This window comes from uncultured Hyphomicrobium sp., assembly GCF_902826555.1.
Taxonomy (GTDB): Bacteria; Pseudomonadota; Alphaproteobacteria; order Rhizobiales; family Hyphomicrobiaceae; genus Hyphomicrobium_C.
The window spans coordinates 5,680-61,777 of sequence record NZ_CADEFI010000018.1 but is presented as its reverse complement, the minus strand read 5'-3'; the positions used below and the strand labels follow the sequence as shown (position 1 = coordinate 61,777).

At 64.6% G+C, this 56,098-nt stretch carries 54 protein-coding genes, 1 pseudogene and 1 riboswitch (1 of these 56 cut by a window edge); of the genes and pseudogenes, 23 read left to right on the top strand and 32 right to left on the bottom strand.

The annotated features are described in order from the left end of the window. The 3 genes from QZV93_RS09820 to QZV93_RS09810 form a co-directional block, all read right to left on the bottom strand. Window positions 1-207: the 5' portion of a VWA domain-containing protein gene (locus QZV93_RS09820; protein ID WP_295557985.1), read on the bottom strand. The gene continues 1,167 nt to the left of window position 1, outside the view; the window shows 207 of its 1,374 coding nt (coding positions 1-207); its start codon is at window positions 205-207; its stop codon lies off the left edge, out of view. Window positions 208-376: 169 nt separating this feature from the next. Further along, on the bottom strand, window positions 377-3,664 hold the full coding sequence (locus tag QZV93_RS09815) for a hypothetical protein (protein ID WP_295557984.1): 3,288 nt from the start codon (window positions 3,662-3,664) through the stop codon (window positions 377-379). 181 nt (window positions 3,665-3,845) lie between these two features. After that, window positions 3,846-5,015: a thiolase family protein gene (locus tag QZV93_RS09810; RefSeq protein ID WP_295557983.1), complete on the bottom strand. Its 1,170-nt coding sequence runs from the start codon at window positions 5,013-5,015 to the stop codon at window positions 3,846-3,848. Window positions 5,016-5,280: 265 nt separating this feature from the next. Here QZV93_RS09810 and QZV93_RS09805 point away from each other — a divergent pair, with 265 nt between their 5' ends. The 4 genes from QZV93_RS09805 (at window position 5,281) to ispG (ending at window position 8,839) form a co-directional block, all read left to right on the top strand. Next, entirely contained in the window at window positions 5,281-5,790 is a 510-nt protein-coding gene (locus QZV93_RS09805) for a transcriptional repressor (protein ID WP_295557982.1), read from the top strand. A gap of 190 nt (window positions 5,791-5,980) precedes the next feature. Then, complete coding sequence (locus QZV93_RS09800; RefSeq protein ID WP_295557981.1) at window positions 5,981-6,706, top strand: ATP-binding cassette domain-containing protein; 726 nt, start codon at window positions 5,981-5,983, stop codon at window positions 6,704-6,706. Next, window positions 6,699-7,502, top strand: a complete 804-nt coding sequence (locus tag QZV93_RS09795; protein ID WP_295557979.1) for a metal ABC transporter permease — start codon at window positions 6,699-6,701, stop codon at window positions 7,500-7,502. Before QZV93_RS09800 ends, QZV93_RS09795 begins: the two co-directional genes overlap by 8 nt. A 65-nt stretch (window positions 7,503-7,567) precedes the next feature. Further along, on the top strand, window positions 7,568-8,839 hold the full coding sequence (gene ispG / locus QZV93_RS09790; RefSeq protein ID WP_295557978.1) for a flavodoxin-dependent (E)-4-hydroxy-3-methylbut-2-enyl-diphosphate synthase: 1,272 nt from the start codon (window positions 7,568-7,570) through the stop codon (window positions 8,837-8,839). 12 nt (window positions 8,840-8,851) lie between these two features. Here ispG and QZV93_RS09785 read toward each other — a convergent pair whose 3' ends face one another. The 5 genes from QZV93_RS09785 to panB form a co-directional block, all read right to left on the bottom strand. After that, window positions 8,852-11,020, bottom strand: a complete 2,169-nt coding sequence (locus QZV93_RS09785; RefSeq protein WP_295557976.1) for a DUF4189 domain-containing protein — start codon at window positions 11,018-11,020, stop codon at window positions 8,852-8,854. A 66-nt stretch (window positions 11,021-11,086) separates the two neighbouring features. Further along, entirely contained in the window at window positions 11,087-12,421 is a 1,335-nt protein-coding gene (locus QZV93_RS09780) for a trypsin-like peptidase domain-containing protein (RefSeq protein ID WP_295557975.1), read from the bottom strand. Window positions 12,422-12,569: 148 nt separating this feature from the next. Beyond that, window positions 12,570-13,913, bottom strand: a complete 1,344-nt coding sequence (locus QZV93_RS09775; RefSeq protein ID WP_295557996.1) for a PQQ-binding-like beta-propeller repeat protein — start codon at window positions 13,911-13,913, stop codon at window positions 12,570-12,572. A gap of 79 nt (window positions 13,914-13,992) precedes the next feature. Next, window positions 13,993-14,733, bottom strand: a complete 741-nt coding sequence (locus QZV93_RS09770) for a tetratricopeptide repeat protein (RefSeq protein WP_295557973.1) — start codon at window positions 14,731-14,733, stop codon at window positions 13,993-13,995. A gap of 158 nt (window positions 14,734-14,891) precedes the next feature. Next, on the bottom strand, window positions 14,892-15,773 hold the full coding sequence (panB, locus tag QZV93_RS09765) for a 3-methyl-2-oxobutanoate hydroxymethyltransferase (protein ID WP_295557972.1): 882 nt from the start codon (window positions 15,771-15,773) through the stop codon (window positions 14,892-14,894). Between the two features lie 313 nt (window positions 15,774-16,086). Between panB and QZV93_RS09760 the strand changes: the two genes are divergently transcribed. Then, window positions 16,087-17,856 (top strand): L,D-transpeptidase family protein, encoded by a 1,770-nt coding sequence (locus QZV93_RS09760; RefSeq protein ID WP_295557969.1) that lies wholly within the window; start codon window positions 16,087-16,089, stop codon window positions 17,854-17,856. A gap of 13 nt (window positions 17,857-17,869) precedes the next feature. Here the strand turns inward: QZV93_RS09760 and QZV93_RS09755 are convergent, their stop codons facing one another. Together QZV93_RS09755 and QZV93_RS09750 are read right to left on the bottom strand one after the other, a co-directional pair. Next, window positions 17,870-18,310: an MOSC domain-containing protein gene (locus tag QZV93_RS09755; RefSeq protein ID WP_295557968.1), complete on the bottom strand. Its 441-nt coding sequence runs from the start codon at window positions 18,308-18,310 to the stop codon at window positions 17,870-17,872. A gap of 65 nt (window positions 18,311-18,375) precedes the next feature. Then, window positions 18,376-18,972 carry an NnrU family protein gene (locus QZV93_RS09750; protein ID WP_295557967.1) on the bottom strand — a complete coding sequence of 199 codons (597 nt, stop codon included), beginning with the start codon at window positions 18,970-18,972 and terminating at the stop codon, window positions 18,376-18,378. Between the two features lie 206 nt (window positions 18,973-19,178). On the opposite strand from QZV93_RS09750, the gene QZV93_RS09745 reads away from it, so the two are divergent. Together QZV93_RS09745 and QZV93_RS09740 are read left to right on the top strand one after the other, a co-directional pair. Next, a complete protein-coding gene (locus QZV93_RS09745; protein ID WP_295557965.1) occupies window positions 19,179-19,667 on the top strand; it encodes a hypothetical protein in 489 nt (162 codons plus the stop codon). Window positions 19,668-19,790: 123 nt separating this feature from the next. Continuing rightward, window positions 19,791-20,468 carry an SLATT domain-containing protein gene (locus QZV93_RS09740; protein ID WP_295557963.1) on the top strand — a complete coding sequence of 226 codons (678 nt, stop codon included), beginning with the start codon at window positions 19,791-19,793 and terminating at the stop codon, window positions 20,466-20,468. Between the two features lie 10 nt (window positions 20,469-20,478). Here the strand turns inward: QZV93_RS09740 and QZV93_RS09735 are convergent, their stop codons facing one another. Both QZV93_RS09735 and moaA read right to left on the bottom strand, forming a co-directional pair. After that, window positions 20,479-21,249, bottom strand: a complete 771-nt coding sequence (locus QZV93_RS09735) for a hypothetical protein (RefSeq protein WP_295557961.1) — start codon at window positions 21,247-21,249, stop codon at window positions 20,479-20,481. A gap of 67 nt (window positions 21,250-21,316) precedes the next feature. Further along, the gene (gene moaA / locus QZV93_RS09730) at window positions 21,317-22,348 is read right to left on the bottom strand and encodes a GTP 3',8-cyclase MoaA (protein WP_295557959.1); all 1,032 of its coding nucleotides are present in this window, start codon (window positions 22,346-22,348) and stop codon (window positions 21,317-21,319) included. A 214-nt stretch (window positions 22,349-22,562) separates the two neighbouring features. Here moaA and QZV93_RS09725 point away from each other — a divergent pair, with 214 nt between their 5' ends. Further along, window positions 22,563-24,266 (top strand): OFA family MFS transporter, encoded by a 1,704-nt coding sequence (locus QZV93_RS09725; RefSeq protein ID WP_295557957.1) that lies wholly within the window; start codon window positions 22,563-22,565, stop codon window positions 24,264-24,266. Between the two features lie 309 nt (window positions 24,267-24,575). On the opposite strand, the gene QZV93_RS09720 is transcribed toward QZV93_RS09725, so the two are convergent. From QZV93_RS09720 to QZV93_RS09705, 4 genes and pseudogenes are all read right to left on the bottom strand, one after another. Further along, the gene (locus QZV93_RS09720) at window positions 24,576-25,280 is read right to left on the bottom strand and encodes a hypothetical protein (protein ID WP_295557956.1); all 705 of its coding nucleotides are present in this window, start codon (window positions 25,278-25,280) and stop codon (window positions 24,576-24,578) included. Then, entirely contained in the window at window positions 25,280-25,837 is a 558-nt protein-coding gene (gene mobB / locus QZV93_RS09715) for a molybdopterin-guanine dinucleotide biosynthesis protein B (RefSeq protein ID WP_295557994.1), read from the bottom strand. The genes QZV93_RS09720 and mobB overlap by 1 nt, the downstream gene beginning before the upstream one ends. 27 nt (window positions 25,838-25,864) lie before the next feature. Further along, window positions 25,865-26,452 (bottom strand): annotated as a pseudogene (gene mobA, locus QZV93_RS09710) (molybdenum cofactor guanylyltransferase MobA); the annotation flags it as partial. A 24-nt stretch (window positions 26,453-26,476) separates the two neighbouring features. Next, window positions 26,477-26,794, bottom strand: a complete 318-nt coding sequence (locus QZV93_RS09705; protein ID WP_295557954.1) for a hypothetical protein — start codon at window positions 26,792-26,794, stop codon at window positions 26,477-26,479. A gap of 138 nt (window positions 26,795-26,932) precedes the next feature. Between QZV93_RS09705 and QZV93_RS09700 the strand changes: the two genes are divergently transcribed. Beyond that, window positions 26,933-28,057, top strand: coding sequence for a TRAP transporter substrate-binding protein (locus tag QZV93_RS09700; RefSeq protein WP_363156880.1), 1,125 nt, complete (start codon window positions 26,933-26,935; stop codon window positions 28,055-28,057). A 55-nt stretch (window positions 28,058-28,112) separates the two neighbouring features. Here QZV93_RS09700 and QZV93_RS09695 read toward each other — a convergent pair whose 3' ends face one another. After that, window positions 28,113-28,472, bottom strand: coding sequence for a response regulator (locus QZV93_RS09695; protein ID WP_295557953.1), 360 nt, complete (start codon window positions 28,470-28,472; stop codon window positions 28,113-28,115). A gap of 73 nt (window positions 28,473-28,545) precedes the next feature. Next, complete coding sequence (hpt, locus tag QZV93_RS09690) at window positions 28,546-29,097, bottom strand: hypoxanthine phosphoribosyltransferase (protein ID WP_295557952.1); 552 nt, start codon at window positions 29,095-29,097, stop codon at window positions 28,546-28,548. Window positions 29,098-29,427: 330 nt separating this feature from the next. Between hpt and ftsE the strand changes: the two genes are divergently transcribed. The 4 genes from ftsE (at window position 29,428) to QZV93_RS09670 (ending at window position 32,767) form a co-directional block, all read left to right on the top strand. After that, complete coding sequence (gene ftsE / locus QZV93_RS09685) at window positions 29,428-30,084, top strand: cell division ATP-binding protein FtsE (protein ID WP_295557951.1); 657 nt, start codon at window positions 29,428-29,430, stop codon at window positions 30,082-30,084. Continuing rightward, window positions 30,068-31,225: an ABC transporter permease gene (locus QZV93_RS09680; RefSeq protein ID WP_295557950.1), complete on the top strand. Its 1,158-nt coding sequence runs from the start codon at window positions 30,068-30,070 to the stop codon at window positions 31,223-31,225. The genes ftsE and QZV93_RS09680 overlap by 17 nt, the downstream gene beginning before the upstream one ends. A gap of 159 nt (window positions 31,226-31,384) precedes the next feature. Then, window positions 31,385-32,026 carry a YdcF family protein gene (locus QZV93_RS09675; protein ID WP_295557949.1) on the top strand — a complete coding sequence of 214 codons (642 nt, stop codon included), beginning with the start codon at window positions 31,385-31,387 and terminating at the stop codon, window positions 32,024-32,026. Between the two features lie 6 nt (window positions 32,027-32,032). Then, on the top strand, window positions 32,033-32,767 hold the full coding sequence (locus QZV93_RS09670; protein WP_295557948.1) for a 1-acyl-sn-glycerol-3-phosphate acyltransferase: 735 nt from the start codon (window positions 32,033-32,035) through the stop codon (window positions 32,765-32,767). A gap of 73 nt (window positions 32,768-32,840) precedes the next feature. Here the strand turns inward: QZV93_RS09670 and QZV93_RS09665 are convergent, their stop codons facing one another. Further along, entirely contained in the window at window positions 32,841-33,020 is a 180-nt protein-coding gene (locus QZV93_RS09665) for a hypothetical protein (RefSeq protein ID WP_295557947.1), read from the bottom strand. Between the two features lie 273 nt (window positions 33,021-33,293). Between QZV93_RS09665 and QZV93_RS09660 the strand changes: the two genes are divergently transcribed. Further along, window positions 33,294-35,690: an adenosylcobalamin-dependent ribonucleoside-diphosphate reductase gene (locus QZV93_RS09660; RefSeq protein WP_295557946.1), complete on the top strand. Its 2,397-nt coding sequence runs from the start codon at window positions 33,294-33,296 to the stop codon at window positions 35,688-35,690. A 272-nt stretch (window positions 35,691-35,962) separates the two neighbouring features. After that, window positions 35,963-36,397: a hypothetical protein gene (locus QZV93_RS09655; protein WP_295557945.1), complete on the top strand. Its 435-nt coding sequence runs from the start codon at window positions 35,963-35,965 to the stop codon at window positions 36,395-36,397. 86 nt (window positions 36,398-36,483) lie between these two features. Here QZV93_RS09655 and crcB read toward each other — a convergent pair whose 3' ends face one another. The 4 genes from crcB to hisC all read right to left on the bottom strand — a co-directional run bounded on the left by crcB (window position 36,484) and on the right by hisC (window position 39,712). Continuing rightward, on the bottom strand, window positions 36,484-36,864 hold the full coding sequence (gene crcB, locus QZV93_RS09650) for a fluoride efflux transporter CrcB (RefSeq protein WP_295557944.1): 381 nt from the start codon (window positions 36,862-36,864) through the stop codon (window positions 36,484-36,486). Window positions 36,865-36,944: 80 nt separating this feature from the next. Then, on the bottom strand, window positions 36,945-37,628 hold the full coding sequence (locus QZV93_RS09645; RefSeq protein WP_295557943.1) for a gamma-glutamylcyclotransferase: 684 nt from the start codon (window positions 37,626-37,628) through the stop codon (window positions 36,945-36,947). Between the two features lie 18 nt (window positions 37,629-37,646). Then, window positions 37,647-38,615: a prephenate/arogenate dehydrogenase family protein gene (locus QZV93_RS09640; protein ID WP_295557942.1), complete on the bottom strand. Its 969-nt coding sequence runs from the start codon at window positions 38,613-38,615 to the stop codon at window positions 37,647-37,649. Continuing rightward, complete coding sequence (hisC, locus tag QZV93_RS09635; RefSeq protein WP_295557941.1) at window positions 38,612-39,712, bottom strand: histidinol-phosphate transaminase; 1,101 nt, start codon at window positions 39,710-39,712, stop codon at window positions 38,612-38,614. Before hisC ends, QZV93_RS09640 begins: the two co-directional genes overlap by 4 nt. A 329-nt stretch (window positions 39,713-40,041) precedes the next feature. Between hisC and QZV93_RS09630 the strand changes: the two genes are divergently transcribed. Then, entirely contained in the window at window positions 40,042-41,229 is a 1,188-nt protein-coding gene (locus tag QZV93_RS09630) for an outer membrane beta-barrel protein (RefSeq protein ID WP_295557940.1), read from the top strand. A gap of 42 nt (window positions 41,230-41,271) precedes the next feature. Here the strand turns inward: QZV93_RS09630 and QZV93_RS09625 are convergent, their stop codons facing one another. Beyond that, on the bottom strand, window positions 41,272-41,490 hold the full coding sequence (locus QZV93_RS09625; protein ID WP_295557939.1) for a hypothetical protein: 219 nt from the start codon (window positions 41,488-41,490) through the stop codon (window positions 41,272-41,274). Between the two features lie 322 nt (window positions 41,491-41,812). Between QZV93_RS09625 and QZV93_RS09620 the strand changes: the two genes are divergently transcribed. Then, a complete protein-coding gene (locus tag QZV93_RS09620; protein ID WP_295557938.1) occupies window positions 41,813-42,583 on the top strand; it encodes a hypothetical protein in 771 nt (256 codons plus the stop codon). A 34-nt stretch (window positions 42,584-42,617) separates the two neighbouring features. On the opposite strand, the gene QZV93_RS09615 is transcribed toward QZV93_RS09620, so the two are convergent. Then, on the bottom strand, window positions 42,618-42,914 hold the full coding sequence (locus QZV93_RS09615) for a hypothetical protein (protein ID WP_295557937.1): 297 nt from the start codon (window positions 42,912-42,914) through the stop codon (window positions 42,618-42,620). A 253-nt stretch (window positions 42,915-43,167) separates the two neighbouring features. Continuing rightward, a riboswitch (SAM riboswitch) is annotated at window positions 43,168-43,246 on the top strand. A 67-nt stretch (window positions 43,247-43,313) separates the two neighbouring features. Here QZV93_RS09615 and QZV93_RS09610 point away from each other — a divergent pair. Further along, entirely contained in the window at window positions 43,314-44,534 is a 1,221-nt protein-coding gene (locus QZV93_RS09610) for a homoserine O-acetyltransferase (RefSeq protein ID WP_295557990.1), read from the top strand. Beyond that, window positions 44,534-45,166 (top strand): methionine biosynthesis protein MetW, encoded by a 633-nt coding sequence (gene metW, locus QZV93_RS09605; protein WP_295557936.1) that lies wholly within the window; start codon window positions 44,534-44,536, stop codon window positions 45,164-45,166. The genes QZV93_RS09610 and metW overlap by 1 nt, the downstream gene beginning before the upstream one ends. A gap of 11 nt (window positions 45,167-45,177) precedes the next feature. Here the strand turns inward: metW and QZV93_RS09600 are convergent, their stop codons facing one another. Further along, window positions 45,178-45,891, bottom strand: coding sequence for a methyltransferase domain-containing protein (locus tag QZV93_RS09600; protein ID WP_295557935.1), 714 nt, complete (start codon window positions 45,889-45,891; stop codon window positions 45,178-45,180). 121 nt (window positions 45,892-46,012) lie between these two features. On the opposite strand from QZV93_RS09600, the gene gloB reads away from it, so the two are divergent. From gloB to QZV93_RS09585, 3 genes are all read left to right on the top strand, one after another. Continuing rightward, on the top strand, window positions 46,013-46,783 hold the full coding sequence (gloB, locus tag QZV93_RS09595; RefSeq protein WP_295557934.1) for a hydroxyacylglutathione hydrolase: 771 nt from the start codon (window positions 46,013-46,015) through the stop codon (window positions 46,781-46,783). A gap of 13 nt (window positions 46,784-46,796) precedes the next feature. Continuing rightward, window positions 46,797-47,216, top strand: a complete 420-nt coding sequence (locus QZV93_RS09590) for a cupin domain-containing protein (protein ID WP_295557933.1) — start codon at window positions 46,797-46,799, stop codon at window positions 47,214-47,216. A gap of 207 nt (window positions 47,217-47,423) precedes the next feature. Beyond that, window positions 47,424-49,376: an NYN domain-containing protein gene (locus QZV93_RS09585; RefSeq protein WP_295557932.1), complete on the top strand. Its 1,953-nt coding sequence runs from the start codon at window positions 47,424-47,426 to the stop codon at window positions 49,374-49,376. Window positions 49,377-49,451: 75 nt separating this feature from the next. Here QZV93_RS09585 and phbB read toward each other — a convergent pair whose 3' ends face one another. After that, on the bottom strand, window positions 49,452-50,180 hold the full coding sequence (gene phbB, locus QZV93_RS09580; protein WP_295557931.1) for an acetoacetyl-CoA reductase: 729 nt from the start codon (window positions 50,178-50,180) through the stop codon (window positions 49,452-49,454). 150 nt (window positions 50,181-50,330) lie between these two features. Continuing rightward, window positions 50,331-51,521: an acetyl-CoA C-acetyltransferase gene (locus QZV93_RS09575; RefSeq protein WP_295557930.1), complete on the bottom strand. Its 1,191-nt coding sequence runs from the start codon at window positions 51,519-51,521 to the stop codon at window positions 50,331-50,333. A gap of 228 nt (window positions 51,522-51,749) precedes the next feature. Between QZV93_RS09575 and phaR the strand changes: the two genes are divergently transcribed. Continuing rightward, the gene (gene phaR, locus QZV93_RS09570; protein WP_295557929.1) at window positions 51,750-52,397 is read left to right on the top strand and encodes a polyhydroxyalkanoate synthesis repressor PhaR; all 648 of its coding nucleotides are present in this window, start codon (window positions 51,750-51,752) and stop codon (window positions 52,395-52,397) included. 7 nt (window positions 52,398-52,404) lie between these two features. On the opposite strand, the gene QZV93_RS09565 is transcribed toward phaR, so the two are convergent. The 4 genes from QZV93_RS09565 to mtgA form a co-directional block, all read right to left on the bottom strand. After that, window positions 52,405-53,670 carry a bifunctional diguanylate cyclase/phosphodiesterase gene (locus tag QZV93_RS09565; protein WP_295557927.1) on the bottom strand — a complete coding sequence of 422 codons (1,266 nt, stop codon included), beginning with the start codon at window positions 53,668-53,670 and terminating at the stop codon, window positions 52,405-52,407. 283 nt (window positions 53,671-53,953) lie between these two features. Beyond that, the gene (locus QZV93_RS09560; RefSeq protein WP_295557925.1) at window positions 53,954-54,397 is read right to left on the bottom strand and encodes a hypothetical protein; all 444 of its coding nucleotides are present in this window, start codon (window positions 54,395-54,397) and stop codon (window positions 53,954-53,956) included. Window positions 54,398-54,571: 174 nt separating this feature from the next. Continuing rightward, window positions 54,572-54,757: a 50S ribosomal protein L32 gene (rpmF, locus tag QZV93_RS09555; RefSeq protein ID WP_295557923.1), complete on the bottom strand. Its 186-nt coding sequence runs from the start codon at window positions 54,755-54,757 to the stop codon at window positions 54,572-54,574. A 284-nt stretch (window positions 54,758-55,041) separates the two neighbouring features. Beyond that, a partial coding sequence (gene mtgA / locus QZV93_RS09550) for a monofunctional biosynthetic peptidoglycan transglycosylase (RefSeq protein WP_295557921.1) occupies window positions 55,042-56,098 on the bottom strand: 1,057 nt, incomplete at its 5' end.

Here is a 56,098-nt window from a genome sequence, read left to right as displayed (position 1 = left end):
CGGACGCTCGCGCTGCGTCTTGGCCTTCAGCGTCTTGAGCGAGAGCCTGAGATAGACGCGGTCGTTGCTCTTGCGAGCGATGGTGGAATGGCCGAGCTCGGCGCCGATTTGAACCTCGGCAGCCCGAGCGGGCGAAACCGGAAGCAGAAAAGCACCACTAAGGGCGGCGAGCGCAAAGAGAGAAGAAAACGTCCGCACAGGCGACATGGGAATCTCCTCGAAATAAAAAATCAGAAGCGCGGAGAATAAATTCGTCCCACGGCGGAAGAGTGCGAAAGTCGTGTCGGAACCGCGCAGGCCCCATGGCAAAAAAAAGAAAAGCCCGCGTGAGGCTGGCGCGCCACGCGGGCTTTTACGGAAGGCGATCGTCTGCTTGTCAGTTCAGGGCACGCTTGGCGTCGCTGGACGCAACCTGCTGTGTGGGCGTCCGCAGCACGAGCTGAAGCTGAGATTCGAGATTGAGCCAATCCCGATCCGTGCGGCGAGGATTGGACGCCAGGCTATGCCGGATCCGCCGCGCCATGCCGAGCAGAGCTTGCTCGTCAGGCCTCAGTCGCCCCGCACCGCTGTCCGGCTCGAGCTGATCGATCACTTCGGCAAGCTCGCTCTCGTACGGACCGTTGGGAAGCAGCATCAGAACGTTCCAGCACTGGTCGATCTCCGCCGACGCGCTGACCAGCTGTTGCCGCCCGGTCCCGTCCTCTGCAGCAAGATCGTTGTCGAGTTGCTCGAACACGCGCTCGAGACGACCGTGCTCGAGCTGATCGCGACTGGCCAGCTCTTGTTCCAGCAGCCGGTTGCTCTGCCGCAAGGCCATCATCGCTTCGCCGGCAGCGCTCGCCGCATCGAAGGCCAACCCGTTGAGCGACGTGAACGCCTCCGGAGCCACACCGAGCGATTCGACCAGAGCCGCGAGATAGCTCGGCGGCTCCTGCTCGCTATCGTCGTCGGATTGAGGCAGCCGCTGCGTATGGTCGGCAATCGCCTGCCGCGGCGGCGTGATCGATCCTCCTTGGCGCGCATCGGCGCGCCGCGGCGACGCGAGCCGCGCCATGCGAGAGCCGGCGCGCCCGACCTCGCGCGCGCGAATGCGGGCCAGCGTCTTGTAGAGATCCTTGTGCACGAAGTAGCCGCTGTCGCGTTTGCTGTCCCGTTGAACCAGGGTGAACGTGGCACCGGTATTGAGCACGTTGAGCATCACCGGGTGCACATCATCGGCCGCCTCATCGAGATTGACGTACGCGGTGAAACCGCGCGCCTCATCGATCGGAGTAAGCTCGCTCAGCACCGCCTCGGAGTTCTCTCCGACGTTCGGAAGCAGAGCGACCACGAGCTGGTCCTCGAGCTGATCGATCTTCATGCCGGCTTCGGCGCTCTCGCGGTTCGTCTCCAGCTCGCGCTTGATGACCGTGTTGAGAAACTCCAGCAATTCCGAGCGCACGAGGTAGTGCCCGGCGCGATCGCCGCGACGGACGGCACCGATGATCGCGCCCGCATTCAGGACATCGCGAACCTGCACCGCCGTCTCGGGATCGAGTTCATCGAGCCTGACCTCGTTCGAGTAGCCGTCGACATTCTCGATCGGGTGCATGGCCTGGCCAACGAGACGAGCCTTCCGGAACGTATCGGGCAGCAGCGCCGTCTCGATCATGGCGTTGAGTTCTTGCGAGTTCCGCGCCTTCATGGAGGGCACGTCCGACAACGGCGACCGCACGGCGTTCGCGCCGAACAGACCTGTCATGAAAATCAGGCTGTCGATACCGATGGCGATCGCCAGGGCAAGATAGGCCAGCCGGTTACCGTCCTGGAACGCGTTGAGCGACACCACGAAGTTGTGGGCCTTGTCATCGCGGTTGAGATCGATGGCCGACAGCTTCTCGCCCATCGTATTCGAATCCGCGCTCGGAAGACCCGAGTCCCGGAGGCATCTGCGGCCGAAGTCGAGCAGCGGATCCACGCCGCCCGTGGTCGGCACCTTGTCGCCGCCCGCACAGTTGGCCTCGAACGCCTTGAGGCCGGCGTTGAGCCCGAAGATCACGGCCGCCGCTTCCACCGCCTGCTTCGGATCGCAGTCGATATCGCGCACCTTCTCCTTGGTGGCCCCGGTGCTGATCATGGCATCGTAGAGCTGTACGCAATACTGGTGCAGCGCGCTGAGGCGCTCGGATGAGGGATCTTGACGGAACTCGGCGCGCGATTTCTCGAACGCGGCCCGCACCCGCGCCGGATCGACCTTCTGGCCTTCCTGGCCGAGCTGCGAGGACTCGGCGGCTTGAATGCGCTGCTCGGCCGTCGTCGCCTCACCCTTGAGTTTCGCGAGCTCGCCGTCCACGCCCGCAAGCTCGCGCTCGATCTGGGCGATTCGCGCATCGACCGCATCCAGGCGCTTCTGCGAGTCCTTCACCCGCTCTTCGCCGATCTTGTAGTAGTCTTTGAGCTTGCCGAGCTCAGCCATGCGCTCGCGGTAGATCGGACCCCTGCCGACTTTGAGTGTGCCTTCCACACCCTTGTCCTCGGCCATGGCCTCGACGCGCTTGGCATCGACCTCCTTGGCACGACCGTCGAGCTCGCCTTTCTTGCCGGCAAGCTCGGCCGCAAGCCCCGGCCGGTCGGCCTTGAGCCGTGACAGCTCGTCCGTCAGCGCCGCCTTCTTGCCGACAAGTCCGGCCTGACCGCTGGTCGCCGTCGCCATCCGCTCCTGCTGCTGGGCGATGGCAGACCGATGCGCCTCCATCTGGCGCGTGAAATGCGCCTCGATTTCCGCTTCCGCGCCTTCCGATGCCTTGGAGAGATTGCCGAGTTGCGCCTCGTAGGCGTGCCAGCCTTCGCTCTGGAACAGGCGCTCCGCCTCAGTCAGGCGCCGGCTCGAGATTGTGTCACCGATATCGGCAACCACGCCTGCAACTTGGTTCTTGGTGCGGATCTCGGCCGCGCGCTCGCGCTGGTCCTTGGGAAAGATCACGTTGAAACGGCTATCGAACGAGAAGAACACGCTCGTCGCCATGCAAGCCAGAAACATGACCCACAGCATGGCGTTCTTGGCGATGATGCGAATGCCTTGCGCGTAAGGCTGGATGACGTCGCTCTTGGAAAACATGAGCAGCGCCGAGACGGCGAGCAGCAAAGCGCCCGCACCGGCAAAGCCGTAGAGAAGCTGGTCGTTGGAAACGCCGGCATGGATGATGGCAATCGCCAACGCCACCAGAACCAACCCGCCGCCAAGCACCGAAAGCGCAACCAGCGGCGCGCTGACCGTACGCCCGTGACGGCCGCGCACCTGGTTCATGCCGGTAGCGAAGCTCTCGCCGATCAGCCACGCGACGATGAGCATCACGCCGTGGATGCCGAACGTGAACATCGCCGAGAGCACCGACTCGCCCGTGAAGTTCCGCATGCCGTCCCAGGTGGTCCATCCACCGGCGAGCGACAGCAGCAACGCGGACCCGCCGATCAGCGCCAGGCGCCAGTTGGTCAGCATCGTCTTCTCAGCAGCGGCCCAGACCTTGGGCAGAAGCCGCACCAGCACGCTCGCGACCGCGAGCACGACAAGACCCATCATGATCCAGTTCGCCGCCTGCGGCGCCGACAGATCCTGGGTGATGTTCGGAAGTGCCGGAAGCGACTGGACGACTCCGTCTGCCGCGGCCTTGACGTCAAAGCCCATTGCTCGTTTCCCTCTGACGCTCGATTGGCGGAGCGCGGGCGCAAAGCGCCCTTATGCACATATGCCGCCATTCCCGGGCTTCATCGCGGCGGGATTACGGCGAGTGAAGCACATGACGGCGATTTAATGTCATCGTTAACAAACGGAGCATTCTGCCGCGATCCGTCGCGACGCCGAGCAGCTAGCGCACCGCTTCGAACAGCGCCGCCAGTCCGAGACCGCCGACGGCGCCCAGCGTTGCCACGCCGTAGCGTTCTCCCTTGGCCTTGGGATCGGCCCTACGCACGAGGCGCGAGAAGAGCCGCACGACCAGCACAGCTCCTGCAGCCCCCAGCGGATGCCCACGCGCGATGGCACCGCCGTCGGGGTTGATTTTAGCCGGATCGACCTTGAGCAGCTCCGCCAAAGCAATCTCTTGTGCTGCCGAACTCTCACTCAGCTCGAACACATCGATCTCATCCCGTTTGAATCCGTTGAGCCGGCCATAGAGCTTGCGCATGGCCTCGATCGGCGCCTCGGCGTCTTTGTCGGGCGTCACGCCCAAGGCCGCAGTCGAGATGAGCCGCAGCGCCGGAGGCTTGCCTCTTGCCCGCCACGCCGTCTCGCTCACAACCACGACGAACGCTGCGCCGTCATGCAGGCTGCTGGTATTTCCGGGTGTGAGCGTCCCGTGCGGCGGCACGAAAGGCACCATGTCCTCGAGATCGTCCATCTCCGGGCTGGTGGCGCTCTGATCGCGCGCTTCCTCGGAGTTTCCCTTGAATGGCACGATCTCGCCGATGAACCGGCGCGACGCGCGGGCGGCTTCCGCTTTGAGGAAGGATTGCATGGCTACGGCGTCCTGACGCGCGCGGCTGATACCGAGGCGCTTGGGCAGCAGCTCCGAGGATTCGAACGGCGCCGCTTCGTCGGGGACATCCATGTTCGACGGCTCCACGCGCAAAAAATGCGGAAGCTGATAAAGGCTGCGCGGCTTTGCGATGCGCCATGGCGCCGTCGAGATCGATTCCGCGCCGCCCGCCACCACCACGTCCGCCTCTCCCCCCTGCACCAGCCGCACTGCCGCGATAATGGCGTCGAGACCGGAAGCGCACTGACGGTCGATGGAGTGGGAAGCCACCGTTTCCGGCAGACCGGCGGCCAGGGAGATGAGCCGGGCGGGGTTTCCGCCTTCCGACGCATTGCCGACGATGAGTTCGTCAACGTCCGACGGCGCAATTCCAGCGTCTTCGAGCGCAGCAAGAACGACCGGGCCGGAAAGATCTCCAACACGCCGATTGCGGTGCAAACCGCCGATTCGCCCAAGAGCCGAGCGCCGGGCGGCGATGATATAGGAGGACGGCACAGTCATGAGCGAAAAACGCGGTCACGATCACAAAACGCGCTCGGCCCTAAGCCCGTAGGACGCGCAATGATGCTAGTAACTACAGAAACATGGCAAAATGCGGGATTGCGCAATACTGCTGCTATACACGCACCGAGGCCTGGCAGGCCTATGATTTACACTTCTGATCACAAGCAATTCAACGGACGGGAAAGCCTCCCATGCGATTCCTCTAGGCAGCGGGAAACGCCATGATATTCTGTTGCGAAACGCAGCAACGCGAAGGCTCCCGATGTCGGACGTCGCCACCCGATCCGCTTTCCCGCCCCCGGACAAAAAGAACGACGGCAAGCGCCTTGCGAAAGCGGTCGAGCGCGCGAGCGAGGAGTTCGCGGCCAAGAACCTGCGCTTCACCAAGCTGCGCCAGATGGTCTACGAGGAGATTGCGGCAACCTATGCATCCATCGGCGCCTATGAGATCCTGGCCCGCCTCGCCGATAAAGGCACCCGCGTAGCCCCTATCTCGATCTATCGCGCCATCGATGCCTTGCTTGAAGCGGGCGTTATCCATCGCCTCGAAAGCAAGAACGCCTTCTTCGCCTGCCGCCGCATGGATCATCGCACCGGGCGCCGTCCGCTGTTCCTCTCCTGCGAGAAATGCGGCGCCGTGGGCGAGGTGGACGGCCAGCACATCTTCGACCTGATCGGCGAAGCAGCCAATGGCGCCAGCTTCACGCCCCGTGTTAAATTCGTCGAGGTTCAAGGCATCTGCCCGCGCTGCAAAGCGGAAGGCAAAGGATAAGGCTGCTCCTCGCATGACTGAGCGTCCTGGAGAGAGCGCGGGGCCTGTTGGCGCGTCCCCGCCACGGACGCACACCCACGCGCACGCGCACGATCATAGCCACGAGCACGGGTGCGCGTGCGGCCATGATCACGCAACGGCGCGTCCATTCGATGCCAAGGCGCTGCTCTCTGCGCGGGGATTGCGGGTCGTGCGCGCGGGACGTGTCATCCTCTCCGACATCGACATCGACATTCACGCCGGCGAGATCCTCACGCTCATCGGCCCCAACGGCGCCGGCAAGACCACGCTCGTCCGCACGCTGCTCGGCCTCGAACGTCCGGACGGCGGTTCCGTGCGCCGGCGGCCCGGTCTCAGGATCGGCTACGTACCGCAACGTTTCGACATCGACCGCGCACTGCCCATGACTGTCGAGCGCTTTCTCGCCCTCGGCGAGGGCGCGCGCAGCGACCGCGTCGCGAATGTATTGCTGGAGGTCGGCGCCTCCCGCGTGGTCACCCAGCAGCTGAGCGAGCTGTCCGGCGGCGAGCTGCAGCGCGTGGTGCTCGCGCGCGCGCTCCTGAACGATCCCGAGCTGCTGGTCCTGGACGAGCCGGTGCGCGGCGTCGACTACGTAGGCGAAGCCGAGCTCTACGCCCTGATCGGCCGCCTGCGCGACACCCGCGGCCTCGGCGTTCTTCTGATCTCGCACGATCTTCACGTCGTCATGGCCCAGAGCGACCGCGTGATCTGCCTCAACCGCCACGTCTGCTGCTCAGGCGTGCCGGAGACGGTTGCCCAGCATCCCGAATACACGCGCCTCTTCGGCCCCGAGCAGGCGCGCAACTTCGCTGTCTACCAGCATCACCACGATCATCGACACGATCTCGCGGGCGACACGGCACCCGCTCCGCTTGGGGACAAAGCACGTGATTGACCTCGAGCCGTTTCTCCTGCGCGCGCTCGCAGCCTCGCTGGCGCTCGCCGTCGTCGCTGCGCCGTTGGGCTCGCTCGTCATCTGGAATCGCATGTCCTATTTCGGCGAGACCGTCTCGCAAGCGAGCCTCATCGGCATCGCACTCGGTCTCTTTCTCGGCATCGACATCACCGCACCCGTGATCCTCGTGACACTCGCCGTTGCCGCGCTTCTGATCCTGCTCTCGCGTCAGAAGATCGTGCCGCTCGACGCCATTCTGGGCCTCATGCACCACGGTGCCCTCGCGCTCGGCGTCATTGCCACGCTGAGCCTCAAGGGCCCCGCCGTCGACCTCATGAGCTACCTCTTCGGCGACATCTTCGCTGTCACGGCGACCGACCTGCTGTGGGTCTACGGCGGCGGCGCGCTGGTGCTCGCCGTGCTGACCAAGCTCTGGCAACCGATGCTGCGCCTCGCCGTGCACGAGGAACTCGCCTCCGCCGAAGGCGTGCCGCGCGACATCGTAAAGGGCGTTTTCATCGTCCTCCTGTCGCTCACCATCGCCATCGCCATCAAGATCGTGGGCGCGCTGCTGGTGATCGCTTTTCTGATCGTGCCGGCGGTCGCAGCCCGTCCGTTGTCCTCGACGCCGGAGCGCATGGCCGTCCTGGCCGCCGCCATCGCCGCCCTGAGCGTCGTCCTGGGCATCGCCCTCTCGCTCAACTTCGACGTGCCCGGCGGCCCATCCATCGTGCTCTTCATGGCCGTGATTGCCGGTATTTCGGTCGCTTCCGCAGCACTCGCCAAGAGTTCCTGACGCACCCCGCTGGCAGATGTCTCGAACCTCCGCTACATGAAGGCATGGCCCTGGACGATGACCCGATGACTGACGCCTCAGATGCCGCGATTGCCCCACGCCGCTGGTCGGTCCCGGTGGACGTGGCCGGCGTGATCGTCGGCGGCTCGGCCCCGGTTGTCGTCCAGTCGATGACCAACACCGATACCGCCGACATCGCCGCCACCGTAACCCAGGTCGCGGCGCTGGCCCGCACCGGCAGCGAACTCGTGCGCATTACCGTCGACCGCGACGAGGCCGCCAAGGCGGTCCCGCACATCCGCGATCAGCTTCTGAAGCGCGGCGTGCACGTCCCCCTCGTGGGCGATTTCCACTATATCGGCCACAAGCTCCTGGCCGAGAACCCCGCCTGCGCGGAAGCGCTCGACAAGTACCGCATCAACCCCGGCAACGTCGGCTTCAAAGACAAGAAGGACCGCCAGTTCGCCGACATCATCGACATCGCGCTCAAACATGCGAAGCCGGTTCGCATCGGCGTCAACTGGGGCTCCCTCGATCAGGACCTCTTGACGCGGCTGATGGACGAGAACGCGGCGTCCGCCGCCCCCAAGGACGCGCGTCAGGTCATGCACGAGGCCATCGTGCAATCCGCGCTCCTCTCGGCCGAGCTGGCGGAAAAGCTCGGCCTCGGCGCCGACAAGATCATTCTCTCGGCCAAGGTTTCCGCCGTGCAGGATCTCATTGCCGTCTACCGCATGCTCGCCGAGCGTTGCCGCTACGCGCTGCACTTGGGCCTGACGGAAGCCGGCATGGGCTCGAAGGGCATCGTCGCATCGACCGCCGCCTTGGGCGTCCTGCTGCAGGAGGGCATCGGCGATACCATTCGCATTTCCCTCACGCCGGAACCCGGCGGAGATCGCACGCTCGAGGTCAAGGTCGGCCAGGAAATCCTGCAAACCATGGGCTTCCGCTCCTTCGTCCCGGTGGTCGCCGCCTGCCCCGGCTGCGGCCGCACCACCTCGACCGTGTTCCAGGAGCTGGCCCGCGACGTCGAAACCATGATCCGCGAGCGCATGCCGGACTGGAAGACGCGCTACCCCGGCGTCGAGACGCTGAACTTCGCCGTCATGGGTTGCATCGTGAATGGACCTGGCGAGAGCAAGCACGCCGACATCGGCATCTCGTTGCCGGGAACCGGCGAGAGCCCGGCCGCACCGGTCTTCATCGACGGCAAGAAAGCCATGACCCTGCGCGGTCCCAACATCGCCGCCGAATTCAAGGTCATCGTCGAAGACTACATCGAGCGCCGCTTCGGCGTCGGCGCCAAGCGCGAGGCGACGCCACCCGCCGCCGAATAACCGGCGACAGCGCTATTGCTGCTCATCCGTCGAGTGCCACTCGTTGGATCCGTCCGAGCAGATGTGCATCACCATCTCGCAGTTGCGCCCGCCGTTTTTCGCGCAGTCGTCCAATGCCAGGCTCTTGGCAGTGTCGATGGAGGCATCCGTGCCGGTTCCTTCCGCCCAGTCGTCCTTGCGGATCTCGCCGGTCGTGATTGCCCAGCACTGCTCGCGGAAGCTGGTGTAGTCCTTGCAGTCGCCGGATTCCGTCTTCGACTTGCAGCGCTCGAGCGCCGCCGCCTTGGCGTCATCCTCGGTGCCGTAGCCCACGGCATGCCACACGGTCGCGCCGGAATCCTTCGCCACCGCGCCCCAGTTGTCGATCCAGTACAGGAAACGGTCGCCACACTCCGCGCCAAGTGCACGGAATGCTTCCTCGAACCCATCTGAGGAGAAGCTGATCCTGAGCGTCCCCCCGAGCGCCGAGGTGCCGTAGACCGACACCTCCCCCTTGTGCGCCCGCATCATCCGCAAGGGATCGCGCGCGTCGTTGTCCATGAAGACATCTTTGCCGTCAGTCTTCAGCATGTAGTGCGGGCCGTCGCCGCTGAGGCTCATGGGCTTGCCGGTATCGAACAGTTCCGGCCTCGTGAACGCCACGTCGATGGACGCATCCGTCGTTGACCGATCGGCCCTGATCCTCAGGGTCGGGCGTTCGGTGGCGAGCGACCGCCCCTCGATACGTGTCGCACCCGATGTCACGCGGCAGAACTCGTCGGTGCGCTCGAGAAACCATCGCCCGTAGACGGTGGAGCCCGGAACGGAATAGGGATCGAGCTCGACGCTCTCGTCCAGAACGCGATTGAGGAGCTCCTGATTGAGCACACCCGTCTCCGGCCAGCCGATCGCATGTTGATAGCTCTTGAGGCCGGTCCGGATCTCGGACAGCGTCGCACTCCCCCCGCCACGCACATGCCCGAGCCGGCGCAGCACGAGCTCCACCTTCGACCACACCTTCTCGCCGTCGCTCGCCAGGATCGGCAGATTGCGCTCGGCGGAATCGTTGATGGCAACCGGAAGCGGCGACGTCAGGTTCTTCACCGGATCGTCATCCTTGGAGGAAAAGCTGCGGACAAGAAAAACGCCGAGCATCACCAGCGCCGCGCCGCGCAGAACATAGTCCGGCCAACGCAGACCGCCCCCGTCCGGGGACTTGCCCCCCTGGCCCTTCGACCCTTTTCCCTTGCCGAGCAGGTTGGTCGCGAAAGCCTTCGCGTTCCCCACCGCCGGCTCGAACTTCGTCATGGCTGTGACGCCGCGCGCACCGCTGGTGTTCGGCAGGAGTTTGCGGCGCCACTCGCGGATCGTCACCGGACGATCGTCCGGATCCGGCTGCAACGCCCAATCGATGGCGTCGAGAAAATCGCTGCGATAAGCGCCCCGTGCGGCCTCGCGCGCCGGCACATACGAATCGTTTCTGACCCGCGACAGCGCATCCGGCGGCGGCCCACCCGCGATCACGCTGTAGATCGTCGCGCCGAGCGCGTAGATGTCCGACCATGCGCCCTGCTGGCCCGTCTCGCGGTCATACTGCTCGATAGGCGAGAAGCCCGGCTTGACGATCGCCGCCACCGTCTGCGTGCGCCGCGCCATGGCTTGCCGGCTCGCACCGAAATCGATGAGCACCGGACTGTCGTCATCGCGCACCAGGATATTGTCCGGCGAGATGTCGCGATGATAGATGCCGGCCGCATGCAGCGCCTCGAGGGCGTTGAGCAGCGGATTGAGCAAGACATCGAGCTCGCTCTGCTGCGGTGGCCGCGCGAAGTACTTCTCGAGCGTGCGCCCTTCCTCGAAGGTCATCACGAAGTAACCGGTGTCGTTGGCCTCGAAATAGCGCATGCAGCGCACGATGTTGGGATGCTGCAGGCGCGCGAGCCGCCGGGCCTCCTCGATGAATTGCGAGAGTCCCCAGTTGAAGGGATCGACGTCTGTTTTCGAGCGCGGCCCCACCGTAACGGTCCGGGACCGGCTCGCGAAATCGCGTGGAAAGTACTCCTTGATGGCCACATCCACGTCGAGCTTTACATCGCGCGCTCGATACGTGATGCCGAAACCGCCGGCGCCAAGAATGCCGTCGATGCGATACTCGTCGACGAGGACGGTGCCGATAGGAAGAGCCTGTTCGTCGTGATCCATGCGAGTTTCCGGAGTGGGTATCGAGGAAGAGCGGCTGGGCGTCCTTGGCGACCTATGGACTTCGCATCATGAGCTCCGCCCCAGATCGAACGTGTATCCCACCGAGCCGAGGCGGACGTGCGATCCGGGAGGAACCGGCGTGGCCTTGCTGATGCGTTGCGACTCGACGTACGTGCCCGCGCTCGAGCCGAGATCGTCGATCCACAGCACGCCCGCCCGATCGAGCCAGATCCGCGCATGACGACGGCTGACGCTCTCGTGCGAGAGCACCACGTCGCTGCTCCGCGAGCGGCCGATGACCAGGGTCTGCCCCCTATCGAGCTTGTCGCGATCGATGACGAACTCCGGCCCGGCCGCCTTCGCCATGAAAGTGACGACCTTGGGGCGCGGCTCCGGCGCGGGCTTGGCCATCGCCCGCTTCACATCCTTGCGAAGCGCGCGGCCGGCCTGCGCAAAAGCAGCACCGTCGACAACGCGGCTCACGCGGTTCGCCACCGCCGAGAGCGGCTTCACGACGGCAGGAATCTGCCGGCGATACGCGATCCAAAGCGAGAAGGCGGCCAGTCCCAAGCTGGCGAAGAACATCGGATAGACAAGCGCGTTCGAGCTCCCGGTGATCGAACAAGGGCTCGAGATGGTGGTCGGCGTGAAGCTCGCCACCTCGAGAAAGCGTGTGATCTCCTTGGGATGGATGGCATAGAACACACCCTGCGGATCGTTCTCGATTGCCCGAATGGTGTTGACGCCGAGCACACGCCCGCAACTGTCAATCAAGGGACCGCCGCTGTTGCCCTGATTGATGGCGGCAGAGTGCTGCAGCGCCGGCCCGTCGATGCTGCGGAAATAGGTCAAGTTGCGCGAGGCGACGCCTTCCGTCCATGTCGGGCGGTAGAAGTCCTCGTCCTGTGGGCCGAACCGGACAGCCTTCGTCTCGCCCGTATCCCGGTCCGAGAACACCGCGAGATCGGCCGTGCCGGGAAAGCCAATCGCAATCACGCGCGTCGTCGCTTTGGTCTCGTATCCGGCAAGCGGCAGGGCTTTGCCGGGCAGATCCGCAACCGCCTCCAGCACGGCGAGATCCTTTTCCGGCGAGCGGCGCAGAAGCTTGGCCTCCACCACCTTGGGCTTGCCATCCTCCATCATGGCGAGGTGGAAGCTCACGCCGCCCTCCACCACGTGATTGTTGGTGACGACGATGCGCCGACCGGAGACGATCCACCCCGTTCCCATGCTGAACATGTCGGGATTGCTCTGCGGAGCGACGACGCGCACCACGCTCGCCTCGATGGCGGCGGTATCGAACGCCTCGCTTGCACCAACCCGATCGGTCACGGCAACGAGAGCGAGCGAGAGCGCCGCAATAGGCAAACCCAAGCGCTTGGTTGCAACTGCCGCGTTCATTCCGTGCCCCCGACAGAGGATGAGCTGCAATGAGTATAAGTGGAATTTTGCCAGCCGTGCTAGCAGCATGGCGGCATGGTTCACGGAGAAAACCGGGGTTAACGGAAGATGGGGAGCGCCGGAGCCGTGAGAGGGTCCGGAAAGGCCGTCAGTTGAAGGCGACCAGCTTCGCCTCGTCCGTCAGGACGAACATCTTGCCCTGCGCAACCACAGGCGAAATGAAGACCGGGCCCCCGATTTCCATCTGGCCCGTCACCCGGCCGGTCGCTGCGTCGACACCTGTCAGCTGACCCTCCTTGGAGGCAAGCCACAGGATACCGTTGGCCAGCACAGGCCCCGCCCAGGTGTTCGAGCCCGGAAGCTTCGTCGTCCACTGTGTGCGGCCGTCACGACGGTTGACGGCCATCAACTGGCCCGAGGTATCGACGACGAACACGCTGTCGCCCGCCACGTAGGGCGGCTGCGTTCCGGGCACGGTCAGCGACCACAGGCGCTCGCCGGTCTTGGCAACCGTCGCCACCATGCGCCCGCCGTGACCGACGGCGAACACCGTGCCGTTGTCGAGCACGGGACGCGCAGCGTCGCTCATCGAAGCGAGCTGAGATGTGGTGCGTTGGCGGGAAAGGCTTTCCGACCACAGGCCGCTGCCGTCGGCAACGCGCAGGGCTACGAGATCCCCGGTCGAATAGGGAATCACCACCACGTCACCCTCGACCGCCGGGCTCGCATTGAGGCCGAGGCTCGCCTGCTGCGGCAGCCCGCGCACCACCCAGAGCTCGGCGCCATCGATTGTCGAAAGACAATAGAGCTTGCCCTCCACGGTCAGCACGAACAGGCGATCCATGGCTGCAGTCGGCGCAACGCGGATCGGAACCGCGAGATTCTTTTCCCAGACCCGGTTTCCGGTCGAAGGGTCAAGCGCGATCACGGCACCGAATCCACTGGCGGCAAAGATGCGCCCACCCTCCGCGGCGATGCCGCCGCCGTAACCGCCGCCGTCGTCAGCGGTGAGGTTCATGATGTTTTCGGTGATGGCCGCGAAACCCGGACCCGTCTTTTCGGTGGTCGGCGCCAGGCCGACCTTCCAGAGCGACCCGCCCGCCATCGAGAAGGCGCTGACGGAACCGTCCGAATCGAGAGCGAACACGCGACCGTCGTAGACGATCGGCGGAGCGGTCACACGGCCGACCTTGGACTTGCCCTTGCCGGCGCTGGCGCTCCAGGCTTGATGCAGATTGTTGCCAGAAAGAGCCAGATGTCCGGGCGAATTGTTGGACTCGCCGCCTGGCTGCGCCCACGCCTCGTTAAGTCGCGGCGGCGGCAGCGTGATGGGTCCGCTGGCTTCCGCCAGCTCGCCGACATTCTTCTCCTGCGTCGGCAACACCGGAATGCGCTTGCCGGGAAGAGGCGGGACCGTCTCCTTGAACGGATTGAGCTCGCTCATCTTCGGCAAGCTGGGCAGGCTGTCCGAGCACCCGCCGAGCAACGACATCGCCACGAGGAGCACTCCCCCCAGAGCTGTCGTCCGGCTTAAGCGATCGCGCACCATCTTCGAGCCTCCGAAGCAGGCCTCAGGGAGCAGACGCCGGTTTCTTCTCTTCGCTGGGAGCTGCGGCCGGCGCCGGTGTTCCGGCAGCAGGCGCCGCAGAAAGCTCGTCCGCCGCGATCTGCGCCATCAGTCGATGCAATCTCACGGCTGCACCCTCCGCCAAGCCGGATCCCTGAAGCAGGGGCTTCAGAATCTCCCGTGCCTCGTCGAGCTTGCCGGCCTTCACTGCCGCTGTCGCGAGCAGCTCGCCCGCCGTGAAGCGCCACGGGCTTGTATCACCTGTGAGAGGCTTGAGCCGATTCTGCATCTCGGTAAAGTCCGCCTCCCCCAACCGAAGCGACGCAGCCTGCAGGCGCGCGAAATTGGCAATCGACGGGTCGGCCGACGAATCTCCAGCCAACTTGTCGAAAACAGCGAGCGCCTCCTGGCGCTTCTCCAGTTTGAGCAAAGCTCCGGCTTGAGACAGGCTCGCGAGCTCCGCGTAGCCTTTCGGCCCGCCGGTGGAAATGGCTTCGAACGCCTTGAGCGCATCCTCGGTTTTGGCGGAAGACAGCAACGCCGCGGCGGCCTCGTACTCGGCGCCGGCTGCGTTGGCGGCCGCCACGCGCCGCGATTCCCACAACTTCGCACCGGCGACCGCAACCACAATGGCTACGGCGAGCGCGATGAAATAGCTGCCGTAACGCTCCCAGAGCTTTTGGAATTGTTCGCGCCGCAGTTCCTCTTCCACTTCCCGGAACAGCGCGTCGTTCTTGTCGACCATAAAGCTCAGTACCTCGATCACAGTGCTACGGGCTGACCTGTCGCCGTCCCGAATCCGGCGCTACGGCTTGCGGCCGCACAGGCACGCTAGATAGCGCGCCGGGGCGGGCCAGGGCAAATGGTGAGAGGAAGGTTCCCGACCTTTCTCGGCAGAGCACGCTAAGTGCTCAGCTTTTTCGGCTTTTTCGTGACCTGGGCGGGCGGGCCACCGGCCGGCTCCGGCCCCTCTTTCATGGCGTAGGTGTGCTCCTCGGCCGGAAAGCGGCGCTCGCGCACATCGTCCGCATAGTCCTTGATCGCATCCTCGATCGCCGTGGCTACAGCCCCGAACTTCTTCACGAATTTCGGAACCCGTGGCGAAAGTCCGAGCATGTCCTCCATGACCAGGATCTGCCCGTCGCAATGCGAGGAGGCGCCGATGCCGATCGTGGGGATGGGAACTGCCTCGGTGATCCGCGCCGCAAGCGGCCCCGACATGGCCTCGAGCACGATCGCAAACGCGCCCGCTTCCGCCAGCGCCCGCGCATCCTCCTCGATGGCCGCCCACTCGTCACGCGTCCGGCCCCGGGTCTTGAAGCCGCCGATCACGTTGATGGACTGCGGCGTAAGTCCAATATGGCCCATCACCGGAATGCCGCGATCGACCAGATAGCGCGTGGTTTCCGCCATGCGCAGCCCGCCTTCGAGTTTCACGGCGCCGCAGTCGGTCTCTTTCATGACGCGCGAGGCATTCCGGAAGGCAACCGAGGGGCTTTCCTCGTAGGAGCCGAACGGCATGTCGACCACAACCAGCGCGCGCTTGGCGCCTCGCACCACCGCGCGCCCGTGCACGATCATCATGTCGAGCGTCACCGGCACCGTGGTCTCGAAGCCGTGCATCACCATGCCGAGACTGTCGCCTACCAGCAGGAAGTCGCAATATTTGTCGGCAATTGCCGCCGTATGCGCGTGGTAGGACGTGAGCGCAATGACAGGCCGCACGTGCTTCATGGCGGTGATGTCGGGCGCCATCAGGCGGCGGGTCATCGGTTGGAGCGACATGGACTTCAGGACTTCTCCTTGGGGCGTAGGGAGGGAGTCTAAACCCCACGGCCGAGCGGCGCCACATGGCCCTTGGTGGATCGTCAACGCGCGCCGTGCCCCCTCGGCGTTGAGATTGGGCCACACCACGCAAACGATCGACACGCCGGTCCGCCGCCAATTGCCTCGCACAAATAATGTCTGATAACCTTGAGGTACTGCTAACGGCTCGTTAGGCGAACACCTTTAGTCCTTGTCGCAACTCACTTTTCTATGAAATCAGCTTGCAGGGGATGGTTGTATCGTGCCGCAATTTTCCACAAGGCCGCATTGCTTGTCCGTACTCCCCATGATGGTACGGGCGACCGGGCTCGCGGCCCTGAGCTCCATCCTGCTCGCCGCAGGCTCAGGCCTCCCCATCCCGCAAGCCAATGCGCAAGGATATTACTACGGCGGTGGCGGCTGGAGCGACCCGTACTACAAGCCGCGTAAGGTAAAGAAGGCCAAACGCCCGCCCGCCGAAATCTCGGAAGAGGACACCTCGAAGGCCTCCGGCAAGAAAGGCAAGGACGAGGAGATCGCCGAGCGGCCCGCCAAAGGCCCCCTCGTCATCAACGTCTCCATCAACCGCCAGCGCCTGACCGTCTACGATCAGACCGGCCCCATCGCCTCGTCTCCCGTATCCACGGGTCGGGTCGGCTACGCGACGCCAACCGGCGTTTTCTCGGTCGTGCAGAAGAAGCGCATGCACTACTCCAATCTCTACGAGAGCGCGCCCATGCCCAACATGCAGCGCATCACCTGGTCCGGTGTTGCGCTCCACGCCGGCGCCCTCCCGGGCTATCCCGCCTCTCACGGTTGCATCCGCCTGCCGCACGGCTTTTCGAAGAAACTGTTCGGCATAACCTCGATGGGCACGCGCGTCATCGTCTCGCGTGATCCCGTAACCCCGGTGTCGATTACACACACCAACCTGTTTACGGCCTTCCCGCCCGACGGAGATCTTGCGACCGGCAGCACGACCGCTCAGGAAACACGGGTCGCCGACGCCTCGAGCGCCGCGGGCAACGCCGTCTCGGGTGTGATCGGCGTCACCATGGCGGCAGCAGCCGAAGGAGAGACCGGCTCGCCGGCCCGCCTCACATATCGCGAGCGCCGCCGCCTGGAGGCCGAGAAGCTCACCGCTGAGATCCGCACTGCCGGTTTCGCCAAGGCGGAGAAGCAGATCCAATTGACACAAGCTCACAAGGCCGCCGCAGCGACACGCGCTCCCCTCACGGCTGCGCGCGCCGAGGCAGAGCGCCTGGACAGCCAGTTGCACGAACTCGAAACCTCGCTTGCGAGCGCTCAACACGAGCTTGAAGAGCTCAAGGCACCGCCGCAGGAAAGCGGCAAGGGTAAGCGAAAAGCCAAAGCCATCGACGGATCGAAGCGCATCGCCAAGATCGCGGCGCTCGAGGAGAAGATCGCGCGTCTGCCCGGCGAGATCGAGGCCGTGCGCCCTGCGCTCGAGCACGCGAAGGACGCGCTCGCAACCGCCGAGACCGCCGCCAAGGAGGCCGAGGACCAGCGCCGCGCGGCCATGAACGAGCTGAGCGAGGCCAACGCGACCCTTGCCCGTGGCCTCTCCAAGGAGCAGGCCGCCAAGAAGCTCCAGGAGATGCGCGACCGCCCGGTTTCGGTCTTCATCAGCCGCGCCAAGCAGCGGCTTTACATCCGGCAGGGCTACGACGACGTGCTGGATGTCGCCGTAACGTTCGATCGTCCCGACGAGCCGATCGGCACCCACGTCTTCACGGCACTCGACTTCGCCGACAACAAGACGGACATGAAATGGAGCGTATCGTCGGTTCCCTACGATCCGTCCCGCGCGGCCAAAAAGAAAAAGGACAAGCAGGCCAAGTCCAAGGCGCCTGAGCCCACGCCGGCCGTCGATCTCTCGAGCCAGACCGCCGCCGCCGCGCTCGACCGCATCACCATACCCGAGGACGTCCGCGAGCAGATCGCCGATGTCATGAAGCCCTCGTCCTCGATCGTGATCTCGGATCTCGGCATCGGCAACGAGACTGGCGCATACACCGACTTCATTGTGCCTATCCGCTGAGAACCGAGCGGGCTCAGGGCAATTTCGGGACGTGCTCGGGCGGCGAGATCAGCACCTCGACCTCGTCGCCGATCTGCACCGTGCCGCCTTCGAGGACACGGCACGTCACGCCGCCGCGCCAATCGGGATGCAGCGCCTTGAGAAGGCCGGCATGGGCTTCCTCCATGCGACGGCACGGCTGCGTCGGATACGTCACCTCGAGCGTGACCGCACCGACGCGCAGGACGCCGCCGCGTGCGCGCGGCAAGCGCACGCCCTCGACCAAGAGATTGGCGCGCCGCACCGTCCACGGGAGCCGAACGGGCGCATCATTGGCGCCCCGAAGCTCGGCCAGCGCATCCTCCCAAGCCTCGCGGGTCAGCACGGTGATGCGCCGGTTCGGAAACTTCGGCCCCTTGTGATCACCCTCGAGACCGCCGTCGACGGTGATCGATCCCGACGCAATCTCTTCCATTGGCGCCCGCACCGCACTGCGGCGCGCAATGCCGATCAGTGTCCCGCAATGGGGCGGCGTAAGGCTCACGGAGCAAAGCTGAAGCTGACGATGGGCACGCCGATCAGCGCCCCATGCCCCCACACCAGCATCAAGGCGAACAGCGCCAACCCACCGATGACGACCAGCGCGTCGTTGAAAGGTCCCGGTGGAACGAGAGAGGGCGCCGGAGTTGCAGGCCGGCGCTTCACCGAGATCCGGTCGTACACCGCAAACGCCAGGAAGCTGCCGAACAGCACCAGCGCCCCGAGATCCCCGTTCACGAGCAGATGCGCGAGCGCCCAGGTCTTGATCGCTGCCAGCATGGGATGCTTCAGAGCCGTGCGGATTCGCGACGGCACGAACGCGGCCACCAGAAAGATCATGGCCGGCACCATGAGCAGAAACGCGATGTGCCGCGTCCAGCTCGGCGGATCCCACAGCACGGGGTTCTTGCCCGGCATGAGCTGAAGCTTGTGATAGCCGGCCACGATCAGCACGAACCCGATCAGGGAAAGCACCGAGAAACCGATCTTGTAGGCGCGGTCCCCGAAACGCTCGACCAACCCGTCGCGCAGGCTCGGCGACGTCGGCACGAGGTGGACGGCAAAGAAGAGAAACAGGCCGAGTACAAGCGGAAGCATGCGAAGATCCTCGTCGCGGTTGGACCAAGATCGCTTCGAACTATCTGTTCTAAGTGCGAATCGTTGGTCTCATTCAAAGACACCAAGCCGTGCGAGCAGGCTCGTCGCCTGCGGCTCGCAAATATTGCGATGCAGCAAGATTGACCCGGCATGCTGGTTCTTAGCATAATCGCCGCCGGGCGAAACGTGCATGAACGAGGCCCGCGGTGGCGGCGACTGGCAGCTGGACAGATGAGCCCATTGGCTCCGCACGATCGAAGACGCGCAAGGCGCCTCGGTCGCTGGGGGCTGCTCTTCGCGACGCTGGCCTCAGCGACGCCGCGCCCGAGCGCCGCGACGCGAACGAGGTGATCGGTCTTTTGGCGAACAGCGCCTCGGCTCTGAAGGCATCGTCCGCCATCGCCAGAGCGCGCTCTCCGCACCTTGCCGTATTCGATGGTGCCGCGTCCGAAGAGTCGCGAGCCGCCGCGGCAAAAGCGGCACGCCCGCACAGCGTCGCAACACCCACGCCTGGCGTGGTCTCGCCTCCGCCATGGCTGCGTGCCGCACGCCGTGGCCGTTGGCGCACCCGCATGCTCAACACCTTCGGGTGGGCGATGACCATCATCGTCGCGGGCTCGATTATCGGCCTGACGGGACGGTATCTGGCCGTGCCCCAATTCGCGCTTCACACCACGATGCAGGCACGCCAATAGCTGCCGCACCTGTGACCGCTACGCCGCGGCAGCATCGCGATGCGATGAAACCCGATCGCGCTCCAAGTGACGAATCAGGTAAGCGGGCTCAAGCAATCTGAATGCTTGAGAGAGCAACCATTTATGCTCCCAGCCGCCGATAGATCGAGAGCCCAGCGCGACAGCGGCGCCCTTGTCCAGGTCGCACGCGAAAGCGCACCCGTCGACCGGGCACGGCTCGCCGTCGTGCCGCCGGACACGCGCGCCGCCGATCAACTCGCCCACACCATGCGCCTCGTGAAGGCCGCGCGCTTCAACGCTGCGACCCGTCTTGAGCGCAAGGCCGCGGTCTCGCTGTTCACCCAGTCCATGGTAGCGCTCTACTTCGTCGGGCTGGCGGTCTGGCAAGCCGTCTACGTTGGACAGATCGACGATGCCACCAATCGCCTGATGACCTTCGTCCAGCTTGTGTCGTCCGTCTTCACGCTCATCCTCGGATTGCTCGAGGCCATGAACGACTACAAGATGAAGGCCCATCACCTGCAGAATTGTGCGCTGGCCGTCTCCGAGCTGGCGCAGGAGCTCAGGATCGCTCGCCCCTCCGATCCGCAGGACGTGCAAGCCTACCGGCGTCGCTATAACGAGGCGCTCCGTGCCTGTCCGGTCAACCACGCACGCATCGACTTTCTGTTTGCGAAGCTCGATGGTTCGAAGGACCGCGCTCAAAGCGTTGTGCTCTCGCTGCGTTACGCCCTCGACGTTTACGGCCTTTACGTACTCTTCCTCGCCGTTCCGCCGCTGATCTGGTGGGTGCACCAGTAGGGACGATCACTTAAGGGATAACTTTGGCCGCGGCGGCGGGCGGTGCTTGCGGGACCGCTTGCGGCGTCGAAGCGGTTGCGGGCGCGGCCGGCCCTTGCGACGCGGGCACGCTGGAAGGTGCCGCCGGAGCGACGGTCCGCACATCCTTGTCCACGCAATAGTCGCGAATGCGCTTTTCGGCCAGCATTCTGGTCTTGGCGAACTGCCCCGTGAATGGAACGAACGTCGGCTCTGTCAATTTGTAGAGCTCGTTGGTGAACGTCGCGCCGCAATCGAGCACATACTGGTGCAGCGCCGCCATCCGGCACTCTTCTAGAACGAGCTTCGCATCCTGATTGGCAATTCGCGCGTCGTAAGCCTTCGTCACGCAGCGATCCTGATCCGCCATCGCCGCGATCAGATGGTCCTCGAACACCGGCTCAAGCGACGAGATGTTGAAGTCGCCGGCCGCCTCGCGGATCGCGAACAGGTTGAGCATCACGTTTTTGTTCCAGTCGACGTAGGCTTCGTCGTACGCCTGCTTGCGCTGCCGCATCTCCTCGATCTCGGCGTTGCGGCGGATCGAGGACGCAACCATGCCGGCCCGCGTGCGCCGCTCGTAGACGAGATGCGCAATGGTCTCGATGGCGGCCCGTCGCGCCTGATACTTGGAATACGTTTGTGCCAGCCAGGCGCCGACGCTGGCCGTGATGATACCGTTGATCACCGCCGAAGCGATCGCGAAGATGATGAGCTGGCGCCGCGTGAGGCGCGCATAGCGCAGTAGTCCTCGTCCCGACATACGCCCCTCCCGAACCGGTTGCCTGACCATAGCATTTTTCAGGAAAGAGGAAGCGGACCCGAAGCGCTCAGCCGCCGGTGACGCTCATGTGGCGCGCCACCGCCGGCCGCTTCTGCCGCCGGTCGATGACGAAATCGTGGCCCTTGGGTTTGCGTGCAATGGCGGCATCGATGGCCTCGAACAGGAGCCCGTTGTCATCGCTCGCGCGCAGCGGCGCCCGGAGATCCGCGGCATCCTCCTGCCCGAGGCACATATAGAGCGTGCCCGTGCAGGTGACGCGTACCCGGTTGCAGCTCTCGCAGAAATTGTGGGTCATCGGCGTAATGAACCCGAGCCGCCCTCCCGTTTCCTTGATGCGCACATAGCGCGCTGGCCCGCCGGTACGGAACGGAATATCCTCGAGCGTCCACCGGTCGAGCAGCCGTGCGCGCACAATCGAGAGCGGCAGGTACTGGTCGGTCCGATCGCCCTCGATGTCGCCCAGCGGCATGGTCTCGATCAGGGTGAGGTCGTGGCCCTCGCCGTGAGAAAAGCGGATGAGGTCGTCGATCTCGTCCTCGTTCACCCCCTTGAGCGCCACGGCGTTGATCTTGATGCCGATGCCGGCGCGTTTGGCCGCCTCGACACCTTTGAGCACGGTCGCAAGCTCGCCCCAGCGCGTGATCGTCTTGAACTTCTGCGGATCGAGCGTGTCGATGGACACGTTGATGCGCCGCACGCCCGCCGCCTTGAGATCGCCCGCGTACTTTTCCAGCTGGCTGCCGTTGGTCGTCAGCGTCAGCTCCTCGAGCTGGCCGGTCTCGAGGTGGCGGGAGAGCGCCTTGAACAGCGCCATGATGTTCTTGCGCACAAGCGGTTCGCCACCGGTGATGCGCAGTTTTTTGACACCCTTGGCAACGAAAGCGGAACAGAGCCGGTCCAGCTCCTCGAGCGTCAGCAAGTCCTTCTTCGGCAGAAAGGACATATGTTCGCTCATGCAATAGACGCAGCGGAAATCGCAGCGGTCCGTCACTGAGACGCGCAGATAGGTCACATGCCGGCCGAAAGGATCAACGAGCGAGGAAGTATCAGAGTGTTCAACAGGTCCCTTGAATGTCATCGTCTCAGGCTCGCTCCGGCCGCAGCAGCTATCAGCCATCGGATAGTCCAAACAACCGCTGCACGTCCCCAGTCGGTCATCCGAGTTCGTAACGTAGCGAGGTTCCAGGTTGGATCAAGTACATGCCCTTGTCTCATAAGCTTGCGCAAGATAGTGCTAGAAGCAAATGCCCTGGGAATAAGGGGCGAAGTCAACGGCTTCGGGGGGAAGGACCATGGTTGGGAGCAGTAACGTAGGGGCCGGGGAAGCGTCTGGGCCCGGTTGGCTCGATCGCGAGGCGATCGTTGCAAAACCCGGCTTCAACCGGTGGCTGGTCCCGCCGGCGGCCCTCTGTATCCACCTCTGCATCGGCATGGCCTACGGCTTCTCGGTGTTCTGGAAGCCGCTGCAAGCGGCCCTGCTCGATCAAGATGGAAAACCCATCGCGGAATGCTCGGCCGGCGCCGTAACGTTCGCGGAGAAGGCCGCGGGTACGGCGCGCGCCTTGTTCGCCACCGACTGCAACTGGAGCCAGTTCGATCTCGGCTGGATGTACACGTTCTTCTTCGTGCTGCTCGGCGTATCCGCCGCCATCTGGGGCGGATGGCTCGAGCGCGCCGGTCCCCGCAAGGCCGGCCTCGTCTCGACGCTCTGCTGGTGCGGCGGCCTTCTGATCGCGGCCCTCGGCGTCTACACGCACCAGCTGTGGCTCATGTGGCTCGGCTCGGGCGTCATCGGCGGCATCGGCCTCGGCCTCGGCTACATCTCGCCCGTCTCGACGCTCATCAAGTGGTTCCCCGATCGGCGCGGCATGGCAACGGGCATGGCCATCATGGGCTTCGGCGGCGGCGCCATGATCGGCTCTCCGCTCGCGACCTTGCTGATGGACAAAGTCTTCAAGACCGCCACCGATCCCGGCGTTTGGCAGACCTTCGTCGCCATGGCCGCGATCTACACGGTCTTCATGATTATCGGCTCGTTCCGCTACAGGTTGCCTCCCACCGGCTGGAAGCCGGAAGGTTGGACGCCGCCGGTCAACGGCAAGGCGATGATCACCAACAATCACGTGCATCTCGACAACGCACACAAGACGCCGGCGTTCTGGCTGCTGTGGATCGTGCTCTGCATGAACGTCTCCGCCGGCATCGGCATCATCGGCGCCGCCTCGCCCATGCTGCAGGAAACCTTCGGCGGCGCGCTCGTCGGGCAGGATCAGCTCGGCTACCTGGACATGAAGAAGGACACGGCACTGGCCGCGACTGCGGCGGCGGTCGGAGCAGGCTTCGTCGGGCTCATCTCGCTCTTCAACATCTTTGGCCGCATCGCCTGGGCGTCGTCCTCGGACAAGCTCGGCCGCAAGCTGACCTACTTCATCTTCTTCACGCTCGGAGCCGCGCTCTACGTACTCGCAGCCCAGGCGGCAGACTGGAAGATCCTGGCGCTGTTCGTGGCCTGCTTCTGCGTCATCGCCTCCATGTACGGAGGCGGCTTCGCCACCATTCCGGCCTACCTCGCCGACATCTTCGGCACTCAGTTCGTGGGCGCCATCCACGGCCGTCTGCTGACGGCATGGTCCACCGCCGGCATCCTCGGCCCCGTGATCGTCAACTACCTTCACGATACGCGCTACGCCGAGGGCATCGCCCCCGACAAGCTCTACGGCCAAATCTTCTTCATTCTGGCCGGGTTGCTGATCATCGGTTTCATTGCGAACCTCCTCGTCCGCCCGGTCGACCCGAAATGGCACATGACCGAGGAGGAGGTCGCCGCCGAGCAGGCCAAGCTCAAGACGTCGGCCGGCGCCGTCACCACCGGATCCTTTGGAATCGGCAAAGGCGGTCTCGATCTTCCGGCGATCCTGTTCTGGTCTCTGGTTGGCGTGCCGCTTGCTTGGGGCGTCTGGCAGACAATCGAGAAGGCTCTTGTGTTCTTCCGCTAGACCTTAACGGTCGCGGGAGGACCAGCAGGACCATCCAGCCTTCTCTGCAAAGGCATCGCGGGCCGGATGACGCAAAGAGTTAGGGGAGAGGTGGCAGGGGGCGTGGCTGTATTTGCAGCCACGCTCTTTCTTGCGTTTGCCGCCTCCGCAGCCCCGGCGACGCGCGAACCCGGAATGATCGATGCCAGGAGCGCCGCCGCCGGGCCACTCGAGCGCGCACGCCTTGTCCGACTGTCCGACGATCGCATCGAGATGACGGCACAGGAAGCCGCGCGTCCCGCACCGCGCCCACTTGGCCTAATCCCCGCTCTAGTCGGCCTTTACGCCGCCCTCTGGCTCGCAGCCCGCGGAAGGCGCCTCTCCCACGCGCTCTAGAAACGCGGCTTTGAGCTCCGTCCCCGTGGCGCCGGTGAGCGCCCCGCGATTGCAACCGAACACATGCGCGACCGCCTTTGCGCCGAGAAGCGCATCGCCCGACGCGTCGATCAGAACAAGGTTCCCCGAGGTTTCGCTCCGCTTCTTTTCGTCCGCGGTCACCCCCGGGAGGCTCATGACGAAGAGCTGCGTCTTGAACCGCTCCGCGGCCAAGAGAACCACCTTGTGCGCATCGCGTGCGCTTGCGTCGAGGGCCACCAGAACAACGACGGCAGGTGTCCCGGCCGCAAACGCGATCCCCTTCGCCAGCGATGCAGGATCCTCGGTAGCAACACGTACGGCTACGATGCGCACGCCCCCTCGCGCCGCCGCCGCTTTGCCGATGTCGGTGCCTCTGCCATCGCCCTGAAACGGACGATGGTCCCCGTCCAGCGCGTCCCAGGCGATGGCCTCCCCCTCTCCATCGCGCGCCAGCACCTTTGCGAGATCGGGCTGTAAGTAGTCGAACCCGTCCGCGAGCACGGCAACCGCCATTCCCCCGGGATCGCGTCCTGGCGCGAGCTTCGGATCGTCGGCGTGCGCCGGAGAACCGAGCAGAAGCAAAAGCGCGAGCGACGCGCCCATCTCTCGCCAAGGCATCACGAGTTTCCCCTGCGTCCTGGCAACCCTGCCTTGGCGAGCAAGGCAGCCGCCAGCCCCGCCACGTCGTCGAGCGAAAAGGCCGGCACATTGCCGCCTGCGACGGCGCAATCGGCAGCCACGGCGAACACCTGAGGATCACCATCGGCCAGCGGCACACCGGGCCCTTGTCCGCTGCGGCGCACCTCGATCTTCGGGATCGGCGCACGCTTCATACCTTCGACGATGACGATGTCTGGAGGCTCCAGGCGCGCGACGATAGCCGCAAGCGGCGGCTCGGCTTCGTCCTGCCACGCAAGGTCGGATGCGCCTCGCAGCACCGCCCAACGGCGGGGTGACACCAAGGCCACCTCATGCGCACCGGCCCGCCGGTGGCGCGCGCTATCTGTGCCCTCCGCCTCACCCGAAATATCGTGATGACTGTGCTTGACGGTCGACACCCTGTAACCACGCCGTGCGAGCTCGGTGACCAGCCGCTCGACGAGAGTCGTTTTGCCCGAATTCTTCCACCCGGCAACCCCGACCACGAAAGGTGTCGTTGCCGAGGCCCCCGCCAGCACAGCCTCCGCGAACGCCAGATCCTCAGGCGTGTTGACGTTGAAGAACGGATCCACACTCTCACCGCCGAGATCGACATCGGCAAACGGCACCGTCACCGCCCCGAGCCGGTCCACTATGGCCTCCGCCCTGCGTTCGCCGCGGGCCAGCGCCGCTGCGATCTCGCCTGCCGCGTCCATGCGCCAAAGGCCGATTACATGATGACGCCGCCCGCGCGACTGCGCGACCGCCACGCGCGCGGCTCCATGCGTGCGCAACGCCTCCGCCAGCCGCGCCACGAGATCGACCGGCACGAACGGCACGTCGGCAGACACGCTCGCGACCGCCGAAAAGCCCTGCCGCTTCTGCGCAAACCAATGCAGCGCCGCCAGCACGCCAGCCAAGGGCCCCGCGAAATCGTCCGTCTCATCCGCGATCACCGGCAGCCCGAGAGCAGAGAAGCGCTGAGGGTCGCCATTCGCATTGAGGATGAGAGCGCCGACCTGCGGTGCAAGCCGCTCGCTGGCATGCCGAATGAGCATCCGCCCCGCGAGCGTCATCAGTGCCTTGTCGCCTCCCCCCATACGCCGGCTGCGCCCACCGGCGAGCAGCACCCCGGCAATGTCCTGGCCCATGCGCTGTCCGCCGCGGAATGAGGCTTAGTCTTTTGCCAGCCGCTCGCAGCCGGCTTTGCTCTTGGTGAAGACGAAGACGCGTCCGATGTCGCCTTCGCAATTGACCATGACGGCTTCGAGATCGAGCGACGGCGTCTCGGCCATGAGCTTGCACTCCGGATATTGCTTCATGAGCACATCCGGCGTCAGCGTCACGCCCTCGGCCTCGATTGGCGGCCCGCACTCCCGTCCCGCTTCGGTCTGCTGCAGCATCCACCATTCGGCAGCCCCCGCCTCGGAAGCCGCAAGGACAGTGAGCCCGCAAATAAGCCCCGAAAGGCACCAGATCGCTGCTTTTGTCATTCTGAGGTCCTTTTCGGAAGACGCATCGGCAGAGCCTAGCGCCCGCCGCGGCCACCGCAATAGGGTATCCCGCGAATGCTTTCCGGCGCTGCAGTTCTGCGTTTATAGTCCGCGCCAAAATGAGCCAAGGGGGGCATGATGACGAGGATCGACCGCCGAAAATTCATGACGGTGGCCGGCGCGGGAGGCGCGGCAGCAACGCTCACGGCGTGCGACCAGGAACCGTCGGCCCCCGCCATCGTCTCCAGCATGCCGACCCTGACCTGGCGGTTGACCTCGAGCTTCCCGAAATCCCTCGATACGATCTACGGCTCCGCCGAGACCTTCTCGCGCATCGTCCGGGAAATGACGGACGGCCGTTTCAACATCCAGGTCTTTGCCGCGGGCGAGATCGTCGGCCCACTGCAAGCCGCCGATGCCGTTACCGACGGAACCGTCGAAGCCGCCCACACCACGTCCTACTACTACTGGGGCAAGGACCCGACCTTCGCCCTGGGTACCTGCGTCCCCTTCGGTCTCAACAGCCGCATGCAGAACGCGTGGATGTACGACGGCGGCGGCATCGAGCTCATGAACGAGTTCTATGCGCATTATAACCTCATCGGCTTCCCCGGCGGCAACACCGGTGCGCAGATGGGTGGCTGGTACCGCAAGGAGATCAATACGCCCGAGGATCTGAGAGGACTGAAGATCCGCATCGCGGGATTCGGCGGCGCAATCTTTTCCCGGCTCGGCGCCGTGCCGCAACAGATCGCCGGCAGCGATGTCTATCCGGCACTCGAGAAGGGCACCATCGACGCGGCCGAATGGGTCGGACCTTACGACGACGAGAAGCTCGGCTTCTACCGGGTCGCCCGCTACTATTACTACCCGGGCTGGTGGGAGGGCCAGGCCATGCTGCACTTCTTCATCAACCTCGAGAAGTGGAACAGCTTGCCCAAAGCCTATCAATCCATCGTCTACGCCGCCGCGCAGGCGGCCAACACCATCACCCAGGCACGCTACGACATGCGTAACCCGGCAGCACTCCGTCGTCTTGTCAAGGCAGGCGCCATCCTGAGGCCGTTCTCCGAGACGGTGCTCGACGCGTGTTTCAAGGCCTCGACCGACGCCTACACGGAACTCTGCAACGCCAACCCGACGTTCAAGAAGGCGTTTGACGCCATGGCCGCCGTGCGGGCGGAAGGATATCTCTGGTTCCAGCTCGCCGAGCACACGAGCGACACCTACATGATGATCCAGCAGCGCAAGAACGCGCTTTAGGAAGCGCCGTCACCAGGCGCCGACGCGCCGGGCTCGTCTCGACACGGCGAGGAAATCACCCGAGGAGCGCCCGCACCGCGGACCGCATCTGCTCCAGCGTAAAGGGCTTCATGATGACGCTGAGGTTGGGCGAGTTCAGCGCCCGCGCCCGATCGAGTTCCTCAGCGAAACCGCTCATGAGCAGGAGCTTCAAACCGGGGCGATCCTCGATGGCCCGTCGCGCCAGCTCGATTCCGTCGAGGCCGGGCATGTGAACATCCGACACCAAAACGCCGAAGGCTGTGCCGCCCGACAGGATCTCGAGCGCCTCCGTTCCGTCCTGCGTGAGGTCGACCGTGTGCCCATCGGCCTCCAGCGCGCGTTTGACGAGATCTCGGGTCGCCTGATCGTCGTCAGCAAGCAGTATGTGAGCCATCCCGTCCTCCCCGCCAGCACCGCTCCCTGTGCCGCACGCATTCCGACGTCACGTCCCCACGCAAGCGATGTGGCTATTCCTTCGTCATCCGGCCGACGAACGGAAGCTCGCGATAGCGATGCGCGACGTCCATACCGTAGCCTACGACGAACTCGTCGTTGCCTTCGAAAGCACTGAAATCCGCCGCGACGTTCACGGCCCGCGGCACCTTCTTGTCGATCAGCACGCAGGTCAGAATACTGTCGGCCCCGCGCGCGGAAATGAGATCCTTGGCAAACACCAGGGTGCGGCCCGAATCGAGCACATCATCGACCAGCAGCACGTTGCGCCCTTCGACACCGAGATCGAGATCGCGCAGGATCTCGACCTTCCCGGACGATGTTCTGCTTTTGCGGTAGCTCGAGAGCGTCAGGAAATCGACCTCGGGCTCGAGCCCCGAGCGATAGAGCGCACGGATGAGATCGGCCGCAAACACGAAGCTGCCCTTGAGCACGGCCACCACCAGCAGACGCTCGAGCTTGCGGGCGGCGATTTCCGCGGCAAGCTCCTCGAGCCTCCGGGCAATGCTGTCCGCCGAGTAAATCACCTGCACCTCAGGGGCCGCGCCGGCTTGCTCTTGCGTCATCCTACCGTCCTTGTCTTGCACGATGCGTGCTTGCCATCCCACGCGTGGATTGAACGAGGATGGGACCGATTATGGCTCTGAATCATGTATTTAGCCCCCTATCCTTGCCCGAGACCGATCCCACGGCACCACGTAAGCCTCGTGTCGCAAGGTATCGAGCGATCTTCGTTCAGAGCAAGGCGAGCGGCCAATTGTCGTGAACGGGGACCAAAGCAGGATTGTACATGCCGCCGCCATATTCGTAACCGATTGATACTCCCCTCGCCTTCCAGCATATAGGCGCTCGACGAAAGCCCGAACCCTTGCACCCCATCCCGGAGCCAATCGCCCGTGATACGATTGACGAATGTCGGTCTCAAATACGATCGCGGTCCTGAGATCCTGACCGAGGTGAATTTTCACCTCCGGCCCGGTTCCTTTCACTTTCTCACCGGCCCCTCCGGTGCGGGCAAGACGTCGCTTCTGCGCCTGCTCTTCATGTCGATCCATCCGACCCGCGGGCAAATCCAGCTCTTCGGCCAGGACGTGAGCCGCATCACGACCAGCAAGCGTGCCCCACTCAGGCGTCGCATCGGCATTGTGTTCCAGGACTTCCGCCTCCTCGAGCATCTGACCACATGGGAGAACGTCGCGCTCCCCCTGCGGGTCGTCGGCAAGCGCCTCGACGACTACAAGGAGGACGTGACCGATCTCCTGCAATGGGTCGGACTCGGCGACCGCATGCACGGTTATCCTTCCGTGCTCTCGGGCGGTGAGAAGCAGCGCGCCGCCATCGCCCGCGCCGTGATCGGTAAGCCTGAGCTTCTGCTCGCCGACGAGCCGACGGGTAACGTCGACCCGCAGATGGCGCGCCGTCTGCTGCGGCTGTTCATCGAGCTGAACCGGCTTGGCACGTCGGTCATGATCGCCACCCACGACCATCAGCTGATGCGTCAATTCAAGGCCCCCCGACTGGAGCTCCACGACGGCAATGTCCGGATCGTATGACAGACCCGACCGGCCGCCGATGCGTGGGCTCGACCCCCATCGCGTGCCCGAGTACGACCCCTACGACGACCTGGTCACACAGGGCGGCCGCGCGACCACGCAGGCACGCACCGACTTCGACAGGAACCCGTATGAGCCCGATCCGATCTCGGCCGGCGACGCGGCCCTTCGCAGCGAGTACGAGCGCCACGCCCGCCCCGACATGTACGCGCCGCCGCCGCGCGAGGCGCGTAAAGTCGAATCCCTCACCGCGCCCATCGTGCCGGCAGGCTCCGTCACCGGCCGTTCGCTGACGCTCGTCATCACCATCATGTGCTTCCTGGCCTGCCTGACCGTGGGCGCCGTCTACATGATCCGCCAATCGGCCAACGCCTGGCTCAAGGACATCGCCAGCGAGGTCACCGTCCAGGTGCAGGCGAAAGATGGCACCGACACCGACAAGATTGCGCAGGATGTGGCCACTTACCTCGGTCAGCAGAGCGGCATCGCCAAGGTGACGCTGATGTCGGCCGCGGAATCGGCGGCTCTCCTCGAGCCCTGGCTCGGCCAGATTGAAGATTTGAACGCGCTACCGCTGCCGCGCCTGATCGCGCTTGAGCTGGACCGTAACGCCGCCCCCGATCTCGACAAGGTCCGTGCCGGGCTGTCGAGCCAGTTCCAAGGCGCGACGCTCGACGACCACCGCCGCTGGCAGCAGCAGATCGCCACCATCACCAACAGCTTCGCGCTCGGCGGACTGGCCATCCTGGCTCTCGTCGCCATGGCGACCACGGCCATCATCGTGTCCGCGACCAAGAGTTCGATGGCTTCCAACCGCGAAATCGTCGAGGTGCTGCACTTTGTGGGCGCGACCGACCGCTTCATCGCCCGCGAGTTCGAGAAGCATTTTCTTCGCCTCGGTGTGCGCGCCGGTCTGGTGGGCGCAGTCCTGGCATTGGCCGTCTTCTTGCTGATGCCCGGGCTCGTGCAGATCATGGGCGGCGGCGCCATGACTCTGACCGAGTTGCACCGGCTGCTGGGCTCCGGAGCGCTCGATACGGCCGGCTTTGTGCTGATGGGCATCGTCGTTGTGGTCATCGCGGCGCTCTGTATGCTGACCTCCAGGTTCGGTGTTTTCCGGATTCTCAACAGTAAACATTGACGCGACCAGGCGATTTCGGCCTTCTAGGGCCCATCCTGGTCGGCTGGTCCCGGGCTCCCCCTTTGCACCACTTCCTTCCGGAGGTGTGTCACAAGGTGGCTCAAATCAGCTAGTCTTCTCCGGGTCGAACAGGCACCGTTCCGGGCCGGATGAGCAGATATGGGCTTGAGGCGCTTCATCGTTGGCTTCGTTGGCACGACTGCGGCGCTGCTCGCGTTCGGGTTCGTGCTGTTCGCCAATACGGTGATGCGTGAGCCGGAGGTGCAGGATGTGCGCGCCGACGGCATCGTCGTTTTGACCGGCGGACAAACCCGCATCTCCGAGGCGGCACGTCTGCTCGAGGACAACCGCGGCCAGCGGTTGTTGATCTCCGGCGTGAACCAGAAGATTGGCCGGCCGTCGCTCCTCAAGATCTCGGGCCTCGACGAAAAGACATTCAACTGCTGCGTCGATCTCGGCTATGCGGCGCTCAACACCATTGGCAACGCCGACGAGACACGCCGCTGGGCGGAAGCCCTCGGCTACGATCGCCTGATCGTCGTCACGGCGAGCTATCACATGCCGCGCAGCCTCGCCGAGCTTGCGCGCGAGATGCCCAACATCGAGCTGGTCCCCCATCCCGTGGCGCCCGATGTGCTGCGCCGCAAGGTCTGGTGGCTCGATTCGACGGCGGCGCGTTTGCTGGCATCCGAATATCTGAAGTTCCTGCCGGCCGCGGTCCGCCTCGCGGTTGCCCGCGGAATGACGCCCTGGCAAGCCACGTCCATCACAGCCTCGTCGGGAACCCCGCGTAAATCCTGAGTTCCCATGCTCCTCCTCCGCTCTATCCTTTTCGCGATCGCCTTCTACGTGACGACGGCACTCTTCCTCGTGCTGGGATCGTGGCTGCTCTTTGCGCCGCGCAGCTGGGCAATGGCGGGTCTCAGGATCCACGGGCTCGTCTGCGTCTGGCTGCTCGAGGTCATTGCCGGAACCAGGCTCGAGGTGCGCGGCCGCGAAAAACTTCCCGACGGCGCCTGCCTCGTCGTCTCCAAGCATCAGTCGGCCTGGGACACGTTCGGTCTCGTGCCGCTCTTTCGCGACCCCGCCATTGTCCTCAAGGACGAGCTCAAGTGGATCCCGTTCTACGGCTGGTTCTGCGTCAAGTTCGAGCACATCCTGGTCAAGCGCGACAAGGCGGCCAAGGCGCTGAAGGCGATGATTGCCGATGCGGAGATACGCAAGGCACAGGGCCGCGAGATCGTCATCTTCCCCGAAGGCACACGCCAGGCCCCGGGCGCGCCGCCCGACTACAAGCCCGGCTACGTGGCGCTCTATGAAGCCCTAGAACTGCCCTGCGTGCCGCTGGCGTTGAACTCCGGGCTCTTCTGGCCGCGCCGCCAGTTCGTGCGCCATCCCGGCACCATCGTCGTCGAGTTCCTGGATCCCATCCCGCCGGGGCTCCCGCGCAAGGAATTCCGCGAGCTTCTCGAAGCCCGCCTCGAAGCCGCTACCCAGCGCCTCGTCGCCGAAGGTCGCGCCAGCCTTTCAATTTCGGAATAATGGCCGCGGTCTCGCCGAGACCCGGACGGCCCGAGACGTATGGGAAGCCGATCGCGGCGAGCAGCTAAGTCGATCAATGGGCCTTGTCACCCAGCGCCGCTGCCCTCAGAACCTCGAAATCGCGCTCACCGCCGTCCACGAGCGCGAATAAGCGGCGCGTCGCACCCACGAGAGCGATACCTCGCTCATCGGCCTCGTCCAAAGACGCTTCGATGACGGCGTTGATGAGAAGAAGATCCTGCCCTTGCGGCATCGGCGTGCTCCTTGTGGTTCGTTGACCAGGCGGGAGCACGCGCATCTCTCAGGCACCGACGCCTGCTTATCGCGTGTCGGTGATGGCTGCACGATAGGACGCCTTCCAACGAATGTATGTAAGCGGCATGACCAACGCTCGACATTCGACTGAAACCCCACCCGGGGCCGAGGAAGCCTCCGCCGGAACCGTCCGGAACATAACAAGAACATTTTATTGACGCCGCGCGCCTTCGTCCCTATATTTGTGGGCAGTTTCAGAGGGCTCCTTTAAATGGCCGTCGCTCCCACATTCCTGGCGCCGATCTCGGAGGAGATCTGGCAGCGCAAGTACCGCTTCGTGAGCGACGGCGCGCGCGACGAAACGCTGGCCGATACGTTCCACCGTGTCGCCGAGGCGGCAGCGTCCGTCGAGAAGGGCGGCAAGCGCGCGCGGAAGGCCTGGGCGAAACGCTTCTACGACGCCATCGCCGACTTCGGCTTCCTGCCCGCGGGCCGCATCCTGGCCGGCGCCGGCACCGGCCGCACCGTGACGCTCTTCAACTGCTTCGTCATGGGGCGCATCGAGGACGACCTCACGTCCATCTTCGACAACGTCAAGGAAGCCGCCTTGACCATGCAGCAGGGCGGCGGCATCGGCCACGACTTCTCGACCCTGAGACCCAAGGGCGCGCTCGTCAAAAGCATCGGCGCCGACGCCTCCGGCCCCGTGAGCTTCATGGACGTCTGGGACGCCATGTGCCGCACCATCATGTCGGCCGGCGCCCGCCGCGGCGCCATGATGGGCACGCTCCGCTGCGACCATCCCGATATCGAGGCCTTCATCGACGCCAAGGCCGACCCCGCGAAACTGCGCAACTTCAATCTGTCGGTGCTCGTCACCGACGATTTCATCGCCGCCGTGCGGGCCGACAAGCCGTGGGATCTCGCATTCGAGGGAAAGGTCTACAAGACCGTTCGCGCCCGCGCGCTGTGGGAGCGCATCATGCGGGCAGCCTTTGACTATGCCGAGCCCGGCGTCATCTTCATCGACCGCGTCAACGCTGCGAACAACCTCGCTTACTGCGAGGAGATCCGCGCCACCAACCCATGCGGCGAGCAGCCGTTGCCCGCGTACGGCGCCTGCCTGCTGGGCTCCATCAATCTGGCCGAGCTTGTTTCCGAGCCGTTCACGAGAAACGCCGCCGTCGATCCGGCCAAGCTCGACGAGCGCACGGCGCTTGCCGTTCGCTTCCTCGACAACATCATCGACGTCTCGGGCTATCCGCTCCCCGCCCAGCGGCAGGAGGCCATGGCCAAGCGCCGCATCGGCCTCGGCGTCACCGGCCTCGCCGACGCGTTGATCGCCCTCGGCGTGCGTTACGGCTCGCCTGAGGCCGAGCACTTGGCGGAAAGCTGGATGGCAGCCATCGAGCGCGCCGCCTATCTCGCAAGCGCGGAGCTGGCCGCCGAAAAGGGCCCGTTTCCGCTGTTCGATGCCAACAAGATCCTCACCTCCCCCAACGTGACGCGCCTGCCCGCCGACGTGCAGAAAGCCATCCGCCGCCATGGGCTGCGCAACGGCTGCCTCACCTCCATAGCGCCCACCGGCACCATCTCGCTGTTTGCCGGCAACGTCTCCTCCGGTGTCGAGCCCGTCTTCGACTTCCGCTATACCCGCCGCGTGCTCGGCCCCGACGGGATCGCCCGCTCCGAGGAGGTCGAGGATCTGGCGCACGCCCGCTATCGCCGGGCGGTCGCGAGCGAAGCGCCTTTGACGCACGCCTTCGTCACCACGGCCGATCTCACCCCACGCGAGCATCTCGTCATGCAGGCGGCCCTGCAGCGCCACGTCGACAGCTCGATCTCAAAGACCATCAACTGCCCGGCCGATATCTCGTTCGAAGCCTTCCAGTCGATCTATCTCGAGGCGTTCGACCTCGGGCTCAAGGGTTGCACGGTCTACCGGCCGAACGCCGTCACCGGCGCCGTGCTGTCGTCCTCGGTCGAGACGGCGCCTGCCGAGCCCTCGCCTGTCTCGGAAGATGCACGCAGCGCCGAGCTAGTCGTCTCGTCCACCGCCGTCCAAGCCGTTCCGGTCGCGCGTCAAAGCGATGTCGTCTACCTCTCCAAGCCGCTCGACCGCGAGCCCGCGCTTGCGGGCTACACCTACAAGATCAAATGGCCCGAGAGCGACCACGCCATCTACGTCACCATCAACGATATCGAGGCGAATGGCAGGCGGCGCCCGTTCGAGATCTTCATCAATACGCGCAATCTCGAGCACTATGCCTGGACGGTGGCGCTCACCCGCATGATCAGCGCCGTATTCCGCCGCGGCGGCGACGTCTCGTTCGTCGCCGAGGAGCTGAAGGCCGTGTTCGATCCCCAGGGCGGCCGCTGGATGGGCGGTCGCTACGTGCCGAGCCTGCTCGCCGCCATCGGCGACGTGATCGAAACACACATGAAGCGGATTGGCTTCCTGGCCGACCCGGATCTGGAAGCCGAGCTGCCGTTGGCGACACCCGTGGCGGCAACGCCGCCGACGGAAGGGCGAGCCGCCGCCTCGGGCCTCGACACTCCCGCCCATCGTCCGGCCGGCCGCAGTTGCCCGCGCTGCGCGGCACAGACCTTCGTCAAAGAGGGCGGATGCTGGACCTGCCGCTCATGCGGCTTTTCCCGCTGCGACTGACACGCCTCGCCGGCCGCAATCGACGAACGTGACGGATCCATGGCGCTCGTGGCGGTGCGCCTCACCCGCCGGAAAACAAGGTTAAGCCCATGTTCCGCCTGGCGGGTTCCGCAAGGAACAGCGTGCTGCCCGCGCCTGCGGTTAAGGTGATCGTCAAGTCGCAAATGCCCAAAAATGACTGAGATCGAGCCACATTTCAGCTGAAAACGCTCAGCATTCTCAGGGTGAGTTCGGTAGCGTCAAGAGCCGCGTAAAAGGCAAGGAACGAGAAGATGGGAGCGCGTGTCATTCAACTCGCAGAGATCAGAGCCCGCCGCACGGCTCCGAGCCCCGACCACATCGTTTTGAGCAACGCCGCCGAGCGCAACGACCGCTTTCATTTCTGGAGCGGCGCCTCGGGCCAGCGCTACGTACACACCGTATACGATCTTCTCGCGTGCCCCGAGATTCCGGCCGCGAACTTCCTGCTCGTCCACCGCGACGCCTCCGGCCGCCGCACGGTGCTCGCCATTGGCCACCTGAAGCACAGCTCCGGATCCTTGAATCTCGCCGAGCTTCGCCATCGTGGGGCGCGCATCGGCGCCAACGAGGTTCACGTCCATCTTCTCGCCCCGTCGGCCCAGGAGCGCCGCCTCGTCGAACTCGATCTACGCGCCGGCCGCATCGACAGCGAGCCCGTTGAGCGTATCGCAGCTACCCGTCACTGAACATCCTACTCCCTAGCCTCTCCTCCCGTTGAGTCCATCGCGCCGGTCCCCCAACCGGCGCGATTTTTATTCGCGAGCACGCGCGTTCAGCCGAGCACCGCACGCATCGCCCAAAGTCCGAGAAACAGCCCCAGCACCGAAAGCGCGACGCTGCCCACCACATAGGCCCCGGCCGCGAGCGTCTCGCCGCGCTCGATCAACAGCGCCGTATCAAGCGAGAACGCCGAGAACGTCGTGAACCCGCCGAGAATGCCGGTGGCGAGGAAAAGGCGCAGGTCCCCGAGACCATCGCCGCGAAAGGCAAACCACCCGGCGACGAGCCCCATCACCGTCGACCCAACGACGTTGATGACGAGAATGCCGTAGGGAAACGCGCTTCCCGCGAGCGCCGTGATCCAGATATTGAGGACGTGGCGCAACACCCCTCCGAGGCCGGCGCCGAGAAACACGATGATGGATGCCTGCACGCAAACCTCCGCTCTGAACGTCGTCGCGGCTCCTCATAACGAGCGCGCGACAAACTCCTAACCCACGGCCCCGGCAAGCCTCAGCCGCGCTTCGCCCGATACCCAAACCGATTGTCGCGCACCGTACGCGGCGTGGCGATACCCCGTGATGACCAGGCGCGCGTGAGCGCCGAGGTCGGAGACGCGCCGCCGCCCGGGGTAGACGCCCCCCGCGCCGCAAGCGCGCCCATTACCGTGAGCAGCCGATCGAGCCGGGGCTCCTTGATGCCAAGCTCCCGCAGATGCCGCAACGTGCTGAGGAAATAGTCGAGATTTGTGCCGCCGCGGCCTGCGGACCTCCGGATCAGCTGAGCTTCCCGCGTAAGCGGCAAGCACCCGGAGTAGGCGGGGTGGGCGCGCTCGGCGATATAGGTCAACGCCCACACGGTCGCCGGTGCCTGACCCTGATCGCGCGCAACATCCACCGGCACCAGCACCTCCCGATAGACGCCGTAGATCAATTCGCGGCGGCGCAGATAGGCGAGCGCCTCCTGCTGCCGCTCGGGCGAGACGCGGAACGCAATGCCGTCGCACACGCCGCCGCGGTCGAGACCGAGCACGAGCCCCGGTTGCCGTTGAGACCCCCGGTAATGGATAGAATAGATGCAGAAGGCGCGATGATAGCCGGTGAGACGCGCCGGCCGCGCTTCGGCGAAAGGAAAGCCCGGGTTCCACATCAGCGACCCGTAACCGAAGATCCAGGTATCGGCCGGTTCGACGGACATGCCGCGCGGCGTCCTCCCTCAGCTCTTTTTCGCGTCCGGTTTCGATGCCGGCGTTTTTCCATGGCCACGCCCGAAATCCGGCGCCGCCGTGTCCTGACCTGCCTGGATGATGCCACGGCGAACCGCGCGCGCCTCAGTAAACAGCCGATGCAGCGTATCCCCGTCGCCGAAACGGATCGCCCGCTGCAGCATGGTGAGGTCCTCGGTGAACCGCCCCAGCATGTCGAGCACCGCCTCTTTGTTGTTGAGGAACACGTCGCGCCACATCGTGGGATCCGAGGCGGCGATACGCGTGAAATCGCGGAAGCCGCCGGCCGAGAATTTGATCACCTCGCTGTCCGTCACGCGCTCGAGGTGCGCAGCCGTGTTGACGATGTTGTAGGCGATGAGATGCGGCACGTGGCTGGTGATGGCGAGCACCAGGTCGTGGTGCTCAGGCGACATGATCTCGACCTTCGAGCCCAGCGCCTCCCAGAACGCACGCAGTTTTTCGACCGCCTTGCCGTCGGCATCCGGCTCGGGCGTCAGAATGCACCATCGCCCGTCGAACAGTTCCGCAAACCCGGCCTCGGGACCGGACTGCTCGGTGCCCGCGATCGGATGCCCGGCAACGAAATGCACGCCCTTCGGAACGTGCGGAGACACGTCGCGCACGATGGCAGCCTTGACCGAGCCGACGTCGGTCAGGATCGCCCCCGGCTTGAGGCTGCGCGAGATCTCCTTGGCGATCGGCCCGCACAACCCGACGGGCGTGCAGAGCACGACGAGGTCGGCGTCTTCGGCCGCCTCGGCCGCCGTCACGAAGCCCTGCTCGATGATCCCGAGCCGCATGGCCGTCTCGACCGTGGCCGGCGTCCTTGCGGAGCCGACGATCTCGCCCGCGAGCCCGGCACGCCGGGCGGCATGGCTGATCGACGATCCGATCAACCCGATGCCGATCAACGCGATGCGATCGAACATCTTTGCATCCGTCTCACCGCCACTCATGCGCGCGCTCCGACAAATGCACCGAGCGCCGCAAGAACCTTGCGGTTCTCGTCCTCCGTGCCGATGGTGAGCCGCAGCGCGCCCGGCAGGCCATAACCCGCGACGCGGCGCAGGATGATGCCGCGCTCCTTGAGGAAGGCATCCGCCGCCGCCGCATCACGGCCCGGCTCCACCGGGAAATGCACGAGCACGAAATTGGCGACGCTCGGCGTCACGGCGAGGCCGAGTTTGCCGATTTCCGTCGTGAGCCAGGGCAGCCACTCGTCGTTGTGGCGAACGGCCGCCTCGATGTGCGCCACATCGTCCATGGCGGCGGCACCCGCGGCGATGGACGGTGCCGACAGGTTGAACGGCCCGCGAATGCGGTTCAGCGCGTCCGCAACGGCCGCCGGACAATAGGCCCAGCCGATACGCAGACCAGCGAGCCCGAAAATCTTGGAGAAGGTGCGCGTCATCACCGTGTTCTCGGTGGTCGCGACCAGCTCCAGCCCCGCCTCGTAATCGTTCCTGCGCACGTACTCGGCGTAAGCCGCGTCGAGCAGCAGCAACACGTCGTCCGGCAGATTCGCGCGCAATCGGCGCACCTCGTCGATGCCGAGATAGGTGCCGGTGGGATTGTTCGGGTTGGCGAGAAACACGATCCGCGTGCGCGGCGTCACACGCGCGAGGATCGCATCCACATCCGCCTTGAGATTGGTCTCGGGCGCCACCACCGGCGTAGCCCCCGCCGCCAGCACGACGATCCGATAGAGCAGGAACCCATGCTCGGTGAAGAGGCCCTCGTCGCCCGGCCCGAGGTAGGCATGCGCGATGAGGCTGATCAGCTCGTCGGACCCCGCCCCGCACACAATGCGATCCGGATTGAGGCCATAACGGCGCGCAATAGCCTGGCGCAGCAAGCTCGCCTGCCCGTCCGGATAGCGCTCGAGCGCCACCCCGGCGGCCGTGAAGGCTTGCACGGCCTTGGGGCTTGGCCCCAACGGCGTTTCGTTGGACGAAAGCTTGATCGGTTTCACCCCGCCCGGCACCCGGCTCTCGCCCGGCACGTAAGCCTCGATGTCGAGCACACCGGGACGGGGTTTCAGCACGGGGGCCATGAGAGGGCTTCCAGGGAGAGATCGGCGAGGGGTGCGAACATGGCCTGAGCGGGACACCGGCGCAGGCGAGGCCCCGTGATACCGAGCGCATCGCGAAAGCGCAAAGGTTTAAGCGCCGTACGAGCTTTGAGATCGCCGTTCGAAGGGCCGGCACGAACACCGTCACCTCGCACCGCGCACATTCGGTTTACCAACCATTAGGTGCAAATCGCCGAAACTCAATCTTAGATTGAAAACGGGTGCCCATCCTCTATCGGACAACGAACCGACATTTGGAGATCAAGCAATTGCACGCGCTTCGATGCGTCCTGCGCTGCCGGTATGCACCCATGCTTCTCGCGATTTCCATCGCCAGCACGGACGCCGCCGCCGACAGGATCGGCAGCAGCAATTTGCCGGCTTCGACACCCCCGCTCAAAGGGCGCATTGCCGACGACGAAAAAGCGTCGTCTGTGATCGTCCTGGGATCCAGTGTCGGCGCCACCTCCAACGCCGGCCCGACGTTTTCCGAAACGCCGAGCGCATTTCTCGACCGCGCCTTCGGCTACGCCGCCATTCACAGCACGGCACTCGGCCGCGTGGATTTCAACGTCAGCCTCTCGGATCGCCTCTATCCCTCCCTGGACGAAGCCTACGAGCAGTCCATCGATGCCGGCCTCTCGCTCACCAGGAACGGAGACGGCCAGCAGACTCTGATCGCCCTCACCGTCTCGAACGGGCGCGATATCGAGCAGCGCCTCATGGAATCGAGCCTCATGCTCACCCACGCATGGACCCGGGGAACGGCCAAGCCCTATCTCAGGGCGGAAACAGCGCTCCTCGACTACCGGGATGTCCCCGACCCCTTCCCGCCATTTGCCAACCAGGACGACCGCGACCGCGTCTCGTCGCGCGGCGAGCTTGGCCTGCGCCTGACGCTGACGGATCATGTCGAAATGCAGGTCGGCGCCGGACTCGACAACAAGCACTATCTCGAGCGCTACGACGATTTCGGCGTCGGCCGCGATAGCCTCTCCCTTTATCCCCTGATCGGCCTCGCGTACACCGCCAATGCGGGCTCGCTGCGCGCCCTTTACATGCCGCTATGGCGCACCTACCGCGACCCCTTATTCGACGATACGTGGAAGCATGCCTACGCCGTCGAAGGCGACTACGCCCTTCTCGACGACGTCAAATTTTTCGCGGCGGCGCGCTACGGATTCGAGGAAACCGACTTCCTGATTGCGAGCTCAGCCTACGAATCCGTGGTCCTCGGCGGCGTGACGCTGACCGTCGGCAAAGGATCGATCTCCTTTGCGGCGTCCGAGACCTGGCGCACCTACGACGATCTCGATCTGGTGGCCGTGGCGCGCGAGGATCGCAAGCTCGAGCTTGCGATGACAGGCGAAATGCCTCTCGACGAGCACTTCTCCCTGAACAGCCGTGTGAGCTATCTCGATTACCGGAGCAGCTTCGGCCATGTCGGTACGGATGCACTGACGGCATCCCTCGGGTTGACCTATGCGGCCACCCGATGACGGAACGGGCGACCCAGCCGCCCGTTCCGATTTCGATCGAGCTCAGCGGCCGCCGATGCCCAAGCCAAGCCCGAGGCCAACCCGAGCCTTGACCTTGACGATATTGAGCACGTTGAGCTTGGCGCCGACCTGAGCCCCGGCATTGGCACCCAGGACCGGGCCGCCATGGCCATGTCCGTGGCCGCCGCGACCACCAGCCTGAGCCGGAACTGCCATCGCCATCGCCAAAGTCGTAGCAAGTGCAACACACGCCATTTTCATGAGAATACTCCTGAATGCTTTGAGCTGGTTCCGTCATCGCCAGATTGGCAAGTATTTTTTAGTTCAGCCCAAAGTGGAGCGCAAAATAATCGGCGGTTAAGGGTGAAACATCTGAACAATAAACCCAAGTCTTGCCAGATCATTCAAATATAGGACCGCAATCCTTCTTGCGGATCGCACATGCGGCACGGAGCGCATCCCTGACGCGCAACCTGCGCGAAATTTCGTCGTAATTCCCTGCGTCTGCTTGCCCTAACAGACTTTCCGGCCTGCGGAGCTAGGTTGGTCTGACCGGCAGGTAAATCGATAGCGGCATCGGGGAATGACGACATATTACGACTATCTGCGAGATCGGCTGTCGGCTTCGCCGGCGGCCAATCAGGCGCAATTGGAGCAGTTCGTCCATGCCGAGCGCAATGCGCTCTGGCAGCAGATGGTCGCCAATCCCGCCTACGATGAGCGCAGCCGCATGTCGGCCCTGGCGGCATTCGATGAGGCGGCGTCGCACATCTTCTCGGAGCAGACGCCGCGCTTCCTGCGCGGGCCCGACCCTGGCCGCGCCCATCCCGCCCTCGACGCTGCTGCCCCACGTGAAACAATGCGCACAGCGGAGCAGGAGCCGCCGCGCACGCGCGGACTAGCGCGCGACCTCATCTTCCTCCTGCTGGGTCTGGCGCTTGGTTTCGCCATCGCCTATTTCGCGCGCGAGCCGCTATCGCGCATGCTCGCGGGCGGCAATCCAGCCATGGCGCTTGGGATCACCGGCCTCACGCCGTCACAGAAATCGTTCAAATTCGTGCGCCGCGAGCCGAGCGCTCTCGAGGGAGAGCTGACCGTCGACTACGAATCCGGGACGCCCTCAGGCACCTATGCCTGCGAGGTCGACGCCACCTATAGGCAGATCCTGGAATACGTGAATATCGACAAGTCGTGCCGCACCGTTGCGTTCAAGTTCCTGCCCCTGTCGGACCTCTGGGCGAACTTCAACTATCTCGAGGGCTACATGGTCTTCACGACCACGATCATGTCGCCTGCCGGCGGCAAATGGCAAGGCTCCGCCAGCGTGTACTTTTCCGTCGATGGGACGACGTGAGGCATTAGCGGAGCCGCGAAATCAGCTCTGCGCCTTACTGCATGTAGGGGCTGTCGCCGCCATTGCGGCCGCCAACCGGCGACGAGAAGAAGAAGCCGTTGTCGAACGGCCCGGCGGTGGTCTGGCTCGTGACCGACGGATCGACGAACTTCCGCGTATTGGTGCCTTGCAGATACTTGTAGGAGTATCCGCCCCGGCGCGGAGCCGGACGCACGACGCCGCGGAGCGGCTTCTCCTTGACCCCGGTCTGGGCCAGAACGGGAGCCGGTGTGATCGGCAGCGCGAGCACAGCCGCAGCCACCATGATTTTCAAGAGACCAAGATTTTTCATGGGCCTAAGATTAACTCAGATCGGGAGCGAATGTCGATGCGAGGCAATGCTTTCGCCGTCGGGGTGTGGCTTTCGTAACCTGCCCCGCGACCGCGCCATCATGAAACCGGAATCGCGGCGCCGGGGTTCCAACAACTTGGAGATAGGGCCTTGAGATGCAGTTAATCCCACGCCGCGGAAACGGCGAGAACGCCATGTCACGCGGGAGCGAGGCCTTGACCGTGGCGGCCGAGTTCCGATATTTGGGGGCAGCGTCTTCGCTCGTGGTGATTTGGCCGGCCGGCTTGCAGCCACGTTAAATAATTCGCTAAATGGGCCGTCGCGCACCCGATTTTTCGGTGGCCCGGTCCGAGGGGCCGGTGTCGAAAGCCCGCCCAGACGCGGGCCGGGAGCACGATGATGGGCGCGACCTCCGCCTTGCCCGAAGGGCAGGACCAAATCGCAGGAAAAACCAACGATACACACCGCTCGGAGGCGCTGAGTCCTTCGAGCCCTGTCGTTGTTTTTCCCGATGACGCGCCTCTGAAGCTCGAATCCGGCCAAGTCATCTCCCCGCTGACGATCGCCTACCAGACCTATGGCACGCTCAACGCGGCGAAATCGAACGCCATTCTCCTCTGTCACGCCCTGACAGGGGATCAATATGCCGCCAGCGTCCATCCGGTGACCGGCAAACCCGGCTGGTGGGAGGCATTGGTCGGCCCCGGCAAGCCCGTGGACACCGATCGCTTTTTCATCATCTGCCCGAACATCCTGGGCGGCTGCATGGGATCCACGGGCCCGGTATCCGTGAACCCCAAGACCGGAAAGCCCTACGGGCTCGACTTCCCCGTCATCACCATCGGCGACATGGTCGACGCTCAGGTGCGCCTCATCGATCACCTGGGCATCGGCGAGCTATTCTCGGTCATCGGTGGTTCCATGGGCGGCATGCAGGTGCTGGAGTGGGCCGCGCGCCAGAAGAAGCGCGTCGCAACCGCCATCCCGATCGCGGCCGCACCCTGGCATTCGGCACAGAACATCGCGTTCCACGAAGTCGGACGGCAAGCCGTGATGGCAGATCCGGAATGGCGTGGCGGCAACTACTACGAAGCAGGCGTCGTTCCCAAGAACGGCCTCGCGGTGGCACGCATGGCCGCCCACATCACCTACCTTTCCGAGAAGGCGCTGCAGGGCAAGTTCGGCCGCAATCTGCAGGATCGCGCTGCGCGCTCGTTTTCGTTCGATGCGGACTTCAGGGTGGAAAGCTACCTGCGCCATCAGGGCTCGACGTTCGTCGATCGCTTCGACGCCAACAGCTATCTCTACATCACGCGCGCCATGGACTACTTCGACCTCGAGGCAGCCCACGGCAAGCTCGCCAACGCCTTCGTCGGCACCGGGACGCAGTTCTGCGTCGTGTCCTTCACCAGCGACTGGCTCTATCCGACACGCGACAGCAAGGCCATCGTCAATGCGCTCAACGCTGTCGCCGCCAACGTTTCGTTCGTCGAGATCGAGAGCGACAAGGGACACGATGCTTTCCTGCTCGAGGAACCGGAGTTTCACGCCACCGTGCGCGGCTTCCTCAACGCCGCCGCGGAGAAGCGAGGCCTGGACCGGCCGGGAGGTCTCGCCTGATGCAGAAAGCCATTCCCTTGGCCGGCCAGCAGCGGGCCGATCATCTCCTGATCGCCGAAATGGTGACGCCCGCTTCGCGCGTGCTCGATGTCGGTTGCGGCGACGGCGCGCTATTGAAGCTCCTCGCCGAGACCAAGAGCGTCGACGGTCGCGGCGTTGAGCTTTCGCGCGAGAAGGTCAACCTGTGCGTGAAAAGCGGCCTCTCGGTCATTCAGGGCGACGCCGACCGCGATCTCGCCGACTATCCGGATCGAGCCTTCGACTTTGCCGTCCTCTCGCTCACCATCCAGGCGACGCGCGAGCCGAAAACCGTGCTCGAAAACCTTCTGCGCATCGGCAAGCACGCCATCGTCTCGTTCCCGAACTTCGGCCACTGGAGCATCCGCGCCGCGCTCTTGTTCACCGGCCGCATGCCCATCACGCCGAACCTGCCCGAGCCATGGTACGCAACGGCCGACGCGCATCTCTGCACCATCAAGGATTTCGTCGATCTGGTGTCGCTGGTTGACGCCGAGGTCGAGGACGCCGTCGCCTTCAACAGCCACGGCAAACGGCTCCCGATCAAGAACTCGCTCTCGCTGCAGAACCTGCTCGGCGAGAAGGCCGTCTTCAAGCTCAAGCGCCGCTCCTGACGAGCGGACGATCAACGAACCGGAACCAGAACGCGCAACGCTTTGGCACGCGCCGTCTTGCCCTTGATGGGAGCCATGGTCTCCTTGCGCGCTTCGACGATAAGCACGCCGCCGAGCCCAGGCGACAGCCGCGCCCCCACCCGCTCCCACGCTGTCGCCGAGCGCACGAGAATACCCCGGTCGAACGGCGGCAGGTGCAGCGCCGTGGAAAACGTCACCGGCGTGAACAGGCACTGAGCGAGCAGGCTTTCGAGTTGCGAGCGGCTATAGGGACTTCCGTATCCGAACGGCGTCGTATCCACGTGCGCCCAGATCCCGCGCCGGTTGGGAACCACGATCAGGAGCCGCCCCTCGGGTCTCAACACGCGCCATAGCTCGCGCAAAAGCGCCGTCACGTGTTCCGTCACCTCGAGACAATGCACCACCAGCAGGCGATCGACGGAGTTGTCGCGAAGCGGCAGTTGATCCTCTTCGACCAGTGTCGACAGGATGCGCGCTTCCGACGGCCAGATGAGCGCGCCCTGGCTTGCCGGCATGAACGCGCCGATATGCTTCGCCTCGCCACGATAGGCACCGATGAACGGCGGTCCGAATCCAAGGCTCACGATCGTCTCGCCCGCGGCCCCGCCCCACTGCGCTCGGATACGGCGCGCAAGCAGCCGCCGCGCGATCTGGCCGAGCGGCGTCGCGTAGAAATCCCTCAGAGCTGCGACGTCGAGATGCATGGTGCCCGGGGCTGCCTAAAGTCGAGGACGCATTTCGCCCGGGCGGCATTGAAATAGCAAGTGCACACGGCTAGCCTCACGCGGATCCAGGCGGCACCAACGCCGTAGGTTCCTGACGGACATGGCCCAACCCCAAATTCACCAGTTTGCCTGCCTCAAGGACAATTATGGCGTCCTCGTCCATGATGCTGAAGAGGGCGTCACCCTGTCGATCGACGCACCGGACGCACCGGCAGTGAAACGTGCGCTCGATGAACGGGGCTGGAAGCTGACGCACATCCTGGTCACCCATCACCACGCGGACCATACAGCCGGAATCCCGTCCTTGAAGAGCGAGACGGGATGCACCGTCATCGGTCCCAAGGCGGAATCCGTGCGCATCCCCTGCCTCGACGTCGGCGTCGCCGAGCCGGACGCGCTCGCCCTCGGTCGTCTCGAAGCCAAGGTGCTCGATACTCCGGGGCACACCATAGGGCACATCACGTATTGGTTCCCCGCCGCCCAAATCGCCTTCGTCGGCGACACCTTGTTCGCCATGGGCTGCGGCCGCGTCCTCGAGGGAACGCCACAGATGATGTGGGCTTCCCTGCGCAAGATTGCCGAGCTGCCGCGTGACACGCAGCTTTACTGCGGGCACGAGTACACGGTCTCGAACGGAAAGTTCGGCGTCTCCATCGAGCCCGGCAACGCGCGCCTCATTGAGCGCCTCGCCGAAGCCGAAGCCGCCCGCGCGGAAGGGCGGCCGACGCTGCCCACGAACGTCGAGATCGAGCTCGAGACCAACGTCTTCCTCCGCGCCGACACGCGCGAAATCCGCGAGCATGTCAAGCTACCGCTCGCGCCGGACTGGAAGGTGTTCGCAGAGCTTCGCGATCGCAAGAACCGTTTCTGAAGAAAGCCGCTCGATGGATGCCGACCAGATCATCGCCGAGCTGGACCTCGTGCCGCATCCCGAAGGCGGCCATTATCGCGAAACGTTCCGCGACCCCGAGGGCCGGCGACCTCATTCGACCGCCATCTATTTCTTGCTCAAGGCCGGCGAGACCTCGCGCTGGCATCGGGTGGACGCCGTCGAGATTTGGCACTGGTATGCGGGCGCTCCGCTGATGCTGGCCACGGCCGCGCCCGACGGCACCGGAGGGACGCAGCACCTCGGCCCTGCCCTGCTCGACGGCGAGCGGCCGCAGGGCGTAGTCGCGAAAGGTCACTGGCAGCAAGCCTGGTCGCGAGGCGCATGGACCCTCGTCGGCTGCACGGTGGCACCCGGCTTCGAGTTTGCCGGTTTCGAGCTTGCGCCCGACGGCTTTGAGCCACGATCCGGCTAGCGTGACCGCCCCGCATGGCATCGCCGCGGCGCACATCGGAGTTTTCCACCACTCATTGTCGCAGCTGCCCCAGCCCAGAGCCTTGTTTTTGCACCCCTTCGAGCAATTCCTGGGGAGCGGGTCCGCCCTACGCTTGCCGCTCAAACACGACTCGTGAAGAGTGCGAATCAATCTGGAAATAGTGTGCGCGCAGCGGGGGTTGCAAAAATGAAGGTGGAGTCCACCGGGGCTGTTCTCAGTACGGTATTCGTTGACTACGACAACATCTACCTGTCGCTGAAAAGGAAGAACGAGGAGGCCGCCAAGCGGTTCGCCAAGGACGCCGGGCTGTGGCTGCGCGAGATCGAGAGCGGGCGGCTGATCACGCCGACCAACGGCTCCAATTTCAACCTGCCGCGCCGTATCGTCATGAGCCGCTGCTACGGCAACCCGGTTCCACGCCGCAACGCCACCGACAATTCGACCGACATGAACTCGTTCCCGTTCGTGCGCCACCACTTCCTGCGCGCCGGCTTCGAGGTAATCGACTGCCCGCCGTTGACGGCACAGCTCAAGAATTCGGCCGACATTCGCATGGTGATGGACGTCCGCGACGTGCTGAACCACGAGACGCGCTTCGACGAGTTCATTCTGCTCTCGGGCGACGCCGATTTCACGCCCGTTCTGCATCGCCTGCGCGCTCACGCCCGCCGCACCGTGGTGTTCGCCAACGACCACACGGCCCAGCCCTACACCGCCATCAGCGATGGCGAGATCCGCGAGGCCGACCTCATCTCTCTGCTGCTCGAAGGGCGGATCGACAACGAGGCCCGCACCGGCGGACAGCTTCGCGAGCCGACCGCTGCCGAGCTCGAGGGCATGCGTAAGTCCATCGTAGCAGAGGTCGTCGGCTCCGTGCGCGCGTCCGGCCAGCCCGTGCCGCTCGAAGCCCTCGCGGACCGCGCCGTGCGCGCCTTGGGTCACGACAAGACAGTCGGCTCCGCCTGGGGCGGTGCCGGCAGCTTCCGCGATCTCCTTGCCCGCGCACTGCCGAAGGACATCAAGCTCACCGACCAGCCGCCTTATTTCGCCTACGAGCCCACGCGCCAGATCGCGCGCGAGATCGAGCATCGCCCGGAGATTCGAACGGAAGCCAGGGCCGAGCCCCGTCCGGAGCCGCCGCGCGAGCGCCGTGCCGAGATGCCGGAGCGCTATGAGCCGCGCTTCGACGCGGCGCCGCCGCCACGTAGCCCCGAGGCACGCCCCGACTACACCCGCCGCGCCGAGCCCAAATATGACGCGCAGTACGAGCCCCAGCGCGCCGAGCGGACGCCCCCGGACCGCGACCCCCGTGGCACCGAGCGCGCGCCCCCTCGCTACGACGATCCGCGTTACGCGCCGCCGCATGAGGAAGCCGTCCGCGCGGCCCCGCAGCCCCGCGCCGAGTCTCCGATCCCCCCCGCATACGGGCAGTCGGGTGTGTTCGCGCCGCCGCCGGATCGCCCGGGCATCCCGGCACCGTCCTACGGTGCGCCTCCGGCACAAGCCGCCGAGCCGCCGAGCCGCCAGCGTGCGACCGCACCGCCGGTTGCCCGCTCGGCTGATCAAGCGTCGCAGATTCAGCAGTCGATCGCGCGCATCCACGAGGCCTGCCAGGCCCCGCCGCTGTCTCCGCCCGAGTACCGCGTGCTGTTCGAGGTCATGGCGGAGGAGATCACGACCAACAACCTCTCCGGCCAGCAGACGCTGATCAACATCGTCGAGAAGGCGCGCGAGATGGGTCTTGAGGTGCGGCGCGACGATGTACGCTTCGTGCTCGAGGTGGTGAGCGAGGCCGATCCTTGGTTCGAGCAGGGCGCCTCCGCGAACCTCTTCGCCAGCCGCTTCCGCAACTTCGTCGTGGCCAGGTGTCGCCAGCAGGGACTCAATCTGTCGGCCGACGAGATCGACCTGATCGACGCTTGGTTCGGCGGCGCGCCGGCGTCACAGCGCATCGCTGCTCCCGCCCAGCAGGCACCGCGTCCCGCACAGCCCCAGGGATATGCGCCGCCGCCCGCCGCTCCGCAGCAACAGACCGCTGAGCGCTGGCCGCAGGACGGCCGCAACGCTCAGCCGCCCCAGTACAGCGCCGAGCCGGAAGATGAGTTCCCGCGCATCGTGCGCTCGCGCCTGCGCGGATAAGCCTGAACCACCCAAATAAAAAGGCCGCGGAGATCGCTCTCCGCGGCCTTTTTGCTTTCGAGACGTCCGCGATCACTAGACTGCGATGTAGTGTCCGCCGTTGACGTCGAAGCAAGCGCCCGTGATGAAGCCCGCGTCATCGGCCGCGATGAACGTCACCGTCCGCGCGATCTCTTCCACGGTACCGAGGCGGCCGACCGGGATCAGCGGCAGGATCTTGCTCTCGAGAACCTCTTTCGGCACGGCGGCGACCATCTCGGTGTTGATGTAGCCCGGCGCGATGGTGTTGACCGTGATGCCCTTCGCGGCGCCCTCGTAGGCGAGCGCCTTGGTGAAGCCGTGCATGCCGGCCTTGGCGGCAGAGTAGTTGGTCTGACCCATCTGGCCCTTGCGGCCATTGATCGACGAGACGTTGATGATGCGGCCGAAGCTGCGCGCGCGCATGGAATCGATGACCAGGCGGCTCATGTTGAACACCGAGTCGAGGTCGACGCTCATGACCTCCCGCCACTGTTCGGGCGTCATCTTGTGCAGCATGGCATCGCGCGTGATACCGGCGTTGTTGACCAGAACGTCGATCGGGCCGAGCGCTTTGGTGATTTCGGCGACGCCCTTGGCGCACTCATCGTAGTTGCCGACGTTCCACTTGTAGACCGGGATCCCCGTCTCGACTTGGAACTGCTGCGCCGCGGCGTCGTTGCCGGCATAGTTCGCAGCAACGCGATAGCCCTTGTTCTTGAGTGCGATGGAGATGGCGTGGCCGATGCCTCGCGTACCTCCGGTAACAACAGCGACGCGCGTCATAAGAAAGTCTCCCTAGAGCCGGTTTCTGATTGATTGCGGTGATGGAACTAGCGCCCCGCGCGCTTCGCGGGGAGCCCCCAAAGTGTAGCAGTCCGAAGGGGTGATGCTCCCTCCCCAGTCGAGTGGGAAGGGAGCCCAGGTGACGAGAGGTCAGTCGCGAGCCACGCACATGGCGACACCCATGCCGCCGCCGATGCACAGCGTCGCGAGGCCCTTCTTCGCATCGCGGCGCTGCATCTCGTAGAGCAGCGTGGTCAGGATGCGCGCGCCCGAAGCCCCGATCGGGTGACCGATGGCGATGGCGCCACCGTTGACGTTGACCTTGTCGGTATCCCAGCCGAGACCCTTGTTGACCGAGATGGCCTGGGCGGCAAAAGCCTCGTTGGCCTCGATGAGGTCCAAGTCCTCGATCTTCCACCCTGCCTTCTCCAGCGCCTTCTTCGACGCCGGAATCGGCCCCGTTCCCATGATCGACGGATCGACGCCGGATGTGGCCCACGACACGATGCGGGCCAACGGCTTCACGCCGCGCTTCTTGGCTTCCTCAGCCGTCATCAACACCACGACGGCGGCGCCATCGTTGATGCCGGAGGCATTCGCCGCCGTGACCGTGCCTTCCTTCGGATCGAACGCGGGCCGGAGCTTGGCGATGGCATCCACCGTCACGCCGTCCTTGATGTACTCGTCGGTGTCTACGACGACATCGCCCTTCTTGCCCTTGATCGTGACCGGAGCGATCTCGTCCTTGAACTTGCCGGCCTTGCGGGCGGCCTCAGCTTTGTTCTGCGAGGCCGTGGCGAAAGCATCCTGCTCGTTGCGCGAAACCTGCCACTGGCGAGCGACGTTCTCGGCGGTCGTGCCCATGTGGTAGTTGTTGAAGGCGTCCCAGAGGCCGTCCTTTACCATGGTGTCGACGAACTTCACGTCGCCCATCTTGGTGCCGTCGCGCATGTGCGAGGCATGCGTGGAGCGGCTCATGCTCTCCTGGCCGCCGGCGACGACGATCGACGCGTCGCCAGTTTGAATCTGCTGCATGCCGAGCGCCACGGCGCGCAGTCCCGAGCCGCAGATCTGGTTCACGCTCCACGCCGGCGTATCGACCGGGATCCCGGCTGCGATCGAAGCCTGCCGCGCAGGCCCCTGTCCCTGACCAGCCGTGAGCACTTGCCCGAGGATGACCTCGGACACGTCGCCGGGCTGAACGCCCGCACGCTCGAGCGCGGCAGTGATGGCGATCTTGCCGAGCTCGTGGCCGGGCAGGGCTGCAAGCGATCCATTGAACGATCCGACGGGCGTTCTGGCGGCGCTGGCAATGACAACGGTCGTGCTATCCGCACTCATGAGTGCTTCCTCCTCGGGGGGAAATCTGGACTTTTCTTGGCTGTGGGACGACGGGCCGCCTTTGACATGCATCAAGGGAGTGTCAACCCTGAATAACGATAGCAGCAGGGCCTCTCCACCCGCAATTAGGTCTTTGGTTAGAAACTTTGCTTGGCAGCTATGCAGTTAGGTGTGGCAGCGCATCCAATGGCTGTGCTACGATGCCGCAGTGCAATGAGGTGCAAGTTGATGGCTCAGCCGATGCTCAATAAATCCGACATCCAGCCCGACAAGAAAGAGGCGGTGGTCATCAAGAAATACGCGAACCGGCGCCTCTATAACACCGAGACAAGTACCTACGTCACCCTCGACGACCTCGCGCAGATGGTGCGCAACGACAAGGATTTCGTCGTTTACGATGCAAAGTCCGGCGACGACCTGACCCACGCTGTGCTGACCCAAATTATCGTCGAGCAGGAAAGCCGCGAAGGCGGGCAGACGCTGCTGCCTATTCCGTTCCTGCGCCAGCTGATCCGCTTCTACGACGACAACATCGGCACCATGGTCCCGAGCTATCTCCAGTTCAGCCTCGAGAACCTGGTCAAGGAGCAGGAGAAGTTCCGCTCGATGTTCGCGAGCGCCTTCGCCAATCCAGCGGCTGCTTTCGAGGCCTACCAGGATCAGGCGCGGAAAAACATGGCCATGTTCGAGCAGGCCATGAAGATGTGGACCTCCTTCGGAGGCGCTGCCAACCTCCAGGGCAAGAAGATCGGCGCTGAAAGCGACGCCGACGTCTCGGTCGGTGTGGAAGCTCCGAAAGGCGAGATCGACGAGCTCAAGGCGCAGCTTTCGGCCATGCAGCAGCGCATCGAGCGTCTCGCCAAAGACCGCGAGTGACAGCCTTTTAGAGTAGACCCTGCCGCTCGAACTCGTCAGCCGTTTCCGGCTGCCCGAAGAAAAATCCTTGCAGGTAGGTAGCGCCGGCCGCTTCGAGAAAATCGGCTGCCACCTCGTCCCGGACCCATTCGGCAACGGTCTCGAGCCCCAGCGCGCGCGCCATCTCGATCATCGACTTGACCAGCACCCGGCCCTGACTGTCGGTCGCAAGGTCGGCGACGAACGCACCGTCGATCTTCAGCAGGTCGATGTTGAGCGACCGCAAATGGCGGAAGGACGTATAGCCCGCGCCGAAATCGTCAATTCCAACCTTGCACCCGAGCGCACGCAGCCGGTCGAGGAATATCGCCGCGGCATCGAAATCGTGGATCATGGCGGTTTCGGTCATCTCGATGATGAGCCGCGCGATCACGTCGGGACGACCCGCAGTGCGTGTTTGCAGCGTCTCGATCCAATCCTCATCGCCAGCAGTCAGGCTTGAGATGTTGAGCGAAAGCGTGAGCGCGGGATATTTCGCCAACAGCGCCAGCCCCAGCTCGAGCGCCCGCTTGTCGACCTGGTGCGCGAGACCGAGCTGCTCCGCCTCCTCGATGAAGTCCGAAGCCGAAATAACGGTTCCGTCGCGGCGGCGCAGGCGAAGGAGACCTTCGAAAAAGGCGAGCTTGCGTGTGTTGGCGTGAACGATCGGCTGCAGGACCAGCATCATGCGATCCTCTTCGATCGCGCCGATCACCGAGCTCGAGACCGCATCCTTGCGCAGCCTCGCCCGCTCGGCAGCCACTGCCGGATCGTGCGCCACGAATGTTCCCGAAGGCTGGACCTTCGCGAGTTCGAGAGCCCCAAGGCTGTACTGAATGGCTTCCGTCACGCCGCGCGCATGCTCGGGTAGAGCCACGCCGCCCACCGAGATCGAAGCGGCCATCGGACCGGCTGCCGTCTCGATGGTCGCACTGCGAACCTGCTCGATCATCGCGTCTGCGACGTGCTGCAGAGCGTTGGCATCGCAATCGTCGACGATGACCGCAAAGATGTTCGACCCGTATCGGCCGATCGTGTCCTGATCCTTGAGCTGTTCGATCAGGATGTTGCCCGCCGCCGTGATCAGCTCGTTGCCGACATCGATCCCCAGGCGGGTGTTGACCGCACTCAAAGAATTCACCGAGACCATGAAAAGCGCACTGGAGCGCCGCGTACGCTCGGCGCGCCGCAACACGGCACCGAGCGCCTCGAACAGCCGTGTTCGGTTGAGCGAGGCGGGTTCGCGGTCTGGCACGAGTTCACCCTACCTGATTGGGTCGCACGTGAAGCGAAGCGTACCGACCATTTATCGCTGAAATAAACGGCAAAGCAGTACGCGAAATGCAATCGGAACAAGCGATCCGAGTAAAGAGCTTAAGCAGAAGCGGCTCTGACCGAGCAAGATGCTTCGTCCGCCATCGGAAGTCCAAGACATCCGATATGTAATGTATCAGACAAATGATGAGTTCGCACAAGCGCACAGCGCGCGGCCCGCGAGGGCCACGCGCTGAATGACGGGCTTTCGAACCAAATTCGGTTTACTGATCGCCGGAGCCGAAACCGATATCGCGCTTAGCGACGCGAATGCCGATCGTGAACCCGGCAATGACATCGATCAGAAGCGCCACGAGAAGCAGGAAGAAGACCGAGGTCGCTGCCTGCGGAACGACGATGAACTCGACCAGCGCCGCGATGAAGACCAGCATCGAAAGGCCGTGGTCGACGAGAGAAGACGTCGAGGTATAGGTCGCCTTCAGGATTTCAATGAAGAGCACCAATAGCACCACGATGAGGATCAGATCGCCCCACGTGAAAGCCCATCTCGCGCCGCTGATCATCGGAACGCTGAAGATCTCTGTCGCCAGAAGAGCACGGGCGGCCGCGGCTCCGTCAGCCTCGGCACCGCTGGATCCGGAGAAAAGAACGATGACGTTGTAGAGAACGAAAGCAAGGAACGTAAGCGGGATAGCTCTCAGCGACATGTCTCTCTCCTGCTGGCCAAGACCTGAGCCTCGTACCCCATCCTCCGCAAGATTGCGAGTGGCCACAAGCAGAACGAGGCGCCCGGCGGGACACGCCGTCGCCTCTTTCATAAGCAGTCGCTACTTGGCCACAACTGGTCGGGTCGGATCAGCAACGACCCGACCGACGCGTTCTTACGCGTCGTTCTTCGGCTCGAGGATCTGCCGGCCGCGGTACTTGCCGGTCTTGAGATCGATATGGTGCGGACGGCGGCGCTCACCGCTGTCCTTGTCCTCGACGTACGCGGGCGCCGACAGCGCGTCATGCGACTGGCGCTGCCCCTTTTTCATCGGGGACGTCTTTTTCCTAGGAACAGCCATAGGTTAACTCCAGAGATCGCAGTGCCGCGCGCTGGCGCGCACAAGGTTCGAATAGGTGAAATATGGATCGCGGGGCCAGCTTTGGCCCATCCCGGCACCCCCGCATATTGCGATGGGAGGACGCCAAAACGGCCGCGACGTCCAACCGTTCGGCCGGGCGTCGCAAGCTCCAAAACCAAGGATCGCGGCCTTATAGAGCGCTTCCGGAGCAGTGTGAAGCGGTTTTCATGGGCCCGCCGCCCCGCGCCGGGCTCCCGGCCCGATTTTATAGGGCGGCCGCGGCCTTAGCGCCCGAAATCGAGGGTGGGCGCCCAATCGTCGGCCGGCGGCGGCTTCTTGCGCTGAGGCGCCGGTTTGGAGGGTGAGGGGGTCTTGCGGGACGCCCCCGGCCGGACGACCGAAGGCGCCGCGGTCGGCTGAGCGGGCGCCGCAGCCGCATGGGAAACGACGCACGACGCCACCGCCCCGTAGGCCTTTACGCGCGATTGCACCACGCGCGCCTTGGCTGACGTCAAGCGATTGGGAGCCCCTGCGTCGCGCACCAGCGGATTGGGCAGGACAGCCGCCAGAAGAGCCGATTCGCGCTCGCTCAAGCGCGACGCCGACTTTTTGAAATGATGCTGCGCCGCGGCCTCCGCACCGAATACGCCCGGCCCCCATTCCGCGATGTTGAGATAGACCTCCAAGACTCGCGACTTCGGCCACACGAGCTCCATGATCAGCGTCAGCGGGATCTCGATGACCTTGCGCACGTAGCTCTTCGCGTTCCAGAGAAAGAGGTTCTTGGTCACCTGCATCGAGATCGTGCTCGCGCCCCGTGGCGTGCCGCGAGCGGCTCGATCGATCGCCTCCTTGATGGCGGCCGTATCGATACCGCTATGCTCGCAGAACCGGCCATCCTCGGACACGATGACCGCGCGCACCAGGTGCGGCGAGATGGACGACAGCGGCGCCCAGGTGCGATCGATGGACGTGCCGGTGAGCAGCTGCGTCAGCATCAGCATGGAGCCGGGCGGATTGACGAAGCGGAACAGGAGAATGAGCACCACGACAAGGGCCAGGTAGCCGCCCACGGCGTAAGCAGCGTAGCGTAGCACCCCGCGCGACCGCTCATTCCACGTCGCCGTCTCCCACCACGAGCGAACCCGTTCCCAGGGCTTGGCTTGCGGCTGCGCATCCGGTTCGATCAGCGGCGCCGGCGCCGGCCTCGCTTGGATATCAGGCACTTCAGGGCGCGGAATGCGCAATGACGGGTCGAGCCGGCGCCCCAAGGTGACGAGATGCGGCTCCTCGGCGATCGCGGGCGGACGGAAAAGATCCTCTGCCGCCGACGTGAACGAC

Coding starts and splice junctions, on each gene's coding strand:
- QZV93_RS09640 (WP_295557942.1), bottom strand. CDS start 38,615: ATGAGTGGCGGTGAGACGGATGCAAAGATGTTCGATCGCATCGCGTTG.
- QZV93_RS09735 (WP_295557961.1), bottom strand. CDS start 21,249: ATGTCGGGACGAGGACTACTGCGCTATGCGCGCCTCACGCGGCGCCAG.
- QZV93_RS09810 (WP_295557983.1), bottom strand. CDS start 5,015: ATGACTGTGCCGTCCTCCTATATCATCGCCGCCCGGCGCTCGGCTCTT.
- QZV93_RS09770 (WP_295557973.1), bottom strand. CDS start 14,733: ATGGTCGACAAGAACGACGCGCTGTTCCGGGAAGTGGAAGAGGAACTG.
- ispG (WP_295557978.1), top strand. CDS start 7,568: ATGACTGACGCCTCAGATGCCGCGATTGCCCCACGCCGCTGGTCGGTC.
- QZV93_RS09785 (WP_295557976.1), bottom strand. CDS start 11,020: ATGGATCACGACGAACAGGCTCTTCCTATCGGCACCGTCCTCGTCGAC.
- moaA (WP_295557959.1), bottom strand. CDS start 22,348: ATGACATTCAAGGGACCTGTTGAACACTCTGATACTTCCTCGCTCGTT.
- QZV93_RS09695 (WP_295557953.1), bottom strand. CDS start 28,472: ATGGCTCACATACTGCTTGCTGACGACGATCAGGCGACCCGAGATCTC.
- QZV93_RS09655 (WP_295557945.1), top strand. CDS start 35,963: ATGGGAGCGCGTGTCATTCAACTCGCAGAGATCAGAGCCCGCCGCACG.
- QZV93_RS09755 (WP_295557968.1), bottom strand. CDS start 18,310: ATGGAAGAGATTGCGTCGGGATCGATCACCGTCGACGGCGGTCTCGAG.
- QZV93_RS09560 (WP_295557925.1), bottom strand. CDS start 54,397: ATGTCGCTGAGAGCTATCCCGCTTACGTTCCTTGCTTTCGTTCTCTAC.
- gloB (WP_295557934.1), top strand. CDS start 46,013: ATGGCCCAACCCCAAATTCACCAGTTTGCCTGCCTCAAGGACAATTAT.
- QZV93_RS09680 (WP_295557950.1), top strand. CDS start 30,068: ATGTCCGGATCGTATGACAGACCCGACCGGCCGCCGATGCGTGGGCTC.
- QZV93_RS09620 (WP_295557938.1), top strand. CDS start 41,813: ATGACGACATATTACGACTATCTGCGAGATCGGCTGTCGGCTTCGCCG.
- QZV93_RS09590 (WP_295557933.1), top strand. CDS start 46,797: ATGGATGCCGACCAGATCATCGCCGAGCTGGACCTCGTGCCGCATCCC.
- QZV93_RS09630 (WP_295557940.1), top strand. CDS start 40,042: ATGCTTCTCGCGATTTCCATCGCCAGCACGGACGCCGCCGCCGACAGG.
- QZV93_RS09805 (WP_295557982.1), top strand. CDS start 5,281: ATGTCGGACGTCGCCACCCGATCCGCTTTCCCGCCCCCGGACAAAAAG.
- QZV93_RS09705 (WP_295557954.1), bottom strand. CDS start 26,794: ATGACAAAAGCAGCGATCTGGTGCCTTTCGGGGCTTATTTGCGGGCTC.
- QZV93_RS09575 (WP_295557930.1), bottom strand. CDS start 51,521: ATGAGTGCGGATAGCACGACCGTTGTCATTGCCAGCGCCGCCAGAACG.
- phbB (WP_295557931.1), bottom strand. CDS start 50,180: ATGACGCGCGTCGCTGTTGTTACCGGAGGTACGCGAGGCATCGGCCAC.
- panB (WP_295557972.1), bottom strand. CDS start 15,773: ATGTCGCTCCAACCGATGACCCGCCGCCTGATGGCGCCCGACATCACC.
- QZV93_RS09740 (WP_295557963.1), top strand. CDS start 19,791: ATGCTCCCAGCCGCCGATAGATCGAGAGCCCAGCGCGACAGCGGCGCC.
- QZV93_RS09600 (WP_295557935.1), bottom strand. CDS start 45,891: ATGCATCTCGACGTCGCAGCTCTGAGGGATTTCTACGCGACGCCGCTC.
- QZV93_RS09610 (WP_295557990.1), top strand. CDS start 43,314: ATGGGCGCGACCTCCGCCTTGCCCGAAGGGCAGGACCAAATCGCAGGA.
- QZV93_RS09750 (WP_295557967.1), bottom strand. CDS start 18,972: ATGCTTCCGCTTGTACTCGGCCTGTTTCTCTTCTTTGCCGTCCACCTC.
- QZV93_RS09725 (WP_295557957.1), top strand. CDS start 22,563: ATGGTTGGGAGCAGTAACGTAGGGGCCGGGGAAGCGTCTGGGCCCGGT.
- QZV93_RS09585 (WP_295557932.1), top strand. CDS start 47,424: ATGAAGGTGGAGTCCACCGGGGCTGTTCTCAGTACGGTATTCGTTGAC.
- rpmF (WP_295557923.1), bottom strand. CDS start 54,757: ATGGCTGTTCCTAGGAAAAAGACGTCCCCGATGAAAAAGGGGCAGCGC.
- QZV93_RS09660 (WP_295557946.1), top strand. CDS start 33,294: ATGGCCGTCGCTCCCACATTCCTGGCGCCGATCTCGGAGGAGATCTGG.
- QZV93_RS09700 (WP_363156880.1), top strand. CDS start 26,933: ATGACGAGGATCGACCGCCGAAAATTCATGACGGTGGCCGGCGCGGGA.
- QZV93_RS09615 (WP_295557937.1), bottom strand. CDS start 42,914: ATGAAAAATCTTGGTCTCTTGAAAATCATGGTGGCTGCGGCTGTGCTC.
- QZV93_RS09780 (WP_295557975.1), bottom strand. CDS start 12,421: ATGAACGCGGCAGTTGCAACCAAGCGCTTGGGTTTGCCTATTGCGGCG.
- QZV93_RS09670 (WP_295557948.1), top strand. CDS start 32,033: ATGCTCCTCCTCCGCTCTATCCTTTTCGCGATCGCCTTCTACGTGACG.
- QZV93_RS09675 (WP_295557949.1), top strand. CDS start 31,385: ATGGGCTTGAGGCGCTTCATCGTTGGCTTCGTTGGCACGACTGCGGCG.
- QZV93_RS09665 (WP_295557947.1), bottom strand. CDS start 33,020: ATGCCGCAAGGGCAGGATCTTCTTCTCATCAACGCCGTCATCGAAGCG.
- QZV93_RS09645 (WP_295557943.1), bottom strand. CDS start 37,628: ATGTCCGTCGAACCGGCCGATACCTGGATCTTCGGTTACGGGTCGCTG.
- QZV93_RS09720 (WP_295557956.1), bottom strand. CDS start 25,280: ATGCCTTGGCGAGAGATGGGCGCGTCGCTCGCGCTTTTGCTTCTGCTC.
- hpt (WP_295557952.1), bottom strand. CDS start 29,097: ATGACGCAAGAGCAAGCCGGCGCGGCCCCTGAGGTGCAGGTGATTTAC.
- QZV93_RS09815 (WP_295557984.1), bottom strand. CDS start 3,664: ATGGGCTTTGACGTCAAGGCCGCGGCAGACGGAGTCGTCCAGTCGCTT.
- hisC (WP_295557941.1), bottom strand. CDS start 39,712: ATGGCCCCCGTGCTGAAACCCCGTCCCGGTGTGCTCGACATCGAGGCT.
- QZV93_RS09775 (WP_295557996.1), bottom strand. CDS start 13,913: ATGTCGTTGCTCGGCGGGTGCTCGGACAGCCTGCCCAGCTTGCCGAAG.
- phaR (WP_295557929.1), top strand. CDS start 51,750: ATGGCTCAGCCGATGCTCAATAAATCCGACATCCAGCCCGACAAGAAA.
- QZV93_RS09625 (WP_295557939.1), bottom strand. CDS start 41,490: ATGAAAATGGCGTGTGTTGCACTTGCTACGACTTTGGCGATGGCGATG.
- metW (WP_295557936.1), top strand. CDS start 44,534: ATGCAGAAAGCCATTCCCTTGGCCGGCCAGCAGCGGGCCGATCATCTC.